Below are 57,671 nucleotides of genomic sequence, written 5' to 3' on the forward strand. Positions count from 1 at the left end.
AGGTCTGGTGTGGAAGCGTGGCGACACGTGGAGCTGACAGATACTAATCGGTCGAGGACTTATCCAATACAATTCTTGATTCTGTTTCTTGCGTATTATCTAGTTTTGAGAGAACTATTTCTTTCAATGTGAACTAAGATCCATTTGGATTCTGAGGTTCAATATAGTCTGGTGGCGATAGCGAAGAGGTCACACCCGTTCCCATGCCGAACACGGTCGTTAAGCTCTTCAGCGCCGATGGTAGTTGGGGGCTTCCCCCTGTGAGAGTAGGACGTTGCCGGGCAATTAAGCACAATCCATTTGGATTGTGCTTTTTTTATTTGTATAAAAGTGTGTAGGGTAGCTGTAAACTTTAGATGGAGTATACTTTCCTAAATGACTCTTTCTTTTTTACACAATTATATGGACTTAATCTAAAAAATTAAATTATGATCCAAATTAGCACTTTTATGAGCGGCATACCGGATAGGCAATCAGAAAGAGAATCTAAATTAACAAAAAACCAGTTATATACTTGTGGTCAGCTGAATTATGAGCACCAATTATCATATTTATGATCTTTAGCACTAAGTAAGCAGTCAAAATAGAATTTAAATTAACAAAAAACCAGATATATGATCGGGATCAGCTGAATTATGAACCGGATCCGATAAGTTATGAGCGTAAACTAGTACGTTATGAGCCAAATTAGAAGATTTATGATCCTAAGCACTAGGTAGGCAATTTAAATGAGAGAATCTAAATTAATAAAAAACCAATTATATGATCGGGATCAGCTGAATTATGATCCGGATCCGACAAGTTATGAGCGTAAACTAGTACGTTATGAGCCAAATTAGAAGATTTATGATCCTAAGCACTAGGTAGGCAATTTAAATGAGAGAATCTAAATTAATAAAAAACCTATTATATGATCGGGATCAGTTGAATTATTAGTCCAACCCGACAAGTTATGAGCATAAACTAATACCTTATGAGCCAAATTATCATATTTATGATCTTTAGCACTAAGTAAGCAGTCAAAAATAGGATATAAATTAACAAAGAACCAGATATATGATCGGGATCAGCTGAATTATGAACCGGATCCGACAAGTTATGAGCGTAAAGCAGTACGTTATGAGCCAAATTAGAAGATTTATGATCCTAAGCACTAAGTAAGCAGTCAAAAATAGAATCTAAATTAACAAAAAACCAGATATATGATCGGGATCAGCTGAATTATGATCCGGATCCGACAAGTTATGAGCGTAAACTAGTACGTTATGATCCAAACTAGCACTATTATGATCCTAAGTCACCGGCACCTGCTAACAAACCACCTCTCCAAAGATAAAAAAGGACAAGTAGCATAATCGCTACTTGTGTTTTTTTACCTCTGGAAATCCCCGTTTTTTCCACCAGTTTTTTTAATTAACATCGTTTCTTTAATAACCATACTCTTATCAACGGCTTTACACATATCATAGAAGGTTAGTGCAGCTGCGGATACTGCTGTGAGGGCTTCCATTTCAACTCCGGTGTTCCCTTTGCATGTTACGGAGGCTTCAATAACTAATTCATAATCATGGTCGAGTGTGACGTAATTAAATGAGAAATCGACTCCTTGTAGTTGAATGGGGTGACACATTGGAATAATGTCAGGTGTTTTTTTGGCAGCCATAATCCCAGCTATTTGAGCAACTTGAATGGGGTCTCCTTTTTTAATTTCTTGTTTCTGAATTGCTGTATATAAAGTAGGGCTCAGTTGAATTTTGGCTTGTGCGATGGCGGTTCGGGTTGTCTCATTTTTTTCAGAGATATCAACCATTTTTGGTCGACCTTCTTGATTGTAGTGTGTAAATTCACTCATTGTTCCAATCCTCTCGTTTGTTTATATTAACGAAATCCATCTGGTCGTTAGGGAATCTAATCTTTTGGATAGATACTCTATCAAGTAGTGGCATAAAGCTTCTTTTATTGGAATGTAAGAGCTCTTCAATTATAGGTAGACAGCTTCGATTATAAATACTATGAAGTGGCTGCACGTATTCGTCTGTAATTGGCATAATAATGTCAGGTTGATTCTTTTTTAGTACCTCAAGCATTGTATGAACAAACTCAACTGTAACATAGGGAATATCAGCGGCTAAGACAAAAAACCATTCGATGTCTTTTAATTGTTTCATTGCTTGAGATAGGGCGAAGAGCGGTCCATTATGTTCGTCATTTTCAAGTAGTAGAGATCCTACCTCTTGATCAAATTGAGAAGCAAGCTGTTGATTTGTTGAAATGAAAATAGCCTCAAGTCCAGCGTTTTTAAATGCATTGACACTGAATAGATAGAAGGGGATTCCTTGATGTAACTCAAACATCTTTGGCTTACCATACCGGGAAGATTTCCCCCCAGCTAAGACAATCCCAGCGATATTCATCGTTTGACAAGCTCTTCAACAAAATGTGTGATTGTTGGAAGGATCAGTTTTTCTAATGCCAGTGTAACGGCATTAGTAGAGCCGGGTAATGCATACACCGCGGTTTCGTTAATGCTTCCAGCGATGGCTCGACTGAACATCGCCTTTGCCCCTATTTCCTCATAGCTTAACACACGAAATAATTCTCCAAATCCGTCCATCTGTTTATGCAGCATCGTTGAAACAGCCTCATATGTAACATCGCGTGGTGAGAAGCCTGTTCCGCCATTTATAATAATCGCTTGTACATTTGTCTGTTCTATCCACTCGTGAATGGTTGTCTGAATAAGGGAAAGTTCGTCTAGAACGATGGCATATGCTTCTATTTGATGTTTCTTTGTTTCTAGTAATGCTTGAATTGCTTGCCCACTACGGTCCGTTTCTTCTGTTCTCGTATCAGACACAGTTAAAATACCTACACGCACTTGTTGTGATTCATCAATCTGATGCATGAAGTTCATCCCCTTTCCTCTTTATGTTAAAATGAGGTAATCCTAATTAAATCATAACATTAAGAAAAAACAAAATACATAGAAGACTTGAATGGAGTGGGTTTACTTGATTGAAAAACGGACACCTCTTCCTGTAGGGGAAGCAGTTAAAAGAGTAATGGACTATTCCATTACTAGTCAAAAAGAATATGTATCTATTGAAATGACAAATAATCGTTTTTTAGCAGAAGATCTAGTAGCTACCCATGATGTACCTTCATTTGATCGCTCTCCTTATGATGGATATGCGATTCGATCAGTGGATACGACCGGTGGGAGTTCATCTAATCCCATTACGTTACAGGTCGTTGGAGAGATCGGTGCAGGATTTGTTTTTAATGGAACGGTTGAACAAGGTCAGGTCGTGCGTATTATGACTGGAGCTCAAATTCCAAATGGCTGTGATGCTGTTGTCATGCTTGAAGTTGTTCGAGAACTTGGAAACGGAAATATTGAATTAAAACGCACCATTAAAAAGGGCGATAATATCTCCTATCAAGGTGAGGACACAAAAAAAGGGACTGTACTAGTTGAAAAGGGGACTAGAATTAATCCTGGAATCGTTGCTCTCCTTGCAACGTTTGGCTACAGCCAAGTGCCGGTAGCTGTGAAGCCAAAGATAGGAGTGATTGCAACAGGTACTGAATTACTTGATGTCGATCAAGATCTTGAACCAGGAAGGATTCGTAATAGCAACACGCATATGATTATGGCACAAATTGATCGTGCTGGAGGAGAACCTATTTATTTCGGAAAGTTAGCTGATGATTTTGATACGTGCTTTGGAGCAATAAGTGAGATTCTTTCAAAAGTTGATGTTTTAATCACGACTGGTGGAGTATCTGTTGGCGATTATGATTATATGCCTGCGATCTTAAAAAAACTAGGTTCAGATATACTCTTTAATAAGGTGGCAATGAGGCCAGGTAGTGTGACGACAGTAGCGACCTTAGGACAAGAAAAAATCATCTATGGCTTGTCAGGAAATCCCTCGGCTTGCTATGTTGGCTTTGAATTATTCGTTAGACCTGTATTGCAGCGTGCCATGTATAGCAAAAAGCCTCACCACAGTAAGACAAAGGCGATTTTAGCTGTTGATTTTCCAAAACCGAACCCATTTATGAGGCTAGTTCGATCTAAGCTTTCGAATGAAGGTAGTCGAATCCATGTTGCTCCTTCTGGTTTAGATAAGTCAGGTGTTGTTAGCTCGTTGTCTGGTGCTGATTGTCTGATGCTATTACCTGGTGGGACACGAGGATATGAAAAAGGAATGGAAATCGATGTGCTGTTACTTGAGGACCAGCAAGGAAGTGAGTGGCCTTGGAACAATATTGTCCCGTCATACAAATAGTTGGCTATCAAAATAGTGGGAAGACGACACTAGTTGAAAAGATTATTAAACGATTTACTAGTGAAAATTATCATGTAGCAACAATTAAGCATCATGGACATGGTGGGTCTTTAAAGAAAAGCGAGCCTCTCAAAGACAGTGAACGTCATCTCGAAGCTGGAGCGAGAATAACGACTGTTGAAGGTTCTGGTGAGCTACTTATGCATGTTAAGAAAGATCAATGGACATTAGATCGTTTAATCGATTTGCATCGTTTTTTTGATCCGGATTTGATTGTCGTTGAGGGGTATAAACAGGAGAATTATCCAAAGGTTGTACTACTTAGGGGAGAAGAGGATCTACCTCTAGTAGAAAGGATGAGTAATATACTCTGTATTATTTCATGGAACGACATTACCGTGAGTGAGAGTCAACCTATATTTCAAATCTCTGAGCAGGGCAGCTATTTAGAATATATTTTTCAGAAAATGAGGGTCAATTAATGGAGCATACATTATTTGAAATCAAACATGAACCACTTTTAGTAGAAGAGCTAGTAGAAAAGGTAACTCGTCGTGATTGTGGAGCGATTTCTACATTTATTGGTACTGTACGTGAGTTAACCCATGGAAAAAAAACATTAAAGCTAGAGTACCAAGCATATGAGCCGATGGCAGTGAAGATGCTGATTCACATTGGCCAGGAAGTACAAGAGAAATGGCCGCAATCCACCATTGCGATTTCTCATCGAGTCGGCATGCTACAAATTTCTGATATTGCTGTTATTATTGCGGTTTCAACCCCCCACCGAAAAGCAGCATATGAAGCAAATGAATATGCAATGGAACGAATCAAAGAAATCGTCCCAATCTGGAAAAAGGAATATTGGGAGGATGGAACAAAATGGATCGGCGATCAACTTGAGCAAAAAGAATATCCAAAGGGAAAACCTGACCTAGGAGAGATGAACAATGATTAAAATATTATTATTTGCACAACTCCAGGAAGAGTCCGGCCATGAGCAGATCGAATCAGACAAAAAAGAAATAAGTGTTGCAGATTTAATTGATTGGCTACATCAACACTACACATTACCATCATTGTCAAACGCAATGATCGCCATTAATGAAACATTTGCTACCGAGCAGGATATCGTTAAAGAAGGCGATACCATTGCCTTTATTCCTCCAGTGAGTGGCGGGTGAAGACCTAAAAGTTGGTTTTCTGTTTTTGTTTTAACTCTTAGGTAGGAAATCAGATTGTGAAGTGGCTGGGACAAACGTATTTGAACAAACTTAAAACCCGAACAGAGATAGATCGTGTGCGATACTGCTTTTTTGATCACGAAATCTTTCACTGTTAAGAGAAGAGAAGAGAAGAGAAATTCTATCTTCCCTTTAATCAAAGCGGACGGGATGGGAGGGCCGACTCCTGCAGGAAAGAAGGGCAGGTTGAAATCCACCGGCACAGCCGGTTAGTTCAACGCCCTCCTGCGGAAAGCGTGCCCCCCATCCCGGTAGCGTGTTCGAAGCGACTTTTTACGGCGACTCTGATAAATCATTAAAAAAAGTTATAGTTTATAGCTGCGTCCCATTCCTAATCAAAGGTTCTTCCATCGTTAACAAGGTAAACGATGCCTTCTCTCCTTTCAACTAGAAAAGTTAAATCATCCTCTGCTGTAAGCATACTGGCGAGAAGGTCTATCCCATAGCCGTTGTTCTCCGGATATCCATATATATAACAAACAACTTTTTCATCTTTCATAAAAACAATTTGGTACATGCCTTCACTAACGGTTTCACTAATAGTATCGTCCCATTCATAGCCAACCCTCTCATACACATCCTCAACTGGAGTGTAAGGGGTAAATGAATGGACGACATCCCACTCAAAGGGCGTTATGTCTAATAGATTTATTGTTTCGGTTGAGCCTTCGATTGATTGGACTTCATCTTTTAGTAGCCCTTCATTTTCATCCCACAAATCCTTAGGTGATAGACCTACTACAACAGCACCTAGGATCAAAGCGGTTATAGCAATAATGACGACATTTTTTTCTGAGATCATCAATGTTTCTCCTCAAGGTTTTCATTGGGTACCTTGCTATATCGTTACAATTGGGTTCCCTGTTAAGATTCTTTCACGTATCGATGAAAGGAGTTGCTCTTGTTTAGTGGTGAGTGAACTCATATCCAATTTCTTATGGAATACACCGTAGAGCTCGCAGTCTCTCAGCTTTAAAAATAGATTAATTTGTGAGTACATCTCTGATGAGACAGGACATTGTGTTTGGTACCCGTTAATAAAATCTTCGAGGAATTGCTTGGCGAAGCTTTCTTTGTCTTCCTCAGTATTAAATGTACTAGACCATAGTGTGTAGTAGAGAGGCATAGCAAGATCATGTGCGAAATGATGGTACGAGCAATCATCAAAGTCAAAAATGGAAAGTTGTTCGCCGTCATAAAAGAAATTTCCTGAATGAATGTCTGAATGGATTAGACCAAATCCCGTCTCCCTAGATAGTTGCTTAATCTCTTTTAAGACAGAATTGACTTTCTCGAGTAAAAGCATATCTTGAGGAATAAATGGAACAAATTGTTGTTGAAATTCATCAATTAATAAAGGTCTTTTCTGAATATGTTCAGGACATTGATACTCTTTGGTAAGCCGGTGGAGCAAACTAGTAGCCTCACCCCAATCATATGCAAGATTTTGATTGTAAGATTCGTTAGTAAGCTTAGTTACGGTACCGGATGCTTTTTTAAAGAGAGAGACATAGAAATAGGTTGAACCAGCTTGGACTTGCTCAATGTACTTATTGTTCTTAGATCGGTATGGAGGACAGACTGGAGCATTATGATTATGTAAATAGAGGAGCCAGTCAAGCTCGGACTCAATCTGCTCTTGTGATCGATGACTACTATGGGTTAAACGAAGAATCACAGGCTTCCCATCTTGTATTGCTTCAAATACATAATTTTCAAAAGACCCTACTTCTTTGAGGCTAGCAATTTCTAGAGAAAAATAACCAGCTGCCTCGTGCAAAATATCTTTACTAAATAAGGCTGAAACCGTTTCTTCCATATTACATTCTCCTTTTTTGTTTTCTAACTTATTCGACTAAAGGAACTAGAACCCTTTTTCCTTAAGATATTCAATAGAAGTTGCAAGATTCTCTACTATTACGATAAAATCAAACTATTCCTTCATTTTATTTCTTTACATAAAGGGATCTACGAATAGCATTAATCTTTAATATTTGTTGTTTTTTATTATAAAGGGGATGAATTCAGGTGAAAGAAACCAATTTTGATACGAAAACGGTCCATTTTCAAACGAAAGAGCCTTCGCGAAATCTAAGTAAAGCAAAACCAATTTATCAAACGTCAGCTTTTGTATTTACTGATCTTGATGATATGGAGAGCTTTTACGAAGGAAATAAGGAATATCTTTATTCAAGATATAGTAATCCAAACACAGATGACTTAGGTAAGGGAGTTGCTTTACTTGAGGATGCAGAGGACGGGGTTGCGACTTCATCAGGTATGTCAGCAATTCTAGCAGGTGTTCTCGCTGTTGCTAATCAAGGTGACCATGTCATCGCTTCAGATGATTTGTACGGAGGGACGTATCAACTGTTTGCAAGTGAATTAACATCATTTGGAATCGAAGTTGATTTCGTTTCTTTTGAACAAATTGAAACTGTTAGAAAGGCAATAAAGGAAAACACAGTATTGCTTTACACGGAATCTGTGACTAATCCACTACTTCGTGTAGAGAATTTAGAAGACGTCATTGCATTAGCAAAAGAAAAAAATATTAAATCAATGATTGATAATACCTTTGCTACTCCATATTTATTACAGCCACTAAAGCTCGGTGCCGATCTTGTTGTTCATAGTGCGACAAAATACATTGGTGGGCATAGTGATGTGACTGCTGGTGTATTAGTTGGCGGAGAATCGATCATTGCAAAAGCGAAATCAAAGGTCATTACACTTGGTTGTAATCTAAGTCCATTCGAGGCTTGGCTTGCATGCAGAGGTCTTAAAACGTTAAGTGTGCGTATGGATAGACAGTGCCGAAATGCTCAGGCATTAGCAGATGCTCTAGAAGCTCATGACGGGGTTGCACGTGTTCACTATCCTTCATTTGTATCAGAAAAAGGTAATGGAGCAATGGTTAGTATTGATTTAGCTGATAATGTAAATGTTGAGACCTTCTTTAAGTCATTGGGTTGGGTCAAGATTGCCCCAACATTAGCGGGTGTTGAAACAACAGTTTCTTATCCAATTAGAACCTCTCATCGTACGATTCCGGATGAACTCAGAAAGCAACTGGGCATTGGTGAGCAATTAATTCGTATCTCCATTGGAATTGAAGACGAAACTGATATCATCGCTGCATTCAAACAGGCTATTGAGGCTGGTAAGTAAAATGGTCAAAAGAGGCGGGGACAAAAGTAATTAAACTAAAAGAAAATCCAAACTATGATAGTTGGCGAATGTAAGCCGCTCCTGAAATATACTACGCTTTCCGCGGGAAGCCGGTGAGCCTCCTCGGCTACGCCTGTGGGGTCTCACCCTTGGCTTTTGCATCCCGCAGGAGTCTACGTATATTTCATCCGCTACACGATTGTATTATTCGGTATTTCAGTTAGACACCTTGGTTTTGTCCTAGCCTCTTTAATTAATGTATATAATTTTGAAGATCGACATATTCTATAGTTAGAAATAAATTTTCAATTATTACTTGCGTTGATTAAATTCATGTGGTATTATTGAAATTGTGTCACAGAGAAGTACAGTCTGGTGGCGATAGCGAAGAGGTCACACCCGTTCCCATGCCGAACACGGTCGTTAAGCTCTTCAGCGCCGATGGTAGTTGGGGGCTTCCCCCTGTGAGAGTAGGACGTTGCCGGTCTGTTTTTCTTTTAATGTTTTACAACGATTAAGTGTGGAGCAACAAGCATCACATCGTCGAAACAACTACGAGTAACATGGACACATGATTGCATCTTGAAATACTTGTAGAGGAGATGTCCAGCATCTTCGAAAACGCATCATCAATATCCTTCATAGCGACGCGGGGTGGAGCAGTCTGGTAGCTCGTCGGGCTCATAACCCGAAGGTCGGTGGTTCAAATCCGCCCCCCGCAATACCGAAAAAAACCGAAACGTAATTGTTTCGGTTTTTTTATGTTTTTAAAGGGGCACTAATTATTTTGAAGGTGATACTTTTTGCTTAATTTATTGGGCATTTTCTTTAAAATCGGCTAAACTAAGAAGAGATTCCTTAGGATAGTAAGATGAGATCACTGGAAGAGTCCTTTGGAGCAGATTCTAGGAAGCGGCAATTGCTTCGCGTGCTTCTTGTTTAGGCTAATGGAAATTGGAAACCATATCTTTTCAACAGCCTTTACTAAGATTTCCTAGAACTCCAAGTGCGGAAGGATGAATCAATTGAAAGATGAATTTGCTTTTATTTCAAATATAAGTCCTGAGAAAACCCATCAATCTTCTCTGTTAAAAGGGATTGGGGATGATGCTGCGGTTTATCGTGGTTCTAGTCAGTTTGATGAAGTAGTATGTGTGGACACAATGGTGGAGGGTATACATTTCCGAAAAGATACGTTAACTCCCCTTCAAATCGGTAAAAAAGGATTAGCTGTCAATGTGAGTGATCTAGCGGCAATGGGTGCAATCCCCCTTTTCTATCTAGTTTCCGTTGCGGTTTCTCCTTCCTGGAATGAGCAGGAGCTTCGTGAGATTTACGCTGGAATGGAAGATCTAGCAAAGGAGTATCAAATGGATTTGATCGGTGGTGACACCGTTTCTACTGGTGACGCATTAGTGTTAACTGTAACGGTGATTGGACGAGTGGAACAAGGCTGTGCTAGATATCGTCATACTGCTCAAGTAGGTGATACAGTATTTGTAACTGGAACGGTCGGGGGCTCTGCAGCTGGATTGGAGCTACTCCTGCAGCAAGGCTTAAACGGAGATTTCACGGGCGAAGAGCAGTCATTGCTTTTGGCTCACCAAGAGCCAATGCCACATGTCGTGGCTGGAAGGCTTCTCGCTAACTATTCTGCTCGTATTTCATTAAATGATATTAGCGACGGGCTGGCTAGTGAAGCCAACGAATTAGCTGAGGCGAGTGGTGTTCAACTAATGATTGAAAGTGATAAGATTCCTTTTCATCCGGCAATCGCTCAGATTCCTCACCAAAAACAGCTTGAGTATGCCTTATTTGGAGGAGAGGATTTTGCCTTAATTGGAACAGTCCCTAGTGAACAGAGCGATTCATTGGCGAAAATGTTCAGTGAGAAAGGTCTATTTTTTAAAGAGATTGGATCAGTACTAGAAGGACCAGTAGGCGTCTTTTTAAAAGATGAACATCAACAAAGGAAGCTTGAAAAACAAGGATATAATCATTTTCAAAAACGTGGGTGAAACAATGGAGTATTGGTCAGTAGATACAGAAGAAGTAGAAGAAACATTGAAAATTGCTGAGAAATTAGGGGCTCTTGTTAGAGCAGGTGATGTTATCACATTAGAAGGGGACCTAGGTGCAGGTAAGACAAGCTTCACTAAGGGGTTAGCTAAAGGCTTAGGGGTTCGGAGAGTGGTTAACAGCCCGACGTTTACCATTATCAAAGAGTATAAAGGGAGAATTCCCCTTTATCATATGGATGTATATCGATTAGAAAATGAAACAGAAGATTTAGGGTTAGAAGAGTACTTTTACGGAGAAGGTGTAACTGTGATTGAGTGGCCGAGTATGATTCTAGCACAGTTACCTGAAGATCGATTAAAGATATCGATTGTCCATCAAGGAGAGACTGCTCGAAAACTTACCTTTCAGCCGACAGGTGAACGGTCTTTTAGTTTAAGTAAGGAGCTACAAGCATGACAAAAATACTAGCTATTGATACATCGTCATTTGTGATGGGGATTGCTGTCACTGAGGATGGCCGCACATTAGGCGAAGTCGTTACAAATATTAAAAAGAACCATTCCTTGCGTCTGATGCCAGCGATTGACTCCTTAATGAAAGAGGTTAATGTTAGACCGAAGGAACTAGATCGAATTGTTGTGGCTAATGGGCCAGGTTCCTATACTGGCGTTAGAATTGGGGTAACAACAGCAAAGACACTTGCATGGTCGTTAAATATTCCGGTTGTTGGTGTGTCTAGTTTAGCAGTTATGGCACAAGCCGGCCGCTTTTTTAATGGGGTCATCACACCAATTATGGATGCGAGAAGAGGTCAAGTGTATACAGGTCTGTATAAGGCGGCGGATGAAGGCAAGGTCGAAAGTGTTGTGAATGATCAATTGCTTCAATTGACAGATTGGCTTGACTTATTAGGTGAACGACAAGAGCCGGTTCTGTTTGTTGGACAAGATTGCGAATTACATAGAGAAGTTATTACCGAAAGGCTTGGAACGCAGGTCATGTTTGCACCAGGAACAATGATGTTGCCAAGACCATCAGAACTAGCAAACCTTGGGGCTACAATGTTAACGGATTCAGATACTCATCTGTTTGTTCCGGAGTACCTACAGCTTGCCGAGGCTGAAGCGAAATGGAAAGAAGCACAAAAGGAAAAGAGCGAGAACGATGATTGATCAAGAGAAATATACATTCAGGTTTATGCTCCCAGATGATATTGAGCAAGTGATGCAAGTTGAAAGAGATGCCTTTACAACACCGTGGGATCCTTCGATCTTCATGAATGAGCTAACGTCCAATCAATTTGCTCACTATATCGTCTATGAAGAAAATGATCTTATTTTTGGATACTGTGGTATGTGGGTCGTTATGGATGAAGCTCAGATTACGAATATTGGTGTTCATTCTAGCCATCGAGGCCAAGGTCATGGTGAGAATCTGCTGCGTTATGTGCTTGCCTTTTTAAAGCAATTAGGGGTGCTTAAAGTATCGCTCGAGGTAAGAGTGTCAAATGAACCAGCAAAAAACCTCTATCAAAAGGTTGGCTTCCAGGTTGGAGGAGTTAGAAAAAACTATTATGCGGATAACCAAGAAGACGCATTAGTCATGTGGGTGATTTTAAATGAAGCAGAGTGAACTAATTTTAGCAATTGAGACAAGCTGTGATGAGACGTCTGCAGCTGTCATTGAAGATGGGAAACGAATCCTTAGTAATGTTGTCTCATCTCAAATTGAAAGCCATAAACGATTTGGCGGAGTTGTGCCTGAAATTGCCTCTCGTCATCATGTTGAGCAAATTACAGTTATTGTAGAGGAAGCGATTAAAAAGGCAGGTGTGGACTTTGAAGACCTTGATGCCGTTGCTGTTACTGAAGGGCCAGGGCTTGTTGGTGCACTTTTAATCGGTGTTAATGCAGCGAAAGCAATCGCGTATGCTCATGATTTGCCTTTAATCGGTGTTCATCATATTGCTGGGCATATTTATGCCAACCAACTGATCGTTGATTCCTTAACCTTTCCTTTATTAGCATTGGTCGTTTCAGGGGGGCATACTGAATTAATTTATATGAAAGAACATGGTTCCTTTGAAATCATTGGAGAAACGCGTGATGATGCGGTTGGGGAAGCATACGACAAGGTAGCTCGTACAATCGGTTTGCCGTATCCTGGTGGTCCACATATCGATCGCCTAGCAGCTGAGGGTACAGATGTATTGAAATTACCGCGAGCATGGCTAGAAGCCGACTCTTATGATTTTAGCTTCAGTGGATTGAAGTCAGCAGTGATCAACACGTTACATAATTATAAGCAGCGTGGGGAAGAAATCAAGGTAGAGGATTTGGCTGCGAGCTTTCAAGCGAGTGTAATTGAAGTTCTTGTCGGGAAAACGAAAAGAGCAGTCGAACAATATAATATTAATCAGGTGCTTGTTGCTGGTGGAGTTGCGGCCAATAAAGGACTTAGAAATGCGTTAGAAGCAGAATATGCTGATTCCAACGTTAATCTGATCATCCCTCCTCTAAATTTATGCACAGATAATGCAGCAATGATCGGAGCAGCTGCAAGTATTAAGCTGAAGAAGAAAGAATTTGTAGGCTATGATTTGAATGGAAATCCAGGAATTGATCTCGAACAATGGTAAAAATAAGACTAAAAACACTTGTTGTTGTTAATACTACAAACAAGTGTTTTTATTTTGACTTGTTAACAGTTTTTGTCCACATATCTGTGAACAATGTGGATATATTGAAAAAAGCCTATATTCTCAAGAGTTAGCTATGTTATTAACTTTTTGTGGATAAACCTGTGGGTAATGTGTATAACTTTAAAAAAACTGATAGAAACAAGTATTAATATGTGTATAACAATGTGGATATTGTGGATATGTCGAAAAATTTGCACAAAGGTTGATTTGTATGTGGAAGAAAGTCATTTGCATAGTAGTCGTTTTTCTATTTTTATACCCAACTATTCAAGGATATACACATAATTCAGGTGATAAAAAAGATATTGCTGTTATTATCGTACCGGGTTTGTCATTTAATGAGGTTCCTATGTTGTTAAACAGCGATGCATATCATCAATTATGGCAAGATTCAGCATTTGGAGCGATGAATGTCCGACCAGATGGACCGTACTCCTATTTAAATAATATGGTGACCTTAAGCTCAGGCTCTAAAGCAGTTGGGGTTCAGGGTTGGAACAGCTTTGAACGAGGGGAAAAGGTAAATGAACAAAATGTAGAGAACTGGATGCTTCAGACAACTGGAAAAGTACCAGAGACTGGGTTACTTCATCCAGAATTTCATCGTTTAATTGAAAAAAACAAAGAAACAACACATCTCGCACCAGTCGGTAAGTTCGGTGAATTACTAGAGGAAGCAGAGGTTATCCGGAGAGCATTAGGCCATAGTGATACGACTGAGGAACAGATGCGATACGGTTCACTACTGACAATCAATCATGAGGGAAAGAGTGAGGGGACGATTCAGCAGGCGACTAAGAGTAGCCGTGATTCAGCATATGGGGTCGAAATGGATACGGAGTTCCTTATTCACAACTTATCAACAACTGTAGATGATTCGCATTTTACTGTGATTGAGTGGGGAGACTTTTATCGTCTATATGAGCAGAAGCCTCATATGGTAGATGAACAATTTGAAAGACAACTCGAAAAACAAATCATTCGATTAAGTCAGTTTGTTGCGTCTGTTCGAGAAGAAGTAGGAACAGTATGGTTACTCTCGCCAATCATGCATAAAGAGGCATATGAGCAAAGGCAGCAGCTAGCACCTGTCTTTTACTGGGAGGAAGGATTCACTGGGGGCTATTTAACCTCTGAAACAACAAGACAGGACTATTTAGTCAGTAGTCTAGATTTCATACCAACCATTTTACAATCTTATCACATACCAATTGATAAAAACTGGGCTGGAAAGCCAATGGTACGATCAGATCCAGGATCAACAGACAAAGCCGCTGTATTAGATGAAGTTAATGAAATGGTCTTGATTTTTAAAAGCAGGGCAGGAGTTCTTTCTACATATATAACTAGCTTAGTTGTAGCACTTGTCGGTGCTGCGATATTTGGTTGGCTTGGTGTCAAACGTAGAGAAACATGGAGACGTATTAACAGGGTTATTCTCTTATCGGCATTAATGTCTCCTTTTTGGTTTTTAGCGTTGTCACAGGCGGTGGCATATTTAGGGATAACGGGATTTGTGATTACCTTCATTACGACTTCCTTTGTCTCGGGGTTTATTATTGAAAGAGCAACGAAGAGTCCCGTTATCATTGTTGGTTGGTTAACCTTTCTGTTAATTACGATCGATATCATCTATGGTTCACCACTTATGCAACGTTCTTTTTTAGGCTATGACCCAATTATCGGAGCAAGATATTATGGAATCGGTAATGAATATGTTGGTGTCTATTTAGTTGCGGCTTTTATCATGCTAACCCCTTTTTTGAAACAAACAAGAAACAAAGTTGTCGCTACTATTGTTATTGCAGGGATGGGTCTGTTGCTTTTAGTTATGCTAGGAAAAAGCACCTTGGGAACGAATGCTGGTGCTACATTATCTGCAGGGATTGCAATTTGCTTTTTGCTAATTAGGCTCTATCAGCTTAAGTTCACATGGAAAATGATCGTTTTGGTTATTGGGGCAGGAGTAAGTATGCTGAGTGTTCTATTCCTTCTACAAATGACTGGTGAAAAAACTCATATCGGTGCAGCGTTTGATCGATTATTGGCAGGAGACTTTGTCTATATTTCCAATATCATTGAAAGAAAAATGGCAATGAATATGAAGATTTTCCGTCATTCCAATTGGACACAGCTCTTCGTTACTAGTTATCTTCTTGTCTCGATTATATTGTGGAGAAGGAGATTGCATCTCAAAGATACTGAGAAACAGCTCTTTTTGCAAACGGGAGTGGTCGCTTCCTTTGCTCTTCTTGTTTTAAATGACTCTGGTGTTGTTGCTGGTGCAACATCGATGTTCTGTGTAGTATCGACCCACTACTACTGGCTATCGTTAAAGAAAGAAGGCCACTGAAAAAGGTGTGATTTTCACCTTTCTTCAGTGGCCTTAAGCAATGAGCGAAACCGTTGCATTGTCTTAAGCCATGCTATGAGTGGGTTTCTCATAGCAGGCGTGCAACGAGTGGAGCCATTGCTACTTCCTCGAACTGCTAAAAAGAACTTTTTCAGTTACATCAACAGATTAAGCTTCCTGTAGCTGTTCCCATTCGTCCATTAATTCCTCGATCTTTTGATTCGCTTCGTCTATCTGCAATTGAAGCTGCTGTGCTTTTTCATGATCGGTGAAAATCTCTGGATCGCAGAGGGCTTGTTCGTTATCTGCTAATGTTTTCTCGAAGCCTTCAATGAGTGACTCGATTTCTTCAATTCGACGGAGACGTTGTCTTTCTAGCTTCTTCTGTTCCTTGTCTTGAACAAATGATTGTTTGTCATTTTGATTGCTAGAAGGAGCCTGGGTCGCTTTATTTTCCTCTTGTTGTTTTAGTAAAGCTCTCTGTTTTGTTTCTTCCTTTTTTTCAACGTAATAATCGTAGTCGCCGAGATAATTGGTAATCTGTCCGTCGACCAATTCGGCCATTCTAGTTGCGAGACGATTTAAGAAATAGCGATCATGCGACACGAAAAGCAATGTTCCAGGATAATCAATTAATGCATTCTCTAGTATTTCTTTCGCATCTAAATCAAGATGGTTTGTTGGTTCATCGAGGATGAGCAAATTAGCCTTTTGCATCATCAGCTTAGCGAGAGCGAGACGTGCCTTTTCGCCACCACTAAGGGCAGAAACAGGCTTCAATACATCATCACCACTGAATAAGAAATTACCTAAAATCGTTCGGATTTCTTTTTCTGGCAGCAGGTGATGTTCATCCCATAGCTCATCCAACACCAATTTATTGGACTTTAAGTTAGCTTGTTCTTGGTCATAGTAACCGATTGTGACATTACTACCAAGTCGAATGAGGCCATTTTCCTTTGGCAATTTATTAATAATAGCTTTCAGTAGAGTCGATTTTCCAGCACCGTTTGGACCGATCAAAGCAACACTCTCGCCGCGATCAATAGCTAGATTAAGATCCTTGAAAATTGTACTCTCGCCATAGGCGACATGTAAGTTTTCAATACGAAGCACTTCATTCCCGCTTTGGCGTGAGATATCAAAGGAGAAGGAGGCTGACTTTTCCGATCCTGCAGGTCGATCAAGCTTTGTCATACGGTCTAATTGCTTCCGCCGGCTCTGGGCCCGCTTAGTCGTCGAGGCACGGGCAATGTTTTTCTGAATGAAGTCCTCTAGCTTCGCGACTTCATCCTGCTGTTTCTCGAATTGCTTCAACTCTATTTCGTAGCGTTTGGCTTTTTCCTCTAAATAAGCACTGTAGTTACCTGTGAACTTAGTTGATTTCGTGCGTGAGATCTCTACAACCTCAGTGACGATCCGGTCGAGGAAGTAGCGGTCATGCGAGACAATGAGGATGGCCCCTTTGTAGGCTGATAGATATTGCTCAAGCCATGTTAGAGTGTCAATATCAAGATGGTTTGTTGGTTCATCCAAAATAAGCAAATCTGGTTTGGTTAATAATAGCTTAGCAAGAGCTAATCTTGTCTTCTGACCACCAGACAATGTGCTGATTTTAGTAGAATAATCAAAGTCTGCAAAATTCATTCCAGCTAACACGCCACGGATGTCCGCTTCATATTGAAATCCGCCTAGATCTTTAAACGATAATTGCTTTTCATCATATTCCTTTAATAGTTTCTCGTAACGGGTAGCATTCGCTAATAGGTCTGGATCTGACATTTGTTGCTCCATATGGCGAATATGCTTTTCCATTTTTCTTAATGGTTCAAAGACGGTTAACATTTCGTCCCAAATGGATAGACTAGATTCTAGACCAGTATCCTGAGCAAGATAACCAATCTCAACCCCTTTGGGCTTCATGACTTCGCCGCTGTCAAAAGAAATTTGTCCTGCAATGATTTTAAGAAGAGTTGACTTTCCAGCTCCGTTTCGACCGACAAGAGCCATACGTTCACCTGTTTGAATATCTAGCTTAATATTTGATAATATCGGCTCAACACCGAATGATTTAGTTATATTGATACATTGTAAAACGATCATGGGAATCTTCCTCACTCATCCTAGTATGAATCCTCTAAGTACTATATGTTAGTTGATTTTCTCTATTTAGTTTATCGTACATTTAATCTTTCAACAACTTATTGAACAACGAGAGAAAACGATGACATTTTTTTGTGAAATAGTGTACAATAGCGATACAGTAAAATGTGTTTAGGTTACTTACTTCGATGGAAGGGAGGCATCCTATGAAAATGGAACAAACGAAAATTCCTCAGGCAACAGCAAAGCGTCTCCCGCTGTATTATCGATTTCTGGAGAACCTTCAAGCCTCAGGGAAACAACGTGTATCATCGACAGAATTGAGTGAGGCTGTTAAAGTAGATTCAGCAACGATTCGTCGTGATTTTTCATATTTTGGAGCATTAGGGAAAAAGGGATACGGTTACAATGTGAACTATCTTCTTTCTTTTTTTCGTAAGACGCTTGATCAAGATGAGTTAACAAAAGTAATGTTAGTCGGTGTCGGTAATTTAGGGACAGCCTTACTTCATTATAATTTTTCGAAAAATAATAATACAAGAATTGTTATGGCCTTTGACGTCGATGAGAATAAAGTCGGTGCTGAGGTTGGCGGGGTCAAAATCCATCACCTTAAGGATTTAACAAAGGTGACCGATCTTAGTGAAGTATCTGTTGCTATTTTGACTGTGCCAGCCGTAGCTGCTCAAAAGATTGCTGATCAACTCGTTGAAGCGGGAATTGAGGGAATCTTAAATTTTACTCCTGCAAGACTTGATGTACCTGATTCAGTTAGAGTTCATCATATCGATCTTTCGGTAGAGTTACAGGCTTTAGTTTATTTTTTAAAACATTATCCAGTATAATACTAGGACAAGGAGGTGCGACCCATGGGACTTGGTGGAGGAAGCATCGCAATTATTGCATTAGTTGCATTATTAATTTTTGGTCCAAAGAAGCTGCCAGAGCTTGGTAAGGCTGCGGGAAATACATTACGTGAATTCAAAAACGCAACAAAAGGCTTAGCAGATGATGATGATAAGAAAAAAGACAATGACAAAGCCTAAGTAGGAAGGGTTTATATATGGAACCAAGAGACATGTCGGTAATGGACCATATTGTGGAGTTAAGACGAAGAATTGTCATTACACTCGTTTTTTTCACAGTTGCCCTCATTGCCGGCTTCTTTTTTGCCACACCAGTTATTACGTATTTGCAAAGCACACCGACCGCTCAGGATTTACCGATGAACGCTTTTAAAATGACGGACCCGATCCGGATTTTTATGACGTTTGCATTTGCTAGTGCATTAATCTTAACATTCCCAGTGATTTTGTATCAGTTATGGGCATTCGTAAAGCCAGGTCTACATGAAATTGAGCAAAAGGCAACGCTTGCTTATATTCCTTTTGCCTTTATCCTATTTTTAACAGGGATTGCATTTTCATACTTTGTCCTGTTTCCCTTTATTGTTCAATTTATGAGCAATCTATCGGAAAAGCTTGGAATCACAGAACAATATGGAGTTAATGAATATTTTGCATTCTTGTTTCAGATTACATTACCATTTGGTGCACTATTCCAATTACCAGTTGTCATCATGTTCTTTACGAGACTTGGATTAATTACACCAATGTTCTTGAATCAGGTCCGTAAATTTGCGTATTTTATACTGCTGGTCGTCGCGGGATTTATTACCCCACCAGAACTGTTATCGCATTTAATGGTAACTGTCCCACTGTTACTTTTATATGAGTTTAGTATTTGGGTGTCACATTTAACCTACCGAAAAGTACTAAAGGCTGAAAAGCTACGAGAAGAAGAAAGTAAAAAGGAAGCGTAAAAAAGGCACAAATCCATAAAAGGATTTGTGCCTTTTCCGATTATTTCTGTGAGAAAAATCACACTTCAGCAAAAGATTGTGAAAGGTTGAACAAATGGTGAAACCTCCTTTAAAAGGCTAGCTAAAGCACTAAAAGGTGCTATACTAAGAGTGTAGAAAGATTGTGAAACAATTCACAATAAAACAAAAAAGCACTTATACTAAAAGGAGGAATTATCATGTTAGGACAATTTCTAAGACAAAATAAATTCATTGCTGGAGCGTTATTAGTGTTAAGGGTATATCTTGGTTGGTCATGGTTAACATCTGGTTGGGGCAAAGTAACTGGAGAATTTAATGCAGGAGGATTCTTGCAAGGAGCTGTAGCTAACCCAGTAGTTAAAGGAGAGGATGTCGTATATCCAACATATGTTGCCTTCCTAGAAAACTTCGCTATTCCAAATGCTGATCTCTTTAGTATCCTAGTAGCATGGGGAGAAGTACTTGTTGGTCTTGGTTTGATTCTAGGGGTATTCACATCAGTAGCTGCGTTCTTCGGAGTTGTCATGAATATGTCATTTCTACTAGCTGGAACAATCTCTACGAATCCATTGATGATTATGATTGCAATCTTCATCCTTGTGGCTGGAGCAAATGCAGGTAGATTTGGCGGAGACCGCTGGGTATTACCATACGTCAAACACTTGATTTTCAAAGACAAAGGAAATGCAGGCAATGATATTGAAAAGAATCAAAAGCTTAAAGAAGCATTTTAATAGAGAGGGTAGACTCCAAGGGATAATGATTCCTTGGAGTTTTTTTATGTTATCTTTTTTAGATCATGGTAAGATAAAAGTAAATACTTCGTAATGCGAAATGGTGTGAGAGAGATGAACGGATCAAAAAAGTGGATGGTTGTTGTAGCTGTACTATTAGGATCATTCACGATGATATTAAACAACAGTATGCTTAATCCTGCTGTGCCGCAGCTAATGACAGTTTTTAATTCAGATGCGGTAACGACGGGCTGGGTTATTACTATTTTCATGGTCACAACGGGGATGACGGTTCCAGTAACAGGTTATTTAGGTGACCGGTTTGGGAAGAAGAAATTATACTTACTTGGTTTGGTTATTTTTATCGCGGGCTCTTTGCTTGGTTCCTTATCCTGGAACATGTCTTCATTAATCATGTTTAGAGGCTTGCAAGGGATTGGTGGCGGGATTATGATGCCACTGTCGATGGCACTTATTTTTGAGGCGTTTCCGAAAAAGGAACGCGGATTAGCAACAGGGGTTTGGGGAATATCTGCGATGATGGCACCAACAGTTGGGCCTACATTTGGTGGCGTAATTCTTGAAACATTAAGCTGGCATTACCTCTTCCTCTGCAATGTGCCAATTGGCTTGCTAGGATTGTGGTTTGCTTATCGTTATTTGCCAACGACAAGTCCAAATAAGAAAGTGACCTTTGACCTTTACGGATTTCTTACGATTACATTTGGGGTTGGAATGATTTTGTACGCTCTAGGAAGAATGTCAGAATTAAGCCATTTGATAGAGCCGATTAATTTGATTCTTGTAGCCTTAGGGATCATTCTTTTATATGTATTTGTTGAAATTGAGTATAGGGTGGATCAACCACTATTAGATTTAGCTCTTTTTAAAGTCCCAGCCTACACGTATAGTACGGTGATTGCGGCGATTTCATCAATCGGGTTATTTGGAGCGATCTTTCTCGTTCCGATGTTAATTCAACAAGTGTTTGGACTAGATGCGATTACGACTGGGCTAATCTTTCTGCCATCTGCTCTGTTAACCGGTGTGTTCATGACCATCGGTGGACGAGTGTTAGATCGTAAAGGTTCATCTGGTGTGATTAGTACAGGGTTAATTATTGTAACAATTGGGACGTTTGCGTTAGGGTTTATTCGACTAGAAACCTCGCTAGCCTTTATCTTTATTTGGATGGCGATTCGTGGAATTGGAATGGGATTAAGTAGCATGCCCGCGACAACAACAGGGATGAATGCGATACCTAGTCACTTGGTCTCAAGAGGCTCAGCGATGAATAATGTTGTTAGACAAATGAGCTCAGCATTAGGAATTGTTTTTATTTCAATTTACTTTGAAGTAAGAAGAGGACAACTAATGGGTACACTCGGAACAATTGAGCAGGCTAGCTTGCAGGCAATAAATGAAGGATTTATTGCAATGGCTATCATTACGGCCGTAACGATTCCAGCAGGCTTTTTACTTGAGAAGCATTCAAAAAAGGAAAAGACTGATGTAAGTAAAGCTGCACAATAAAAGAAGGCTGACTAAATTGGGTTTACCAGTTAGTCAGCCTCTTTTGTTGTTAAAAAGAGTCATTTATCCTTTTTGTTTTGCTTTTGTATTTTTTTGATGATTTTGCGTAGTCGGTAAAAGCGAATGGCGATCATGAAATCAACGGTAGCGAAGGCGATAATTAAATAGGACCAGAAATTCCAACCCACCGTGCTAACATTTTGGATCGCAAAAAAGACAAGCAGGGCTCCAATTCCAAAATACAGGAGCGCCATCATCATTGGTGAAGCCCTCATAATAATCCCCCAATAATCAGTGATGTTTGTTGTTGAATCTCTTCTAATTGCTCTAACCATTCTGCGATTCGATCAGCAAATATGACTTGAACAAGTGAAACGAATAGATTGATCGATACGTGAGCAATAATAGGAACGATAATTCGTTTCGTTCTTACATATAGATAGGCAAATGCAAAGCCCATAGCTGTGTAAATGAGTAAATGGGTGAAATCCATATGAACTGCAGCAAAGATCAATGAACTTAAGATACCCGCAATCCAAAAGTTAAAACGTTTGTACAAGGACCCGAATATGACTAAGCGGAAAACAATTTCCTCAAGGATTGGCCCAATAATGGAAACAACAATCAAGAAGGCAGGAAAGGCTTTGGCATATTCGACGATCTGTGCGGTGTTCTCAGATCCAGGCTCTATTCCAAAGACATACATTTCAATTAATGCTGCAGCGTATTGTGCTGCAAAAACCATGAAAACCCCTATTATGATCCAACGAAAGGCCTCACCTCTTGAGGAGCGGTCTCTGACTAAATGCCTCTCATTCATATCCTTTCTTAATAGAAGTAAAATAACCAATAAGCCAAGTGTAAAGCTGATAATACTCCACATTCCTAATATTTGGTCGGTATCGACTCCTAACCAATGGAGAAGGAATTGTCCAGGTATGATCGAAAGTTGTGCTAATACATATGTAATTAAAATCCACCAATATCGTTTATTCAATGTGCTTGTCTCCTTCTTTGAAAAAAATTCCCATAACCTCTATTGCTCTAAAGATATCCTCTTTCCATTTTAGCATAGGTTTCTTTGAAGATTAAAAAGGAAGTCTTGAATAAATAGCGAATCATTTAGTAATGTGAATAAATTGGTTCGAACTGGATATCCTATAAAAGGTTTGGGTGATGATTAGTTGTCTATTTAGCGTATACGAATCCCTTTGTAAACATTCGTACTTTCTTTTGACAAATCACCTTAATGAAAGCTCGAATACAATTAGAATTATGAACAACAAGCAAAAAAAACAATGAATTTGACGAAAATTTCTTTTGCAAATGACTTGCAAATTTAAATCGATATGATTAATATAATAATTGTGTTAGCACTCGGAAGGAACGAGTGCTAATAAATAAAATAGTTCATATCTTGAAGGAGGGTGTTTTCCTTGTTAAAACCATTAGGTGATCGTATTGTAATTGAATTAATTGAATCTGAGGAAAAAACGGCAAGCGGGATTGTACTACCTGATTCTGCGAAGGAAAAGCCTCAAGAAGGAAAAGTAATTGCTGTCGGTACTGGTCGTGTTACAGACAACGGCGAGCGCGTAGCACTTGAAGTGAGTGAGGGAGATTCAGTTATTTATTCTAAGTACTCTGGTACTGAAGTGAAGTACGATGGTAAGGAATATTTAATTTTACGTGAGAGCGATGTTCTTGCGATTATCGGCTAAAACCCAAACGAGATTTTACATATAAAAAACCTAGGAGGTAGAAATCATGGCAAAGGATATTAAATTTAGCGAAGACGCACGTCGCTCAATGCTTCGTGGTGTAGATGCTTTGGCGAACGCTGTGAAAGTTACACTTGGACCAAAAGGACGTAATGTCGTTCTTGAGAAGAAGTTTGGTTCACCATTAATTACAAATGACGGTGTAACAATTGCAAAGGAAATCGAGCTTGAAGATGCATTTGAAAACATGGGTGCTAAGCTTGTAGCTGAAGTAGCTAGTAAGACAAATGATATCGCTGGTGATGGTACAACAACTGCAACGGTTCTTGCACAAGCAATGATCCGTGAAGGTCTTAAGAACGTAACATCTGGTGCAAACCCAATGGTTATTCGCAAAGGAATTGAAAAAGCAACAGCTGCTGCTGTAGAAGAGCTTAAAAAGATTTCTAAGCCAATCGAAGGAAAAGAATCAATTGCACAAGTTGCTTCTATTTCATCAGGTGATGAAACAGTTGGTTCAATTATTGCTGAAGCTATGGAACGCGTTGGAAACGACGGTGTTATCACAATTGAAGAATCTCGTGGATTCTCAACTGAGCTTGAAGTAGTTGAAGGTATGCAATTCGACCGTGGATATGCATCTCCATACATGGTAACAGACTCAGATAAGATGGAAGCTGTTCTAGAAAATCCATACATTCTGATCACAGATAAGAAGATCTCTAATATCCAAGAAGTTCTTCCTGTTCTTGAGCAAGTAGTTCAACAAGGTAAGCCAATCCTCATTATCGCAGAGGATGTTGAAGGCGAAGCTCTTGCAACGCTTGTTGTGAACAAACTACGTGGTACATTCAATGCTGTAGCTGTTAAGGCTCCAGGATTCGGTGACCGTCGTAAAGCAATGCTTGAAGACATTGCTACACTTACAGGTGGTGAAGTGATTACTGAAGACCTAGGTCTTGACCTTAAGTCTGCAAACCTTACTCAACTTGGTCGTGCTAGCAAGGTTGTCATTACAAAAGAAAATACAACGATTGTTGAAGGTGCTGGAGATACAGCTCAACTTGCAGCTCGTGTGAACCAAATTAAAGCACAGCTTGAAGAAACATCTTCTGAATTCGACAAAGAAAAGCTTCAAGAGCGTCTTGCTAAGCTTGCTGGTGGTGTAGCTGTTCTTAAAGTTGGTGCTGCAACTGAAACAGAAATGAAAGAACGCAAGCTTCGTATTGAAGATGCATTAAACTCAACTCGTGCAGCAGTTGAAGAAGGTATTGTAGCTGGTGGTGGTACTGCACTTGTGAACGTACTGAAAGCAGTTCAAGCAGTTGAAGCTGAAGGCGACGAAGCAACTGGTATTAACATCGTTCTTCGTGCACTTGAAGAGCCAGTTCGCCAAATTGCACATAACGCTGGCCTTGAAGGTTCAGTTATCGTTGAACGTCTAAAGAGTGAAGCAGTGGGCATTGGTTTCAATGCAGCAACTGGTGAATGGGTAAACATGGTTGAAGTCGGTATCGTAGACCCAACTAAGGTTACACGTTCTGCTCTACAACACGCTGCATCTGTATCAGCTATGTTCCTAACAACTGAAGCAGTTATCGCTGATAAGCCTGAAGAAGGCGGCGGCGGCATGCCTGATATGGGCGGCATGGGTGGAATGGGCGGCATGATGTAATCTGCCCCTTGAACCCTTGGTATATAAGGGTCCTATATTGACTTGCTAACAAAATGCTAACATAATATTAAAATTTGAGACTTCTCATTAGTTCTTTTAACTTATGAGAAGTCTTTTTCTTGTGCTTAATAACAAGAAACAAAATTTATAACATTTCATCAAATTACATCAATGATGCCAAAAGAGTTATTAGATAACGTAGGAAAAAACAATATTAGTTTCAACTTCTCGTTTGCCCTCGGTTTAAATTATCCGGTTTTCCAAATAGTTGTGTTCTGTTATAACCTCGATAACATATTGAAATCAAAAATTTTGCTAATTTTCGTTATAAGCCCCTTTCCTTTTACATAAAATTTACCAAATTTCAACAGTGTTCCTACATTTATTTTACAAACGTACCCTAAAGTGGGACTTGTAGGTTGAAAATATATAATAGAAAAGGAGAAATGAAAAGTATGAAAATTACGAAAAAAATCTCGATGGTACTACTAGCTACAGTGATAACTGCGGGTTCCCTTGAGCTTCCAGTTCTAGCTACTAGTCACGTTTCTGGTCAGGAGCATTTAAAACCTTCAAAGCCACAAGGGACTACTGAGGAAATAAATACAAGCCCTCCTGAAGCCGAGCAGCTATTTTCAGCAGTCGATCATGGAGGAAATGCTAATGATTCAATTCTAAAGAATATAGCTGCGACCAATCCATTTATAAGTATTTTAGATGGTTTTGACCAAGTCTGGTCTATGAATCAACCAGCTTGGAGAGATGGGACAGCGTTAACTGTACCTAATGAATATGATAAGGTTGCTAAATATGGTGACGGACCTACCGTTTATTTTGATGGATATAAAAATGATAAGACAAAGGTCGTAGCGGATAAGAAAACATATGCTAATGAAGAAATTAGAGATCCAAAGACTTGGAAAGCTAATATTAAGTATGTAGAAGAAGTTACTCAAAACAGAACGGATGAAGAGGAGTTAGCGGCCTATTATGATGACCAAAGAGATAAGATCTACAGTATGATGGAAGCTTACGGGCCTTTAGCGAACACCTATGTAGATATCGTTAACCCGATCACAAATGTTGTCAGATCACCAGAGGATATGAATGTAGTATTGGAAGAAGCGACTGTTGAGGATCAGAGCCAAGGAATGGGAATGGGGGGACAATGGCAGGAAACAGAACTAGCAGATGCTTTGGATTTAGTTGCTTTAATTAGATTTAGGAATCCTTCTTCCTCAAATCCTTCTAAGTACTTTTTCTCATCTCCAAGACCTTACAGAATAAATTCAAATGGAGAAGTGAAAGAAATTGTTGATGAGAATGGTTTAGCTAAATGGTCCACAATTGGTAGTGGTGAAAGTAAAGTAGAAGCATTACCTTCAGGCGGCAAAAAAGAAACGGGAGAAAGACATCACCAACAATACGAAACGAATGTAAAAGTAATTCCTGCGTTAGAATATGTAAAAAGAAAAGCGGAAGATGGGCGAGGGAAAGATGGAGCTTTTCCAAGCGGACATACAAGTGCAGCTTATTTGTCAACATTCGGATTTGCATACGCAACACCTGAAAGATATGCTGAATTTTTAACTAGAGCAGCTCAAATGGGAGAAAATAGAATAGTGACTGGGATGCACTCTCCACTTGATGTTATAGGAGCAAGAATACAATCAACTGCAATGACTGCCTATGCATACAACCTTGCAGAAAACCAAGAGGTATTGGATAAGGCTTACAAAAATGCTGGAAAGGTATTCGGTGAATTAGCTGAAGCAAAAGGAATGAGCTTGTATGAATATGCACATACGGTAACAGAGGATTATACGTTTGAAAGTGCATACGATGAACAAAAATGGGAAGATCATGAAGCCAATAAAGCATTCTACCGAGAGAAACTTACATACGGATTACCTCAAACGGGTGAAAAAGGTTTAGACCCTGTAGTACCTAAAGGTGCTGAAGTCTTATTGGAAACTCGTCAGCCTTATTTGACTGACAATCAACGTAGAGAAGTATTGTATACGACAGAAATTGAATCAGGCTACCCTGTAATAGACGAATCAAATGGTTGGGGAAGAATTGATTTGGTAACAGCAGCTGATGGATATGGTGCGTTTTTAAGCAATGTAACAGTGAACATGGATGCTTCAAAAGGAAGATTTAATGCCCATGATTGGTGGAGAAATGATATAACTGGCAGTGGCATGCTTACCAAGCAAGGGACAGGTACACTTACATTAACAGGAAGTAATAGTTATTCAGGAGGTACATTGCTGCAAGGAGGAACGTTAGAAGCGACTTCTACGACTGCTTTTGGTGAAGGCGACCTTTATGTAGAAAATGGCACAGTTTTAGTTAATGTAGAAGAACCTTTGAATGTAGATGGTAACTTTACAATGGAAGCTGGAAGCCTAGATATTGCAATGGATAATGACCCAACTCAATTAAGTGTAGATGGACTAGTTTACCTTGATGGTGGGGATCTGAATTTGGATCTTGCAAATTACGAAATAGACAAGTCTGCGAATATTACTTTAATGACTGCTGATAAGGTAACAGGTACATTTGATAAGGTAACTGCAGATGATTACGACGTAACTGTCACTTATGACAATAATAGTGTTGTTGCACATGTCACAGCAATCGATACTTCTGATCCAGTTTCACCGAATCCAGAAGTTCCTGGAAGCCCTGTTGATCCAGAAAGTCCAGAAAACCCAGAAAACCCTGTTGATCCAGAAAGTCCAGAAAATCCAGAAAATCCCGTTAACCCGGAAGATTCTGAAGATCGGGAAAACCCAGTCGGTCCAAAAGCTCCCGAGGACACAAAAGCTCCAAAGAAACAAACTAGTGTTGACAAAACGCAACAGCCTGTAACGAACGATGGGCAAAAACTACCGGAAACGGCTACTACGCATTATCAGTACTTATTAGCAGGGTTTTTACTCTTCTTAAGTGGTACGTTCTTCCTCTTCATGAGAAAAAGAAAAGCATTAAGTAAATAAATATATGAAAATACCAAACTGAGTAGAAAACCAAATCTCAAATGATTTGGTTTTTTCTTTATTTTGTATCGGTGTTAATAATGAATTACCTTGGTCAATAAGGGATTTGAAGTGGGTCTAACATCGAGATAATATTAGATTATACGTTGTATTTATGGAAAATAAAGAAACCCCACTTTCCTGGAGTGGGGTTTTTCTAAGTTTGATAGAGTGTCTAGTAGGCACTTTATTTTGCGATTGTCCTAAAAATTTAATGCCAATCGTTATTTTACGATAAACTTATTCATTTCCTTTTTAAGCCCATTGGCTCCTTGACTTAATAGTTCTGCTGAAGAAGCAATTTCTTCATTAGAAGCTGCTTGTTCTTCTACAGAGGCTGCTACTATTTGAACACTAGATGAAACTTGTTCCGTTCCACTGGAGATCACTCCAATAATTTCTCTAGTCTTCTTAGCTTTTTCATTCACTTCTAATGACCGACTATTGACGCTCTTTGATTGCTCACTAATCTCATGAACATATTGTACAATATGGTTAAAGGCTTCACCACTTTTATTCACCATAGTAGTACCTTCTTCAACCACTGCTGTTCCATTCTTAATTGAACTTACAGCACTAATAGTTTCCTTTTGAATTTCAGTTATCAATTTACTAATGCTACCAGCTGCTTCGCCTGATCCCTCAGCCAATTTTCGAACCTCCTCCGCTACCACAGCAAAGCCTTTACCAGCTTCGCCAGCACGTGCAGCTTCTATAGAAGCATTTAGGGCAAGTAGGTTAGTTTGTTCAGCTATCGACGTAATAAGGGACACAATTTGACTGATTTCTTTTGACTTATCACCGAGTGAATTAATGATCTCCGACGATTCTTTAACGGATGTTTCTATTAAAGACATTTTAGAGATAGTTTGCTCGATTAACTCAATTCCAGAGTTGGCTTGATCATTCGTTTCGTTTGCCAATTGATATACGGATTGAATTGAAGATGTAACGCTACTCATTTCAGCTACGACTAATTGTGATAATTGTTCTAGGTCTAAGATTTTATTTACTTGTTCATCTGAGCTTGAGGCAATTTCTTGGACAGCAATGGATATTTGATTCACTGATTCACTGGATTGTTCGGTACTGATTTTTAACTCCTCGGAGTATGTAGTAACATGTGTCGAGGTGTCATTTGCTTTTTCAATTACAGAATTTATGTTTCTTATCATTATGTTAAATGAGGTTGTTAAATGTCCTATTTCGTCTTTAGTCTTGTCTTGAATTTGAACAGTTAGATCCCCTTTTGATGCTTGTTGAATTGCGACTGAAATTTCACTAATTCTTTTAATAACTAAAACCCTTACAATTAAAACAATAACGAGTGTTGTAATTGCAAAAGAAACAAGATTACTTACAATAAGCCCCGCCACACCACCTATAAAACTGGATAAAAATACTTTAATTAATACCTCGGAGATTAAAGAAGTAATCATTAAACCAAGAATTACTCCCAAGATAACTTTCATAACTAGACTGCTTCGTAAACTAACATTTTTTGTTATGTTCTCGTTACTCATGTGCGCCCCTCATCCCATTTTTATCTTTTCGTCTATGTATCGGCTAATTCATTTGAAATCTTTAATTGGGGATTAAGAGCTAATTAGTGAATTTACTATGATAATGAATTTTGCTTCGAGAAAAGGTAAGGCTCTTATTCTAGTGTTGGGAGAGGCGCTGTTATTGTTTATATACTATTGACTTAACAAGCAAATAAAAACGTTGTAATCAACTATCTCGCCATAGATCTAGAATTTTAGACGTGATGGAAAATTGTTTAAGTATTTCTTTTGTGCTAAAGTATTGATATTTATTGGGTAAAGGGCGGTGTAGTATGCGTTACCAATATGAGCTAATAGATTATCAAGTGGATTTACCAATTAATATTTTCACACATACAGTAGAAAGTTTTCCTTATCACTGGCACGAAGCTACTGAAATCCTTTTCGTGCTTGAAGGTGAATTGGAAATCAGAGTGAATCAAGATAACTTCCATCTGAAAATGGGTGATATTTTCCTAGTAAATGACAATGAACTTCATTTTATCAACTCTAGGACATTTTTTGGTAAAACTCAGGTATTGGTTTTGCAATTTGATACAAGGTATTTTAAGAAATTTGGAATTGATGTAGAACAAAAAAGATTTTATTTGAACTCTAGTGAAGTTGAAGAAGGATCGATGTATGTTTTAGATGAAATAAAACATCTTCTCGCCAATATGATGGATCTGATATTAAACGGGAAACAACTCTATCACCTTAAGATTCAGATCATGTTATTAGATCTTTTAGTCATTCTTCTCGAACATTTTGAAATCCCTACAAAAACAAAGAAAAAACGAATGGAAGAAGATCAAAGACTTGTTGAAATACTTCAATTTATGAATAGTCATTGCATAGATTCACAATTTGGATTACAGGATATTGCAAGAGAGTTTTCATTGAATCCACATTATCTGTCGAGATATTTCAAATCAAATGTGGGGGTATCTCTAAAAAAATACTTAGATAATATGCGATTAAACAAATCATTGTTCACCTTACAGACAACAGAGGAAACAGTTACAGTAATAGCTCTTAAATTTGGGTTCCCGGACAGTAAAGCCTATTATAGAGTTTTCAAGGAAGTTTTAGGAATAACACCAATACAGTATCGAGAACAATATCGAACCGAGCTCAAAAAAGACAACACGGAGGATTATTTGAGCATCAACAGCAAAGAATCGTTCGGAAATCTATTCAAATATCTTGATCGTAAAAATAGTAACCAGTCCCCAATAGATAAGAATGAAACAACAACGATTGATGTTTCTAAATCAATGAAAAAACTCAATCGTTCTTTCACTAAATTAATGACTTTTGGGTTCGCTCCTCATGCCTTAAGAAAGGATTTCCATAACCAATTGAAACAGATTCAGAACGAAATAGGTTTTGAATATGTTCGCTTTCATGGGATTTTTTCAGACCAGCTCTTAGTATATAATGAGAAACCGGATGGATCCTATTATTTTAATTTTAACCACATCGATTCTCTTTTGGATAATTTGCTTGATGTCGGTTTAAAGCCTTTTATTGAAATTGGTTTTATGCCAAGAGATATGGCGAGTACCGAGGATAAGATATTTTGGTGGGATGCATATGTTTCACCTCCAAAGGATATGAAGAGATGGTTGAAATTACTTGATACCTTTTTCAGGCATTTAATTAATCGATACGGATTGCAAGCAGTTAGAACATGGTATTTTGAATTTTGGAACGAACCGGAAGTACAGTATTTTTGGAGCGGAACAAGACAGGAATTCTTCACCTTCTATGCTGAAACTTATAGATGCATTAAAACAATTGATTCTGAAATAAAAATTGGAGGATTTGGGATTATTGACTTTAGAAAGCATCAAAATTGGTTAGTTGATTTCGATGAATTTATGAAAAGTGAAAAGGTCGGCTTAGATTTCTTTTCTTTTCATGTTTATAATCTATCCAGAAATCCTTTGCAAAAGTCCAATCTATTGAAAACAATAGATGGTACTGAGGTAACAGGGGACGTTATACAAAAGCTGGGGGAATCTGGTGCGATTACGCTGGGAGATGAACATAATTTTTCTACATCTATTGACCAAATCGTGGAAAAATGCAAAGAATTAACGTCAATAAATAAAGAACTATGGATAACGGAATGGAACGCAAATAGTGATAGCAGGGACTTGGTACATGACACCTGTTATATGGGAACCTTTATCATTAAAAATGTTATTGAAAACAGTGAAAAAGTAAAAGGGATGGGATTTTGGACATTTACAGACATATTTGACGAGTTTCAATTGGAGCAGCCGCTCTTCCACGGGGGATTTGGATTGATGACCTATAATGGGATTAAGAAGGCAGGGTATCATGCATTTTTCTTCTTAAGCAAGCTCGGTGAAGATCTAGTATTAAAGAAAGAAAATATGATTGTAACAAGACGGGGAGAAGATTATCAAATCCTCTTATTCAATTACATTCATCCAAATCAATTATACAGAAGGTTTGATTACTCACAATTATCGCCAACTAGCCGCTATAAGGTTTTTGAAAATGAATATGTTAAGTCATTTGAATTATCAATAGAAAACCTTCATGGTGACTATATAATTAAAAAGAAGTTTGTCAACAGGCAGCAGGGGTCCTCCTATGACGCTTGGGTAGACATGGGGGCACCTATTGACCTGGACAAAGATACGATGAAATATATTAAAGGGAAGGCAGAACCTGGAGTTAAAATAGAATATAAATCCATACAAAATAAGTATAGTCTGCAAACCTCTTTGCAGCCACATGAAATACAATTATTTGAGATCAAGCGTCGCTATTAATCAATGTTGAATACGCTAGGTAATTCAATAAAAAAAATGGACATTGCCCTATTTATGGCAATGTCCATTTTTTTAAGAAGTCAATAATCGGAACAGTATTTCTTAAATAATGGAATGTATTTGGTTGAACTGGATTGTATATTTGGATAACGGTAGAAAACTACTCTATCAAACAATTGATTTTATATATCTTGATAACAGATTAAGAGAGGGGATGAGAAGAAAAAGATTGTGTCGCTAATTTAGATAATATTGTAATGATAGCAAAGACTCAAAGACCATTCTTTTATAAATAAATGGAAACGTTGTCTTGTTACTCTATATAAAAAGTTACTTTGATAATGCATCTAAAGCAAATACTTGGAGGTAAAAACCATGGTTGAGTACTTTAAAAAAAGAAAAGCTAAGAAACAAGAAATTATTCAACGTGTAAAGGAAGACAAGGCTAAGCGTAAAGAAAGAAAGCAAGAAATTACCGCATTGCCAGAATCAGAACGCAAGGCACAAATTGAAAGCGATAAGCTTTTGCGAAAAGAGCAGAAACAAGAAAGAAAGCAAGAATTGAAATCATTAAGCCGTAAAGAAAGAAAAGAAGCAAAAAAAGAAGCGAAAATGTATAAGAAAATAAAAAATAGACCAAGGCGGATCGCGGGTTGGTCAGCTGTTGCCGCACTGTTATTAATAGTAATTGTCACTACAGGACCGACTGTTGTAAGCGTACTTGATAATGTGACAGGTAAACATATTACGATTGATACAACAAGTACAGAAGCTATCAAAGCGAGAGAAGCTGCTGATGTTGTTTCAGAAGAGATTGCGAATGAAGGATTAGTATTATTAAAGAATGAAAATAACTCCTTGCCATTAACAGATAACAAAATTAATGTATTTGGCTCTACTGCGTTCACTTTTAAATACGCTGGCGGTGGGTCTGGTGCATCAGACCAAACTCGTGCTGTCAGTTTATTTGATGCACTTAAGAATGCAGGCGTTGAATATAATCAGGAACTGTATGATTACTATATGGGATTGCCAGAATTAGAAGAAAAGACAGGGAATTCAGATACTGGTGTTGTTCAAGTCATTAAAGGAATGTTAAGTAGCGGTGAGCCAGCTGGTGAACCAGATATAACTGATACTACACTTGCCCAAGCGAAAGATTACTCTGAAAATGCAATGATTATTATTCAAAGTGACGCTGTAGAAGCTTCAGATGTGAGTATAGAACAATTACAGTTGTCAGATGAAATGCATAATTTAGTTGAAAAAGTCGCAAATAACTTCAGTAACGTTACAATTGTCGTCAATGCTGGTAATACGTTGGAATTAGGGTTTGTTGAAGAATATCCAAGTATTCAGTCTGTTATTTGGGTTGGAACACCTGGACCATTTGGAACAAACTCTCTTGCAAAGGCATTATCAGGTGAATTAAATCCTTCTGGACGTATTACTGATACGTATGTTTATGATATTACATCTTCACCAGCGAGTGAAAACTTTGGTGACTATAAATATGAAAATTTAGATAAAGCTTACCTTAACTACGAAGAAGGCATTTATGTGGGGTACAGATTTTATGAAACTTTCTATCAAGGAAATGAAGAAGGCTACAATCAAACAGTTCAATTTCCTTTTGGATCTGGTCTAAGTTATACAACATTTGATTGGAATATAGTTAACCAAGAATTAAACAGTGATTCTATTGAATTGCAAGTTGAAGTGACGAATACAGGTGAAGTAGCTGGTAAGGACGTAATTCAAGTTTATTATACTCCTCCTTATACACCAGGTGGGATTGAGAAATCTGCCATCAATTTAGCTACATTTGAAAAAACAAAATCACTAGAGCCAGGAGAGTCTGAGGTAGTAACTATTCAGTATGGTACGAGAGAAATGGCTTCTTACGATATGGTAAATGAGAACTATATTTTAGAAAATGGAACATACCAAATTAAACTTGGTAAAAATGTTCATGAAATTGATAGCGCAGTAAACTTTGAATTATCTCAGGATATTGTATATCAAACAGATGATGCTACAGGAACAGAATACAAAAATCGTTTTACTCAATCAGAAAACGAGTTAACCGTTCTTTCTCGTAATGATTGGGAGGGAACCTATCCATCAGATGAAGATGATATAAAAGTTGCAACTGATAAGATTATCGAAAGAGTGCAAGGACATGAATATAATGATGACGTAGAAATGCCTACGACAGGTGCTGACAATGGCCTTAAATTGGAAGACCTAAAAGGGTTAGATTATGAGGATCCTTTATGGGATGAATTCTTAGACCAATTGACTGTTGATCAAATGATTAATTATGTAACAGATGCAGCTTATCATACAATTGAAATTGAGGAACTGGGTATTCCAAACACCGTGTTAATGGATGGACCTGCTGGATTTAGCTTTTTCTTTAAGCAATTTGAAGCGGGTGCTTACCCAACAGAAATTGTTATGGCATCCACATGGAATAAAGATTTAGCGTACAAAATGGGTGAAACGATTGGACAAGAAGCAAAAGCTTACGGAATTCACGGTTGGTACGCACCGGCTCTTAATATTCATCGTACGCCACAAGGTGGTAGAAACTTCGAGTATATGTCAGAAGACCCTGTATTAAACGGCATTATTGGTAGCGGTATGGCGAAAGGTGCAGAGGACCAAGATGTTACAGTATACATGAAACATTTTATAATGAATGAGCAAGAAACGAATGCACGCTCTGGGATTCTAGTATGGTCAAATGAGCAAGCGATGCGAGAAATTCACCTACGTCCTTTTGAAATGACTGTAAAAGAGGCTGATGTAACTGGTGCAATGTCTAGTTTTACCTATATTGATGGGAAATGGGCGAATCCGGAATTGCTAAATGGAATGCTGAGAGATGAATGGGGATTTGAAGGAGTAGTATCTTCAGATGCGGTGTTCGGATTCATGGAACCACAAAAAGCCATTACATCTGGTAATGATTTAATGTTAGATATTTTATCAGTTACCAAGAACAGAGATCTCTTAGAAGAAGCATATGATGAACGTCCAGAAGCGATTACAGTTGGACTTCGAAATAGCATGCATAATGCACTATATGCAACACTCAAAACGCATATTTTTAACTAAACTTGATAGAGTGAGAAGGCGGACTTAGTCCGCCTTCTTACAATTAATAACTTTTGGGCGGTGTAGAATGAAACATTCAGATATAATTAAACAAATGACTTTGGAAGAGAAAGCTTCCCTCATGTCCGGAAAAAACTTTTGGAATACCAAAGCCATAGAACGACTTGGTATTCCATCCATCATGCTAACCGATGGACCACATGGACTGCGTAAACAAGGTGGAAAAGCAGATCATTTAGGACTAAACAAAAGTTTACCAGCAACTTGCTACCCAACAGCAGCAACACTAGCAAATAGTTGGGATAAGTCACTTGCATATGGTGTTGGGCAAGATATTGGTAAGGAAGCTCGCAGTGAAAAAGTAAGTGTCTTACTTGGACCTGGTTTAAATATTAAACGGAATCCATTATGCGGGCGTAATTTTGAATATTTCTCTGAAGACCCATACCTAACGGGTGAACTCGCTAGTGAAATGGTCAAAGGAATTCAGTCAAATGGTATTTCAGCTTGCCCAAAGCATTATGCTGTTAATAGTCAGGAACATATGCGAATGACAATTGACGAAATTGTAGATGAACGTTCGCTTAGAGAAATTTATTTAACAGGGTTTGAAAAAGTTGTAAAAGAGAGCAATCCTTATACGATGATGTCTTCTTATAACAAGGTGAATGGTGAATTTGCAAATGAAAATCAACATTTAGCTAATGATATTTTGTATTCTGAATGGGGATTTGACGGGGTTATTGTAACTGACTGGGGAGGAAATAATGACCGTATTGCTGGGTTAAAGGCTCATAATCAGTTAGAAATGCCATCAACTAACGGAATTACAGATAGAGAAATTGTTGATGCAATAAATGCAGGAACATTAGATGAATCAATATTGGATGAAGCAGTAGATCAATTGCTATCGCTAATATATAAAGTTCGTTTAGATGATAAAGAATCAGTAGAAGTAGATTATGAAGAGCACAATAATAAGGCAGTGGAAGCTGCTCGTCAATCTATCGTGCTGCTCAAGAATGAGAATAGTATTCTGCCACTTAAAGCGGGAACGAAAGTAGCAGTTGTTGGTGATTTTGCAAAAAATCCAAGATACCAAGGTGCTGGAAGTTCATTAATTAATCCTTATAAATTAAGTAATCCCCTTGATAGCCTCCAAAATTCCTCGTTGAGTATAGCTGGATACGCTCAAGGCTATAAGCGTATGGGAGGGAAGAGTAATAAATTAATGCAAGAAGCAATCAGTCTTGGGAAGTCTGCTGAAGTAGTGCTTTTATTTATTGGTCTTGATGAAAGCAAAGAAGCAGAAGGGGTTGATAGAGAGGATTTAAAACTAGCTGAAAATCAATTAGAACTTGTTGAAGCTCTAGTAAAGGTAAACAAGAATGTTGTTGTTGTTTTATCTGGAGGTGGAGCACTTGAATTACCATTTGCAGATAATGTACAAGGAATGATACACACATATCTTTCGGGACAAGGTGGCGGAGATGCAGTAGCTGATATATTACTTGGTAAACACAATCCAAGTGGGAAACTAAGTGAAACATTCCCAATTTGTTACACTGATGTTCCTTCCTCGGCGTACTATCCTGGTCATCAAGCCACAAGTGAACATAAAGAAGGACTGTTCATTGGCTACAGATATTTTGAAACCGCAAATGTACCTGTGCGTTACCCATTTGGATATGGTCTGTCTTATACTACATTCGAATATAGTGACATTGTCATTGATGGCTTAACTGTAAGCTTTGATCTGACAAATACAGGTGAAGTTGCTGGTGCAGAAATTGCTCAATTGTATATTGAAAAGGTAAATTCGGCAATTTTTCGTTCGAACAAGGAATTGAAAGGCTTTGATAAAGTACACTTGGAACCGGGTGAAACGAAGCGAGTGGTACTAACATTAACAAAACGAGATTTCTCTTACTATAATCCTGAAATCAAGGACTGGGAGATTGAATCGGGGACCTACAAAATTCAAGTAGGTAGTTCAATTCAAGACATTCGTCTAGAGGGAACAGTTGAGATGGCTGGTGTCTCTCCATCGGTATTCTTAAAAACTGATTTCCCTCACTACGGAACGGCATATATAAAGGATGTCCCAGATTCAGAATTTGAGAAATTATTAGGAAGAGAACTCCCGCAGAAAAACTGGGATCTTAATAAAGACTTAGGAATGAATGACACGATTAATCAAGCTCAGCATAAGAATTGGTTAGGGAAACTACTATATAATTCTATTATGATCGTTCATTTTTCTCTTAAAAAGATGGGGAAACCATTAACAGCAAACAACGTGTACTTTATTATTAACATGCCGTTTAGGCAAATTGACCGCTTTACAGGTGGAAAAGTGAGTAAAAAAAATGTTGAGAGCTTTTTGCGTTGGATTAATCGATAAGTTTTAACCTAAAGAAATTATTACTTCACCAAACAAAGACCAACGATTTGGTCAAAGAAGTCTGCGATTACCATCTAATCCATGTTGACTGCTTTTCGCAATTAAGAAAATCGATGCAGGTTAAGTGATTGTGTTTCAGAGGCTTATTTCGTCCATTGACTTTCATTGTGAGGTGAATTCAAGTAGGCTTTTCATAAGTTTATGAACTTATGAAAGGCTTTTTTCATCTTTTATCTAACGTGAAGCACGCAGTTAATAGGCGGTGAACATCGGAGTTTTATAGTGTGTTATTGAAAAAGGGGGAAAATCAAATTGGATAAACGATTTGGATGGGCATATATTGGAAGTGGAAGTATCGCACAGAAAACCGCCAAACAAATACTGGGTACAGGTGACCATAAGATTGTATCAGTTTGGTCTCATCACAAAGAAAACGCAGATACATTTGCTAAGAAATATAATTGTTTAGCATTTGAAAACATGGAAGATGCGATACGCACGCAAGGGGTAGAAGGTGTTTACATAGCAACACCACACACTGCCCATTTTAACAATGCATTGCTAGCATTAAAATGCCAAAAACCTGTTTTGATAGAAAAGCCAATCACAGTAAATACAAAGGAATTAGAGATACTATTAGAATACGCAACCAAACAAAACTTGTATATAGGGGAAGCTATGTGGACGAAATTCAATCCATTAGCTAAATTTATCAACGAGTATGTTGAAGCGGGTAATATAGGTGATATTTTAGAGTTTGATGCTAGTTTCTGTGTTTGGTCTCCAAGAAGAAAAAGAGTGATCAGACCTGAGTTAGGAGGGGGAGCTCTACTTGATTTAGGAGTTTACCCTATAACATACAGTCATATGCTACTTGGAAAGCCATCAGCTATTGATGCCAAAACGAAATTAAACAAATTTGGTGTGGATGGTGATGATAAAATTAAACTAACTAATAAAAATAATTCAGTAAGTACTATATCAACTTCCATTTTTAAATACAGCAGTATCCAGGCAAATATAATAGGAACTAAGGGTAAAATCAAGGTGCCTAATTTCTTTTCTGGTAACAAAGCAACTATAATATCTAATGGAAAAAAGACTGTCTATAAAACAGGTAGTAGTAGTTATACCTATCAATTTAATAAGGTAGCACAGGATATTAGGCTAGGTAAATTAGAAAGTGAAGAGGTACAGCATAAAGATAGTCTAGAAATAATGGAAATAATGGATGAATGTCGAAAGCAATTTGGTGTCTATTACGAAAATGATAGGGCCTAAAGACAAAATATTAGCGGGGCTTCTCATAGGTTCATTGGACTTTTGAGAGGCTTCTTTTTGGATTCCAGAAGTAACTCTGGTAAAAGCTGATTTATCAGGATACGAAATTAATTTTTTTACTCCCAATGTACTTGTATAAACAAGTGAACTAAAACAAATAAACGAAATGCACAACGTGTAAGCGTTTTTACGGAAGAAACATACTTATTATTACAAAAATTTCTATAAATGATATTGACATTCATTATCATTTGGTAGTAAGGTAATACATGTAAATAACGATAATCATTATCAATTAAATGAAATTGATTGAAAATCCGCTATGTTTTCATTTTTCATTTCGGTTGGTAATAATTATTAATTAGATTAATTTAAGTGAAAATTATAGTTGCTAATTTTCGAATGTTTGGTATAATTTGTAATGTTGTTGAAAATGATAATCATTATCATCGTTTTGTGTAATAGCGATGCACTATGTTAAATAGAGATAAAATCGGCATAAAACGTAGATAATCAGTTTGTCAGTTCAATAAGCTTTAGTTTTAAAAAATATAATACATAAGGAAAGAGGTAGGAGAAAATGGGGAAGTTTAAATTAACTATCGTTTTAGCAATTTTTATTTTAATATTGGCGGCTTGCGGAAGTTCGGATGATACAAGTGGGGAAACTGAAGCTACTGAACCTGAAGTTAGTGAGACTGAAACAGCGGAAACAGAGGAAGCTACAGAACCTACAACTGTCGAAATCACTGATGCTCACGGAACGGTAACGGTTCCTGTCAATCCTAAGAATGTAGTTGCTTTGGATAACAGAACATTTGAAACATTGGAAGATTGGGGAATTGAGTTGGCTGCTGTTCCAAAACCGTTAATGCTAGCAGATTCATCATATGTAGCCGATGAAAACGTTCAAGATGTTGGGATGCACCGTGAACCAAACCTTGAAATCATAGCAGCTGCAGATCCTGAACTTGTCATTGTTGGTCAAAGATTTTCAGGATATTATGAAGATATTAAAAAATTAGTACCAAATGCAGCTGTCATTGATTTAAATGTTGACGTAGAAACTAGTGATCCAGGAGATAAGTTAGTTAATGGATTTAAAGATACGACAATTGCTTTAGGGCAAATTTTTGATAAGAATGAAGAAGCTGAACAATTGGTAGCTGATTTAGACCAAGCGATTGAGGATGCTAAAGCTGCGTATAATGGCAGCGACACAATCATGAGTGTGATTGTTTCTGGTGGGGATATTGGTTTTTCAGCTCCTAACACTGGCCGTGTATTTGGACCATTGTATGACATTTTCGAATGGACTCCGGCATTAGAGGTTGAAGATACGTCTACAGATCACCAAGGTGATGAAATTTCAGTTGAAGCGATCGCACAAAGCAATCCTGATTGGATCTTCGTTTTAGATCGTGATGCTCCAATCTCTGGTATCGCGGCAGATGAAAAGGTTCCTGCTCAGGATGTGATTGATAATTCACCTGCTCTTCAAAACACAACGGCTGTTTCTGAAGGACAGATCGTTTATGCACCAATTGATACCTATATTAATGAATCAATTCAAACGTTTACAGAGTTATTTACAAACATTGCTGATACTTTAGCTGAATAGGGTAAAGGAGTTTAACATAGTGCAGAAAAATATAATCGCCGGGATTGAGAGAAATTCTCAATCCCGGTTTTATAACCAAAATAAAATATGGACAAAACCTTTTATACTAGCGATTATCGTTGTAATTGGTTTAGGTGTCATTTCCCTGTTAACTGGGGTTTATGATATACGTGGACAAGAAGATGGAATGGAGATGTTCTTCATCACTCGTGTTCCAAGAACAGTTGCACTCATGCTTACTGGAGCTGCTTTGGCCATGACAGGGCTCGTCATGCAGCTTATTACACAGAATCGGTTAGTTGAGCCTACCACAACAGGTACGACTGAATGGGCTGGTTTGGGTCTTCTTTGTGTTTATTTATTATTTCCTGCACCCTCTTTAGTACTTAGAATGACTGGCGCAATCATTTTTTCTTTTATAGGAACGATGATTTTCTTTTTGTTTATCAGAAGGGTTAGACTCCGTTCCTCTTTAATTGTCCCAATCATTGGTTTAATGCTTGGTGCCGTCATTTCTGCCGTTTCTACTTTTACGAGCCTCTTTTTTCAAATGTCACAAGTGATTGAAGGCTGGTTTGTAGGATCCTTTTCGTCTGTTCAAGCTGGAAGGTATGAATATTTATGGATCATTGTGATCGTTACGATTCTTATTTTTATTTATGCGAATAGATTGACTCTAGCCGGTCTAGGGGAAGATACTGCCACAAGTCTTGGAGTAAATTATAATACCCTCATTCTAATGGCTAATGGTCTTATTGCTGTCGCCATTGGGATTGTTTCAGCTGTTATTGGAAACTTGCCATTTCTAGGATTAATTGTCCCAAATATTGTGTCGATGTTTAGAGGGGATGATCTTAGAAGTAATTTGCCTTGGGTATGTTTGATTGGAATGGGGACGATTACTCTGTGTGACATCATTTCCAGGACGATTATTATGCCTTTTGAAGTCCCTGTTTCTTTAATCCTTGGATCAGTAGGTTCTGTTGTATTCATTATGATCTTATTGAGACAAAGAAAACCAAGGAGGAGGCTAGGATGAACGCTTTAAATTATAAAAAAGAAGACAACGTTAAAATTGATCTTAACCTTCATAATGAAAAGAGATCAGCTAGTGCTTTTCGAACTAAGAAAGACGAAAGACGCTATTGGATTTTGCTCATTACATTAACTGCTCTGGGCCTTTTGTTTGCGTGTGGCCTTTTACTTTATAACAATCCCGTTCCAGTAGATTCGCCTTCTTTTATCCCAGTAGTTGAAAGAAGGATCGTAGCTGTTGTTGCAATGCTTATTGCTGCAATCTGTCACAGTATGTCGACCGTTGCTTTTCAATCGATTACGAATAATAGGATTGTCACGCCTTCTCTTTTAGGCTTCGAATCACTTTACTCAACCATTCATACGGGAACAATGTTTTTATTCGGAGCTAGTGCATTGGTGAGTTTTAGTGGGATTGGACCATTTTTTCTTCAAGTTAGTCTTATGGTTTTAATGAGCTTAATCCTTTATGGGTGGCTGCTTTCCGGAAAGTATGGGAATTTACAGCTTGTCCTTTTAATCGGAATCATTATTGGAACTGGACTGAGTACTTTGTCAGCCTTTATGAGAAAACTTCTTTCTCCATCTGAGTTTGACCTTTTACAGACAAGATTGATTGGTTCTGTTAATAATGCGGATTCAGGATATTTTCCAATTGTTATTCCAATGGTCATCATTATAGGACTATTACTTTTTGTTTTTTCCAAGAAATTAAATATATTGTCACTTGGGAAGGATGTCTCTACGACTTTTGGCGTTAAATACCAACCTAATATCATTTATACACTTATATTAGTAGCTGTTTTGATGTCAATATCAACGGCTTTAGTTGGCCCTCTTACGTTCTTTGGATTTTTAGTGGCTATTTTAAGTTATCAAGCGGCACCGACATATGACCACAGATATATTTTTCCAATGGCTCTTGCTATAGGATTCTTTGTATTAACAAGTGCATATTTTTTAATGTATCATGTATTCAATGCTCAAGCTGTTTCTGTATTTATTGAACTGTTTGGTGGAATCGTATTTCTAATTGTAATTTTAAGGAAGAGGTCTTTATGATAAAAATCAGTAATACTAGAAAGATGTATACGGATGATGTGAAAATTGGACCTTTGGATATTGAAATACCAAAAGCTGGTTTTACGTCTTTAATTGGACCCAACGGTGCTGGAAAGTCTACGACACTTTTGATGATTGGCAGACTTTTAGATATGGATGAAGGCCAAATTATGGTGGCAAATATGGATGTGTCTTCTTCCAAATCCAATGACTTGGCAAAAATCGTCACCATTTTGCGGCAGGAAAATCATTTTGTAACAAGGCTTACTGTTAGACAACTAGCTGGATTTGGGCGCTTTCCTTATTCAAAGGGGAGATTAACAAAAGAAGATGAAGAAATTATATCCAAATATATTGACTTTTTAGACTTAACTAATCTAGAGGATCGATATTTAGATGAGCTTTCTGGTGGTCAAAGACAGAGAGCCTATGTTGCAATGGTTTTGTGCCAAGAGACTGAATATGTGCTATTGGATGAGCCTCTGAACAATCTAGATGTTGCTCGCTCTGTTCAAATGATGGAGTATTTGAGACATGTTGCTAATGAATTTGGAAGAACCATTCTGACTGTTATGCATGATATTAATTTTGCAGCCAAATATTCTGATCGAATCTGTGCTATGAAGGATGGGCAAATTGCTGCATTTGGAACAGTAGAAGAGATTATGAATCCAAAACTTTTAACAGATATTTTTGAAACAAAAATAGAAATTATCAAGGGTCCTTATGGTCCTATAGCTGTCTATTAATCACTAGTTCACTAAGTTTTAAAAATTAATAGTTAAAGAAACGTTAAATTGACATGTCCCAAAGAAGAGTCTTCTCAAAAGTTGATAATACTTTTGAGAAGACTCTTTTTCGTTAAAGGATTTAGCATTATTGAATTTACAATGTTGAATAGTCCAAAATCTAAGCATGCCGCACTTTTAGAATTATTAGACAAAGTAACTAGACTCCATCCGTTGCTATAAATACGAAATTACTGATTGACAATTAAAAGTCCCTATCCTACTATTGATAATAGTTATCATTTTCAACTAAGAAGGGGCAGGATTTTATGACAAAGCGGTTTTCATTTATGTTTGCAACAATTCTTATTTTATCGATTGCATTGATTGGGTGTTCAAGCCAATCAGAAGAAAGTTCAGGAGATATCAATGAAAGTGAAAGTAGCAACACCAACACCATTACTTTTGCTTGGCCTAGAGATGTAGGTGCAATGAATCCACATGTCTATAATCCAAATCAACTATTCGCTCAATCTATGGTATATGAACCTTTAGTTAGTTACCAAGATGGAGGAGAACTAAAACCGCATTTAGCAGAATCTTGGGAGATTTCTGAAGATGGGACAGAGTATGTATTTAATTTACGACAAGGTGTTACATTCTCTGATGGTACAAGCTTTAATGCAGAGATTGTGAAGAAGAATTTCGATACTATATTAACAAATCTAGACTTACATAGTTGGTTAGGGTTTATTCCGAAGATAGCTAGTACTGAGGTTATTGATGAGCATACTTTTAAATTAACATTAAAAGAAGCTTATTACCCAACTATTCAAGAATTAGCTGTTGTAAGACCAGTGCGATTCCTTGGAGAAAGTGGATTTCCTGAAAGTGGTGACACTTCAGAAGGGATCGTAGAACCTGTTGGAACAGGACCGTGGGTATTGGATGACTATAAGGTAGACGAATATGCTATATTTAAACGTAATGAGAATTATTGGGGTGAACTCCCAAGTGTAGAGAAGATTCATGTTAAGGTTATTCCTGATGCAGAAACACGTGTACTTGCCTTTGAAAAAGGTGATATAGACCTTATCTATGGTGAGGGAGTTATTAGCTTAGATTCATTTAAACAATTAGAATCAACAGAAAACTATGGAACTTCTGTGTCTGAGCCGGTTGCAACGAGACAGCTAGTGATGAATACGAATAAAGAACAACTGTCAGATGAACGTGTTCGAAAGGCCTTGCATTATGGATTTAATAAAGAAGCAATGGTTGAGGGTGTAACATCTGGGTTGGAGGAAAAGGCAGACTATATTTTACCAACAAACTTTCCTTACACTTCAGATGTTGATGCTACGGCAGTCGATTATAATGTTGAGAAAGCGAAACAACTGTTAGACGAAGCTGGTTGGAAACTACCAGAAGGTAAGGATATCCGTGAAAAGGATGGACAAACACTAGAATTTGAGTTAATGTACGACTCAGCTGAATCAATCCAGAAATTAATGGCTGAAACTCTACAATCGGAGTGGTTAGGATTAGGTGTTAAATTGAATATTGTTGGAGTTGAACTTACGACTCAGGTTGAGCGATTCAAGGCGAATGAGTTTGATATGAACTTCTTCAGTAACTACGGGGCACCATATGACCCACATACTTTCGTAAACATTGTATCTACAGAAGGATTTGGGTTTAGAGAAGCAATCTCATCTTATCCTAATAAAGAAGAGTTGCTTAACCAAATAACTGAGGTTAAACAAACAACGGATGAAAATGAACGCCAACAGTTATACACAACCATTTTAGGCTCACTGCAGGAGCAAGGTGCAATTGTACCTATCTCTTATATCAAGAAAATAGCAATCTATCAAAATGATGTCTCAAATTTCACATTCCCTGCTAATCGAGATGAACATCCATTTACAGGAATTAGTGTAAACGAGTAAGCGACTGGAGAGGTTTTCATGGGTACTTATGTCTTTAAACGAATCATCACCATTATTCCAATTTTCCTTGTGGCCACGTTGATAACATTTACTATGATTCACTTATCACCAGTGGACCCCGCTGAAGCATACTTTACGGCGGCACATGTACAAGCGACAGATGAGATGTTGGAACAAAAAAGACATGAGCTTGGCCTAGATCAACCTCTCCTAATTCAATATGTGAACACCCTTATTAAGATATGCCAATTTGATTTTGGCATATCTTATGTTACGAGTAAACCGGTATTGGAAGAGATAACTTCTCGAATGTCAGCAACGGTTCAGCTAACAATGGGAAGTCTATTAATTGCCATATTTGTAAGCGTGCCTATAGGGTTTTTAGCTGGTATAAGGAAGAACGGTGTAATCGACCATTTTAGTCGACTCCTTTCTTTCATAGGGGCATCGATCCCATCATTTTGGCTTGGTTATTTACTCATTTTTTTCTTTTCTGTAAAGTTAGACATATTCCCTGTAGAAGGTACGGGAACATGGAAGCATTTAATTTTACCTTCCGTTACGTTGGCTTTTCCTTTAATAGCTTTGTATACCCGTCTGTTACGGGCCAATGTTCTTGATAATTTACAAGAGCCTTATGTATTTTTTGCACGGACGAGAGGGATCCATGAAAGAGTTATAATGGGAAAGCATGTATTACGAATTGCCATTTCTCCTATGATTACAGGACTTGGGATGAATTTAGGGAACTTATTGACTGGTGCTATCATTGTAGAAGCAGTCTTTTCATGGCCTGGATTTGGCCGTTACTTTATTGAAGCGATCTTTAATCGTGATGTTCCTGTTATTCAAGGCTATGTACTGTTAGCAGCTGGATTATTCCTTATAAGTAACTTAATTGTTGATCTAATCCAAATGTATATTGATCCTCGTATTTCAAGAAAAGGAAGTCAGTTGCAATGATAGTGAAGCTTCGAAATATATTAAAAAGTCAAATAGTGATTGTCCTATGTTCTTTCGTTCTCTTTGTGTTACTTTTGATTACGATTTTTGCCCCATGGCTTGCACCTAATGATCCTATCTTGGTTAATTTAGCTCATAAATTACAATCACCTTCTTTCGAATATCCATTAGGAACCGATCACCTAGGGAGATGCACGTTATCTCGTATATTATTCGGAGCACGAATTTCACTAGGGTATGCGATGCTCATTTTCATTTCAGCACTCAGTATAGGCTTAGTCATTGGTATTATTGCCGGGTATATAGGTGGTTGGATTGATCAATTGTTAATGAGACTCGGTGATGGTCTAATGGCGATACCAAGTCTTTTGTTTGTTCTTGGATTTGTTGGTATTTGGGGAGCGGGTCTTAAACAAGTTGTCTTAGGATTAATCCTCGTACAATGGGTTTATTACGCAAGGGTCATTCGAGGAATGGTTTTAAGCCTAAAAGAGGAAAATTATATTACTGCAGCAAAAATCAGTGGATCTTCAAGCTGGACTATCATGAAAAAACATATTATTCCTAATGTTCTTCCATCATTAGCTGTGATGGGGACACTAGAAATGGGTTGGGCTATTATGAATTTATCTTCAATGTCCTTCTTAGGATTAGGTGTGCAACCACCTACACCCGAGTGGGGAGCGATGATTCATGAAGGGAAATCATATATCAGAACAAATCCAGAGCTAATGATTTATCCTGGTTTAATGATAATGCTAGTTGTTGTTACCTTTAATTTATTAGGAGAAGCACTATCTGAACGTTTTAATGTTAAACGCCGCTAGTAAAAAGGGACTGATAAATATGGAAGAAAAAAAACGACGAACTATTTTGAATGTCAGAGATTTACATGTACTAGTAAGAACCCAAGAAGGTCTTTCCACCCTTGTTCAAGATATTAACTTTGGAATTGAAAAAGGCAAGATACTAGGTCTTGTTGGGGAAAGCGGTAGTGGTAAAACAGTTACAAGTATGTCAATCCTAAAGTTACATGATGAAAAGAATACAGAAATTAAAGGGAGCATTACACTACAAGGTAGGGAATTGAATGGTTTAGGAAACAGTGAAATGAGGAGAATTCGAGGAAGAGATATTGCTTTCATTATGCAAAATCCAATGAATGCTTTTACTCCCGTTTTTACAATTGGCCATCAATTTATTGAAACAATCCAATCACATACTTCATTGACTAAAAGGCAAGCAAAGGAACTTGCGATTGATGTGTTGGAAAGTGTGAATTTACCAAATCCGGATAACCTGTTAAAAAACTATCCTTTTCAATTAAGTGGAGGTATGCTCCAACGAGTGATGATTGGCATGGCTGCGTGCTTAAAACCCTCCGTTATTATTGCAGATGAGCCTACGACAGCCCTTGATCTTCATAGTCAATTGTTGGTGCTTCGTCTACTAGATAAGGTTCGTTCTGAGTACGGAACATCCATTTTACTCATTTCTCATGATCTTGGCGTTATTTCCGAATTGGCGGATGATGTAATTGTGATGCAACACGGACGAATAGTAGAAAGTGCAAATGTGATAGATTTATTCGATGCTCCACAACATGAGTACACGAAAAAGCTGTTAAGGACAAGGCCTTCCTTATACTCTGAGAAACAACCCTACACCTATATGTTGTAACAGTAAATGAATTTTCCAAGGGGTGAAACTAGTGTGCTTATTACAAGTAAAACAAGTAAGCTTTAGCTATAATACTAATAAGCTATTTAAAGGTAAGAATCAAGCAAATCAGATTCTTACTGATATTTCCTTTGCGATTGAAGAGAGAACATGTTTGGGGTTAATTGGTACAAGTGGAGCTGGTAAAAGCACCTTAGGGAAGGTCATTCTTGGGATTCAACAGCCACAGCAAGGTCAGGTATTGTTTCAAGGACATGATATATACAATGTGAATAGAGCTACTCGAAAAAAATTGCGCCGTGATCTCCAAGTTGTATTCCAGGACTCATATTCCTCGGTTAACCCACGAATGACAGCCGAACAAATTATAAAAGAGCCGTTAGAGAACTACGAAAAGCTAACATTAGGAGAACAAAGAAGAACGGTTATTGAGCTAATTGAAAGAGTTGGCTTAAGTGAAAAGGATCTAAAAAAACATCCTCACCAGTTTAGTGGTGGGCAATTACAAAGGATTAACATCGCTAGAGCCATTGCTCTTAAACCAAAACTAATCGTCCTTGACGAATCAGTTAGCAGTCTAGACATGGTCACGCAAAGCTTAATTTTAGAATTATTAGCCGAATTAAAGGATGACTTCGGCTTGTCTTATCTTTTTATTACACACGATATCAAAGCTGCGTTTTCGATATCTGATCAAATTGGTGTCCTTGAAAAAGGAGAGCTGATTGAACTTTATGATTCAAAAGATCAATTCTTTTCCTCTAAACACCCTGTAGTGAGCCGCTTGAGAGACTCCATCCTCGCTGAACACCCACGTTTTCGAACAATAGGACGAAGGTCGGGCGGAGAGACTGGTTCCTTCTCTGAAGAGATCTAGCGTTTGGAAAGATTAAAAATAGGAAAATCGTGAAAGTATAAACACGAACTTGAATCAATAAAGTGATACATGAAGTAAAACTGATATAATTTAAGTTGAAAATAAATAAATCATTATTTTAATACACTCATATTATCACAATTGAAAAATGCAGTGTTTTCTAATTGAATTGTTGGAGTGAATTTAAAATGAAAGCTAAATTAAAGGTCAATAGAAAAGGGCAAATTCACTTTTTTCTATTGACCTTTCTAATTTCAATCTGGAAACTTAACCCGAATAATCGTCCCTAGACTCGGCTTCGAATCCACATGAATAGTACTATAATGTGCTTGTACAATTGCATTTGCGATACTCATACCGAGTCCACTTCCATCCGTCCATTCTTCACTTTTGGTGCCACGGTAATAACGTGTGAACAGATTTTGCTTCGTTTGCTCATCCATACCCATTCCGTCATCTTCAACGGTAAGAACAACCTGGTTTCCCTCAGTGCATGCTTTAATGACGACTGCGGTGCCTTCAGGATTGTGTTTCACGGCATTGATGATTAAATTATCTAGCAGCCGCTCAAGCCACTGTGCACTACCTTTTACGTGTAAAGGTTTCTCTGGTGTATAGATTTGGATTGTTTTATATTCCTTATACTTTGCGGTGCAATTTTTAATAACGGAGATGAGATCGATCGTAGAAAAATGAATAGGTAGCTCCTTTTGCTTGAGCTGGGAGATCAACGAGAAATCCTGTATTAGCTCAAGCATATAGTCACTTTTCTTGCGGATCGTTTCACCAATCTCGATTAATTCGGCATCCTGCCATTCATAATGAGAGCTTTCTAACAGATGGGCATAGCCTTGAATCGTCGATAGTGGAGTTCGTAAATCATGAGAGATTCCTGCCATCCATTCTTCACGTTTTTGCTCAAGTAATGCTTGTTCTTTTTTCAATGATGCCAGTTGTTCTGCCATATCATAGAACTCATTAATTACTTCTTTATATAGTCGATAACGTCTTTTAACACCGTTTTTCTTATTAAATAATTGCTTTTTTTCCTTTTCGGTAAAGACGTTATCATATTCGCCGTTTCGCATTCTTTCTAGCCAACTTATAAACAATATGAGAGGCTGGCCATAACGAATAGCATGCCAAACAGCAAGTAGAATTAGCGTGAATAAAATGACCATACCCATTACAATCAGCACGATCAAAATTTGCTGAATTGTTGTATAGCTTAGCTGCTCATTATTCAATGGAGTATGCAAAATCCAAGTTTGATCATCTACTCGCTCTACTTCGATTGAAGTACCATAGGTGAGTGGGTCGTCTAAATGTGCTGTGATTTGTAATTCGGTATAGAAGAGGGGCTGATCGCTTTCGCCAAACCTTTTCAGGACCTCACCTTCACTATTAATAATGTCTAGAAAATAACCCTCAAACTGTTCTAGCTCCTCTGCTATATTGGCTGCCCCTTGCTCCGGAACTTGACCATCCTTGTTATAGTATTCAATCCATTTTAATAGAAGCTCCTGCTTTTTATTTTGGTAGCCGAGTATGAAATAATAAGGTTTATCGTAGAAGAGGGCATCAAGATACGTTCCGATTTGATAGTCACCATATACTTGTGTTTCCTCTAATTTCAGGATGTCCTTGATAGAATAATGGTTAGGAATTTGTGTTGGAACATCTACAGCATGGATGACGTCACCATTATCATCGACAATTTGTAGCCACATGTTTTTCGCCTTCAGCTGATCTAGCCAAACTTTTCCAATCTCTGTATGATCTTCTTCTATCGTTGTCTCGGTTGAAATGGCATCAAGTAACCCATCTGGGAAAGCATGGTTTATCTCTTGATTCATAACAAATTCTATAACGAAAAAGAGTACGGTTAATAACACCGTTGCCACCAACAACACCATGAAAATGAATTGTAATGAGAAATGAAAGGCAATTCTACGCTTAATTGATCTCATGTTTTGGTCTCCATCACAAGCTTGTACCCTAATCCCCGAACTGTAACTAGAAACTGCGGTCTACTGGGATCAGGTTCAATTCGTTCCCTTAGACGTCTAATATGTACCATGATTGTATTGTCGTCAACAAAGTGATCCATGCCCCAGACGGCTTCAAATAAATCATTTTTTGTGAATACTCGGTTCGGGTGCTTACATAGATAGACAAGTAAGCGAAAAACAAGTGCCGGACAATTCGTGTTCTTTCCATCGACCTTTAGTTCCTTTGTTAACTCATTTACTTGAAAATAACCGAAATCATAAATAAATGGCTGCAGTTTATCTTCACCGTCAAGAGATAAGTGAGAGCTTCTGCGCTCTACGGCCTTGATCCTTGCTACGATCTCCAGTGGATTAAATGGTTTGGTAACATAATCATCACCACCCATTGCAAACCCTGTTAACACATCAAAATCTGTTGTTTTTGCTGTTAAGTATAAAAGATAAGCATTAGAACGCTCGCGAATTTTTGGTCCTAAATCAAAACCGCTCCCATCAGGTAGCATCACATCGAGTATAATAAAGTCAAATGGATGGGAATCAATGATCTCAAGTGTTTGTTTAAATGTGTACGCTGTCTTGATATTCGTATAGCCTTCCTTTTTCAATACTTTCTCCAACATAGTTACAATTGATTGTTCATCATCCACTAATAATATATTTAAATTTGCCACCGCCAACACCTCCAGCTTATCCTACCACTGTAACCTTACGTTAACCTTACGAATGTTAAACATTTGTAATCTATTAGTAAAAAAACAAAAGTGTTCCTGTAAGCTCTCTTTTTTAAACTAAGGATACAATAGAATACACAAAGGGGAAATACATCTTATGAATAATAGAATTGCTGTAGTCGATGCACTACGGGGGCTGAGTTTGTTTGGAATATTGGCTGCGAACATGTTGATCTTTCAATATGGAATCTACGGAAAGGATGAGATGGAGCAGTATTCAGTTTCAAATTTAGATCAAATCATTCATATTGTTTTAAAGGTGTTAGTTGAGTCAAGCTTTATGCCGATTTTTGCCTTTTTATTTGGCTATGGAATTATCAAAATGAAAGAAAGCTTAGAAAACAAGGGACTACCTGTTAAACGTTACTTGGCTAGGCGCTTTCTGCTGTTATTAATCTTCGGATTTGCACATAGTATCCTTCTTTGGGAGGGAGATATTTTAACTGCTTATGGAATGACAGGTTTTTTTTTACTACTCTTTTTTAATCGCAAAATAAAGACTCTATATATATGGGGAGTAATTACGACCATCCTTATAGGTGCTCTAAGTTACGGTACCGGAGACTTTATGGTTACCTCAGAAGACAAATCGATTATGACTAATTATGTAACAACAACAATTGATGTCTATAGAAATGGCTCGTTTCTTGAAATTCTAACCCATCGAATGAATGAAGATCCAATGCTTGAAATAATGCCTAAGGGGGCACTGTTATTCATTTTGGTCATCGCCCCAATTATGATATTACCTATGTTCTTGTTCGGTATGATTTCAGCAAAGCAGCAATGGTTTAATAAATTAAGAGAATCCACCTTTCAATTACGCTGGAAAAAGTTAACGATTATCTTTGTAGCTAGTGGAATCTTTCTAAAATTAATGCCTTATATATTCCCAGATCTAGGTCTTAGTGGAACGGGGTATGGATTAGGTGGTTCGGTGCTTGCGATAGGGTATATTCTATTGTTTTCATTATTGTTAAACCATAAAGAAAACATATTAGTTAAAGGTTTCACTGCAGTGGGTCGCCTTTCATTATCAAACTATCTATTTCAAACAATGATTTGTATTTTGATTTTTTATGGTTTTGGACTCGGGTTATTCGGTAAACTTGGCGTATTAGCAGGTGTTGGATTAACAATTCTAATCTATAGTATCCAATTAATCGGAAGCCTACTCTATCTCAAAGTGTTTAAAACAGGTCCATTCGAAAAAGTACTTCGAATGTGGACGTACCTGAAGTGGAACGGGGGAAGAGATTCTTTGTCTAAGAGTCGTTCGATGGACGGGGAAAAAGTTGGTTGAGAGGTATGTTTGATAAAATTAAAGAATGATAGTTACCTTATATTGATGCTTGTCATACAGGTGGCATGATGTGAATTTCTAGCCGAAACCCAAATCTTATCGGGGTTTCGGCTTTTTGTAACTGACCATGTTCTGACTATACTTTCTTTTAAAGAAGTCTCTACTCAATCACTTTTGGACAGCTATTTAGAAAAATATGATTAATAATGAAAATTAAATACACTGAATAATAATATCACGTTCAAATTTTGTCGATTAATGTCGATATAAAGTAAAAGACAAAAAATGAGGAGACCATATTTATGAAAATAGGGAGGAAATTTGGATTTTTCCAAGATCTCAGCATTATTAAAAAGTTAGTTATCATGTTAGTCATTTCAGCGTTAGGTTTGGGTTTAGCGGGGTATGCAGGAATATCAGCAATCAACAAGATAGCAACTGGTGAAAAGATTATTTATGAAGAACAATTAATTCCTAATCAATTATTCTCAGAATTGAGTAGTGTTAATGCAGATTTAGATCTGTATTCATTGCAAATACTTGCTAATACCGATGTTCAACAAACTGAAGCACTACTAGAGACATTGATTGCTACTGCTGAAGAGGTTGGTAAGCTACAAGAAGAGATAGAGACATTAAAATTAATGCCTAATATCCAAGAGAAATATGATGAGTATAAACAATTAAACATGGAAGTCAGTGAAAACGCTCAAACTATGATTGGGCTGGCTTTGGAAAATGATAATCAAGGAGCTTATGCAAGCTATTTAACTGATGTAAAACCATTGAGAGATCAACTAAATCAATCTCTAAATGACATCCAAAATTTAAATGCAGAAAATGCCAAAAGAATATACGAAGCTGATGTAGAAAGTGCGAAAGAAACAAATGCTTTCATGATTACTGTCATTATTATTTCTTTACTTGTTTCTTTATTAGCAGGATTTTTAATAGCTAGATCAATTGTTAATCCGATTAAGCAACTACAGAATTCACTTTCCGAAGTAGAAAATGGGGATTTTACTGTTGAGGCAACTTACGAATCAAAAGATGAAGTAGGGAAGCTTACAGATTCCTTTAACAATATGATTCGCTCAGTTAATGCAATCATCAAAACGATAAGTGAAACGTCCGATCAACTGGCAGCTTCTTCAGAACAATTGAGTGCGAGCTCAGAAGAGAGCACAAAAGCTAGTGAACATATTTCTTATACGATCCAAGAGCTTTCAGAAGGTGCCAAACATCAATTGCAAAGTGTTGATGCAAGTAACTCAGTCATTGGTGAAATGTCAACCGCTTCTGAGAGTATCTCAAAACGTACAGACAATGTACTAAGTAATGCTCAAGAGACTTCTAGAATGTCTAAAGAAGGTAGTGACTCAATCAATAAGGTTAGCTCGCAAATGAAGTCAATCAATCAAACTGTCATATCTTTAGCAGAAGCATTCAAAGGATTGCAGGAACGCTCAAACGAGATTGGCAATATTACAGGTGTGATCACGGGAATAGCAGAGCAAACGAATCTTCTGGCGTTAAATGCTGCAATTGAAGCTGCACGTGCAGGGGAGCAAGGAAAGGGATTTGCGGTTGTAGCTGGAGAAGTTAGGAAGTTAGCGGAGCAATCTGCTCAGTCAGCGGACCAAATTTCTAAGCTTATCAAAATCATTCAAGTTGATACTCAACAAACAATGAACACCGTTACTTCTGCAACGACTGAAGTAAATGAAGGATTAGTCGTCGTACAGGAAGCTGGAGAAAATTTCATAAATATCGAGGGTTCTATTAGCGAAGTTGTTACGAAGATTGGTGAGGTGGCTAACTTAGCAAATAATTTAGTTACCGGTATGGATCAAGTGACTAACACGATTAGTGGTGTGAGGGAAATCGCAGATGAAACAGCATCAAGTTCCCAGTCTATCTCAGCGACTACCGAGGAACAATTAGCTTCAATGGAAGAGATCACTTCTTCCGCACAAGTTTTAGCCCAAAATGCGGAGACATTACAGCTATTAATTCAAAACTTTAAAGTGAAATAAAGTAGTTCAGTTATTACTATTAATGAATGACTGAGTTAACTAAGCAGAGGCTTTCATAAGTTAATCAAACTTATGGGAAGCCTCTTTTTCATTTTTATTGTAAAATGTACTTTGAAAGCCGTTACAATTAAAACTATTTTTTTACAAACTATCCATTTATAATAGAAGATATGGTAATTAGAATGCTTAAAAGGAAATGGATCTATATATTTTGACAAGTCTGAAAGAAGAGGTGAAGGTACGATGAAATTTTCTTTGTTTTCAGTAATGACACCGGATACAACTCCTGAACAGTTGGTGAACTATCTTAACGAAACAGGATACCATGGTGTGGAATGGAGATATAAAGAGACAACAGAAGACCTAAAAAAAGATAAACCTAGCTTTTGGGGTAATAATTTATGCACCATTTCACCAGATATAACAGACCAAGAGATAAGAGAGCTGACACTAGCGACAAAAGAGAATGGTCTAAAGGTGGTAAGTTTGAATCCGTATTTAACATCTGGAGACCTAACATCAACCGAGCAAGTGTTACAAACAGCCCAAAAGTTTGGAGCAACTAATATAAGAATCGGTGTTCCATGGTATGATCGATCCGAAAACTATAATGATTTATTTAAGGAAGCAGTTACATATTTAAAAGAGGTTGAGCAAATGTGTAAGCAATATAACATAAGAGGTCTCGTTGAGGCACATTTTGGGACGATTGCACCGAGTGCAGGATTAGCCTATCGATTAGTGAGCGAGTTTAATCCGGAACAGATTGGAGTTCTATATGATCCAGGGAATTTGGTTCATGAGGGGTATGAAAATTACCGGATGGGGATGGAGTTGCTAGGTGAGTATCTAGCACATGTACATGTGAAAAATGCGTTTTGGCAGAAAAAACATGAGCATGAAGATGGAACGGTGGATTGGTCAGTTGAGTGGGCACCTATTGATAAAGGAATAGTAGATTGGAAGCGAGTGTTTTCCGATTTAAAAGCGGTTGGCTATGATGGATATATTGGTATGGAGGATTTTAGTGGTTCGTTTGATACTAAAACGTCTATCAAATACAATATCGATACTGTAAAAAGAATGCTTGCGGAAATTGAATCTTAAAAAGAAAAAGATTGCATTTATTTTGAGATAGAAAGGTGATTATATGAAGGAATTAAATCAGAGAGATCGTGAGTACTGGCTTCAATCAATGATCAAAATAGCACGTCCAGTTCTACTTCACTTAAAGGAAAAAACATTAAAAACAGAAATGCCGGTCGAAAAGATCGACGGTACAAAATGTGAGAGTTTTTCCCATTTAGAGGCACTTTCACGGGTGTTGGTTGGTATGGCACCATGGCTTGAGAGGAAATGTGAAAACAGTGAAGAAGAGAAGCTTCGGATTGAATATTGTGAATTAGCTCGAGCGGCTATTGATTCAGGGACAGATCCTGAGTCGCCAGATTACATGAATTTTAGTGATGATTTCCAGCCTATTGTTGATACAGCTTTTCTAGCACATGCATTTCTAAGAGCACCTAACGAATTATGGGAGAAACTCGATGTCAGAGTGAAAGATAATGTGATTATTGCGATGAAAGCTACACGTTCGAGAAAGCCATTCTATTCTAATTGGCTATTATTCTCTGCAATTATTGAAGCATTTTTATATAAGGTAGGAGAAAAGGACTGGGATCCGATGCGGATTGACTTTGCGATTAAGCAAGTTGATCAATGGTACGTAGGAGACGGTATCTATAGCGATGGTCCTGAGTTTCATTATGATTATTACAATAGCTTTGTCATTCATCCAATGTTTGTGGATTTAATAGAAACGGTTGGGCAGGAGTATAAGGAATGGCAAGATAAAAAAGAATCGGTTATTGAAAGGTCTAAGAGGTATGCCGTTATTCAAGAGAGATTGATTTCACCTGAAGGAACATTTCCACCAGTAGGACGATCAATCGCGTACCGGTTTGGGGTATTTCAAACATTAGCTCAACACTCATTGCGTAAGGATCTACCAATAGAAGTAACGCCAGCACAGGTACGAAGTGCTCTAACTGCAGTCATTAGAAGGACCGT

47 protein-coding genes, 1 tRNA gene and 2 rRNA genes (1 of these 50 running past the window's edge) are annotated in these 57,671 nt (G+C 37.9%); 39 read left to right on the forward strand and 11 right to left on the reverse strand.

Annotation, left to right across the window (positions count from 1 at the left end; translation table 11 throughout):
* Nucleotides 1-167: 167 nt before the first annotated feature.
* A 5S ribosomal RNA gene (rrf, locus tag J7W16_RS17790) occupies nucleotides 168-283 on the forward strand.
* Nucleotides 284-1,372: 1,089 nt separating this feature from the next.
* On the opposite strand, the gene moaC is transcribed toward rrf (J7W16_RS17790), so the two are convergent.
* From moaC to J7W16_RS17805, 3 genes are read right to left on the reverse strand one after another with little or no spacing between them, the layout of a single operon-like run.
* Nucleotides 1,373-1,852, reverse strand: coding sequence for a cyclic pyranopterin monophosphate synthase MoaC (gene moaC, locus J7W16_RS17795; RefSeq protein WP_210598838.1), 480 nt, complete (start codon nucleotides 1,850-1,852; stop codon nucleotides 1,373-1,375).
* On the reverse strand, nucleotides 1,845-2,414 hold the full coding sequence (locus tag J7W16_RS17800; RefSeq protein ID WP_210598839.1) for a molybdenum cofactor guanylyltransferase: 570 nt from the start codon (nucleotides 2,412-2,414) through the stop codon (nucleotides 1,845-1,847). Before J7W16_RS17800 ends, moaC begins: the two co-directional genes overlap by 8 nt.
* Complete coding sequence (locus J7W16_RS17805) at nucleotides 2,411-2,905, reverse strand: MogA/MoaB family molybdenum cofactor biosynthesis protein (protein WP_210598929.1); 495 nt, start codon at nucleotides 2,903-2,905, stop codon at nucleotides 2,411-2,413. Before J7W16_RS17805 ends, J7W16_RS17800 begins: the two co-directional genes overlap by 4 nt.
* A 106-nt stretch (nucleotides 2,906-3,011) precedes the next feature.
* Between J7W16_RS17805 and J7W16_RS17810 the strand changes: the two genes are divergently transcribed.
* The 4 genes from J7W16_RS17810 to moaD are packed head-to-tail and all read left to right on the forward strand — an operon-like array spanning nucleotide 3,012 to nucleotide 5,479.
* Nucleotides 3,012-4,295, forward strand: a complete 1,284-nt coding sequence (locus J7W16_RS17810; RefSeq protein ID WP_210598840.1) for a molybdopterin molybdotransferase MoeA — start codon at nucleotides 3,012-3,014, stop codon at nucleotides 4,293-4,295.
* On the forward strand, nucleotides 4,259-4,777 hold the full coding sequence (mobB, locus tag J7W16_RS17815; protein ID WP_210598841.1) for a molybdopterin-guanine dinucleotide biosynthesis protein B: 519 nt from the start codon (nucleotides 4,259-4,261) through the stop codon (nucleotides 4,775-4,777). The genes J7W16_RS17810 and mobB overlap by 37 nt, the downstream gene beginning before the upstream one ends.
* Entirely contained in the window at nucleotides 4,777-5,253 is a 477-nt protein-coding gene (locus J7W16_RS17820; RefSeq protein WP_210598842.1) for a molybdenum cofactor biosynthesis protein MoaE, read from the forward strand. Before mobB ends, J7W16_RS17820 begins: the two co-directional genes overlap by 1 nt.
* Nucleotides 5,246-5,479, forward strand: coding sequence for a molybdopterin converting factor subunit 1 (gene moaD / locus J7W16_RS17825; RefSeq protein ID WP_210598843.1), 234 nt, complete (start codon nucleotides 5,246-5,248; stop codon nucleotides 5,477-5,479). The genes J7W16_RS17820 and moaD overlap by 8 nt, the downstream gene beginning before the upstream one ends.
* Nucleotides 5,480-5,870: 391 nt before the next feature.
* Here the strand turns inward: moaD and J7W16_RS17830 are convergent, their stop codons facing one another.
* Together J7W16_RS17830 and J7W16_RS17835 are read right to left on the reverse strand one after the other, a co-directional pair.
* The gene (locus tag J7W16_RS17830) at nucleotides 5,871-6,341 is read right to left on the reverse strand and encodes a hypothetical protein (RefSeq protein ID WP_210598844.1); all 471 of its coding nucleotides are present in this window, start codon (nucleotides 6,339-6,341) and stop codon (nucleotides 5,871-5,873) included.
* Between the two features lie 36 nt (nucleotides 6,342-6,377).
* Nucleotides 6,378-7,358 carry a phosphotransferase enzyme family protein gene (locus J7W16_RS17835; RefSeq protein WP_210598845.1) on the reverse strand — a complete coding sequence of 327 codons (981 nt, stop codon included), beginning with the start codon at nucleotides 7,356-7,358 and terminating at the stop codon, nucleotides 6,378-6,380.
* 209 nt (nucleotides 7,359-7,567) lie between these two features.
* Here J7W16_RS17835 and J7W16_RS17840 point away from each other — a divergent pair, with 209 nt between their 5' ends.
* The 9 genes from J7W16_RS17840 to J7W16_RS17880 all read left to right on the forward strand — a co-directional run bounded on the left by J7W16_RS17840 (nucleotide 7,568) and on the right by J7W16_RS17880 (nucleotide 15,786).
* Nucleotides 7,568-8,710, forward strand: a complete 1,143-nt coding sequence (locus J7W16_RS17840; RefSeq protein WP_210598846.1) for a trans-sulfuration enzyme family protein — start codon at nucleotides 7,568-7,570, stop codon at nucleotides 8,708-8,710.
* A gap of 371 nt (nucleotides 8,711-9,081) precedes the next feature.
* A 5S ribosomal RNA gene (gene rrf, locus J7W16_RS17845) occupies nucleotides 9,082-9,197 on the forward strand.
* A 161-nt stretch (nucleotides 9,198-9,358) separates the two neighbouring features.
* Nucleotides 9,359-9,432 (forward strand) — tRNA-Met (locus tag J7W16_RS17850).
* Nucleotides 9,433-9,735: 303 nt separating this feature from the next.
* Complete coding sequence (thiL, locus tag J7W16_RS17855; RefSeq protein ID WP_210598847.1) at nucleotides 9,736-10,728, forward strand: thiamine-phosphate kinase; 993 nt, start codon at nucleotides 9,736-9,738, stop codon at nucleotides 10,726-10,728.
* Nucleotides 10,729-10,732: 4 nt separating this feature from the next.
* Complete coding sequence (gene tsaE / locus J7W16_RS17860; RefSeq protein WP_210598848.1) at nucleotides 10,733-11,188, forward strand: tRNA (adenosine(37)-N6)-threonylcarbamoyltransferase complex ATPase subunit type 1 TsaE; 456 nt, start codon at nucleotides 10,733-10,735, stop codon at nucleotides 11,186-11,188.
* Nucleotides 11,185-11,904, forward strand: coding sequence for a tRNA (adenosine(37)-N6)-threonylcarbamoyltransferase complex dimerization subunit type 1 TsaB (tsaB, locus tag J7W16_RS17865; RefSeq protein WP_210598849.1), 720 nt, complete (start codon nucleotides 11,185-11,187; stop codon nucleotides 11,902-11,904). Before tsaE ends, tsaB begins: the two co-directional genes overlap by 4 nt.
* Nucleotides 11,897-12,364 carry a ribosomal protein S18-alanine N-acetyltransferase gene (gene rimI, locus J7W16_RS17870; protein ID WP_210598850.1) on the forward strand — a complete coding sequence of 156 codons (468 nt, stop codon included), beginning with the start codon at nucleotides 11,897-11,899 and terminating at the stop codon, nucleotides 12,362-12,364. The genes tsaB and rimI overlap by 8 nt, the downstream gene beginning before the upstream one ends.
* On the forward strand, nucleotides 12,351-13,370 hold the full coding sequence (gene tsaD / locus J7W16_RS17875; protein ID WP_210598851.1) for a tRNA (adenosine(37)-N6)-threonylcarbamoyltransferase complex transferase subunit TsaD: 1,020 nt from the start codon (nucleotides 12,351-12,353) through the stop codon (nucleotides 13,368-13,370). The genes rimI and tsaD overlap by 14 nt, the downstream gene beginning before the upstream one ends.
* Before the next feature lie 274 nt (nucleotides 13,371-13,644).
* Nucleotides 13,645-15,786, forward strand: a complete 2,142-nt coding sequence (locus tag J7W16_RS17880; RefSeq protein ID WP_210598852.1) for a hypothetical protein — start codon at nucleotides 13,645-13,647, stop codon at nucleotides 15,784-15,786.
* A gap of 168 nt (nucleotides 15,787-15,954) precedes the next feature.
* Here the strand turns inward: J7W16_RS17880 and J7W16_RS17885 are convergent, their stop codons facing one another.
* Entirely contained in the window at nucleotides 15,955-17,889 is a 1,935-nt protein-coding gene (locus tag J7W16_RS17885) for an ABC transporter ATP-binding protein (protein ID WP_210598853.1), read from the reverse strand.
* A 206-nt stretch (nucleotides 17,890-18,095) separates the two neighbouring features.
* Here J7W16_RS17885 and J7W16_RS17890 point away from each other — a divergent pair, with 206 nt between their 5' ends.
* The 5 genes from J7W16_RS17890 (at nucleotide 18,096) to J7W16_RS17910 (ending at nucleotide 21,999) form a co-directional block, all read left to right on the forward strand.
* The gene (locus J7W16_RS17890; protein WP_210598854.1) at nucleotides 18,096-18,734 is read left to right on the forward strand and encodes a redox-sensing transcriptional repressor Rex; all 639 of its coding nucleotides are present in this window, start codon (nucleotides 18,096-18,098) and stop codon (nucleotides 18,732-18,734) included.
* A gap of 24 nt (nucleotides 18,735-18,758) precedes the next feature.
* Nucleotides 18,759-18,935, forward strand: a complete 177-nt coding sequence (locus J7W16_RS17895; RefSeq protein ID WP_210598855.1) for a twin-arginine translocase TatA/TatE family subunit — start codon at nucleotides 18,759-18,761, stop codon at nucleotides 18,933-18,935.
* A gap of 17 nt (nucleotides 18,936-18,952) precedes the next feature.
* Nucleotides 18,953-19,711 carry a twin-arginine translocase subunit TatC gene (tatC, locus tag J7W16_RS17900; RefSeq protein WP_210598856.1) on the forward strand — a complete coding sequence of 253 codons (759 nt, stop codon included), beginning with the start codon at nucleotides 18,953-18,955 and terminating at the stop codon, nucleotides 19,709-19,711.
* Nucleotides 19,712-19,929: 218 nt separating this feature from the next.
* On the forward strand, nucleotides 19,930-20,466 hold the full coding sequence (locus J7W16_RS17905; RefSeq protein ID WP_210598857.1) for a DoxX family protein: 537 nt from the start codon (nucleotides 19,930-19,932) through the stop codon (nucleotides 20,464-20,466).
* Between the two features lie 93 nt (nucleotides 20,467-20,559).
* Nucleotides 20,560-21,999 (forward strand): MDR family MFS transporter, encoded by a 1,440-nt coding sequence (locus tag J7W16_RS17910; protein WP_210598858.1) that lies wholly within the window; start codon nucleotides 20,560-20,562, stop codon nucleotides 21,997-21,999.
* Between the two features lie 59 nt (nucleotides 22,000-22,058).
* Here J7W16_RS17910 and J7W16_RS17915 read toward each other — a convergent pair whose 3' ends face one another.
* On the reverse strand, nucleotides 22,059-22,274 hold the full coding sequence (locus tag J7W16_RS17915; protein ID WP_210598859.1) for a YdiK family protein: 216 nt from the start codon (nucleotides 22,272-22,274) through the stop codon (nucleotides 22,059-22,061).
* On the reverse strand, nucleotides 22,271-22,996 hold the full coding sequence (locus tag J7W16_RS17920) for a CPBP family intramembrane glutamic endopeptidase (protein WP_210598860.1): 726 nt from the start codon (nucleotides 22,994-22,996) through the stop codon (nucleotides 22,271-22,273). Before J7W16_RS17920 ends, J7W16_RS17915 begins: the two co-directional genes overlap by 4 nt.
* A gap of 439 nt (nucleotides 22,997-23,435) precedes the next feature.
* Here J7W16_RS17920 and groES point away from each other — a divergent pair, with 439 nt between their 5' ends.
* From groES to J7W16_RS17935, 3 genes are all read left to right on the forward strand, one after another.
* The gene (gene groES / locus J7W16_RS17925) at nucleotides 23,436-23,720 is read left to right on the forward strand and encodes a co-chaperone GroES (protein WP_210598861.1); all 285 of its coding nucleotides are present in this window, start codon (nucleotides 23,436-23,438) and stop codon (nucleotides 23,718-23,720) included.
* A 46-nt stretch (nucleotides 23,721-23,766) separates the two neighbouring features.
* On the forward strand, nucleotides 23,767-25,395 hold the full coding sequence (gene groL, locus J7W16_RS17930; protein WP_210598862.1) for a chaperonin GroEL: 1,629 nt from the start codon (nucleotides 23,767-23,769) through the stop codon (nucleotides 25,393-25,395).
* Between the two features lie 455 nt (nucleotides 25,396-25,850).
* Nucleotides 25,851-28,400 (forward strand): phosphatase PAP2 family protein, encoded by a 2,550-nt coding sequence (locus J7W16_RS17935; RefSeq protein ID WP_246880098.1) that lies wholly within the window; start codon nucleotides 25,851-25,853, stop codon nucleotides 28,398-28,400.
* 263 nt (nucleotides 28,401-28,663) lie between these two features.
* Here the strand turns inward: J7W16_RS17935 and J7W16_RS17940 are convergent, their stop codons facing one another.
* Nucleotides 28,664-29,962, reverse strand: coding sequence for a methyl-accepting chemotaxis protein (locus J7W16_RS17940; RefSeq protein WP_210598864.1), 1,299 nt, complete (start codon nucleotides 29,960-29,962; stop codon nucleotides 28,664-28,666).
* A 314-nt stretch (nucleotides 29,963-30,276) separates the two neighbouring features.
* Between J7W16_RS17940 and J7W16_RS17945 the strand changes: the two genes are divergently transcribed.
* The 13 genes from J7W16_RS17945 to nikE all read left to right on the forward strand — a co-directional run bounded on the left by J7W16_RS17945 (nucleotide 30,277) and on the right by nikE (nucleotide 49,519).
* Nucleotides 30,277-32,793 carry a GH39 family glycosyl hydrolase gene (locus tag J7W16_RS17945; RefSeq protein ID WP_210598865.1) on the forward strand — a complete coding sequence of 839 codons (2,517 nt, stop codon included), beginning with the start codon at nucleotides 30,277-30,279 and terminating at the stop codon, nucleotides 32,791-32,793.
* 375 nt (nucleotides 32,794-33,168) lie between these two features.
* The gene (locus J7W16_RS17950) at nucleotides 33,169-35,916 is read left to right on the forward strand and encodes a glycoside hydrolase family 3 N-terminal domain-containing protein (protein ID WP_210598866.1); all 2,748 of its coding nucleotides are present in this window, start codon (nucleotides 33,169-33,171) and stop codon (nucleotides 35,914-35,916) included.
* A 67-nt stretch (nucleotides 35,917-35,983) separates the two neighbouring features.
* Nucleotides 35,984-38,320, forward strand: coding sequence for a glycoside hydrolase family 3 C-terminal domain-containing protein (locus tag J7W16_RS17955; RefSeq protein WP_210598867.1), 2,337 nt, complete (start codon nucleotides 35,984-35,986; stop codon nucleotides 38,318-38,320).
* A 312-nt stretch (nucleotides 38,321-38,632) separates the two neighbouring features.
* Nucleotides 38,633-39,601: a Gfo/Idh/MocA family protein gene (locus J7W16_RS17960; protein ID WP_210598868.1), complete on the forward strand. Its 969-nt coding sequence runs from the start codon at nucleotides 38,633-38,635 to the stop codon at nucleotides 39,599-39,601.
* 580 nt (nucleotides 39,602-40,181) lie between these two features.
* Complete coding sequence (locus tag J7W16_RS17965; RefSeq protein WP_210598869.1) at nucleotides 40,182-41,222, forward strand: siderophore ABC transporter substrate-binding protein; 1,041 nt, start codon at nucleotides 40,182-40,184, stop codon at nucleotides 41,220-41,222.
* A gap of 19 nt (nucleotides 41,223-41,241) precedes the next feature.
* A complete protein-coding gene (locus tag J7W16_RS17970) occupies nucleotides 41,242-42,261 on the forward strand; it encodes an ABC transporter permease (protein WP_210598870.1) in 1,020 nt (339 codons plus the stop codon).
* Nucleotides 42,258-43,319 carry an iron chelate uptake ABC transporter family permease subunit gene (locus J7W16_RS17975; protein WP_210598871.1) on the forward strand — a complete coding sequence of 354 codons (1,062 nt, stop codon included), beginning with the start codon at nucleotides 42,258-42,260 and terminating at the stop codon, nucleotides 43,317-43,319. Before J7W16_RS17970 ends, J7W16_RS17975 begins: the two co-directional genes overlap by 4 nt.
* Nucleotides 43,316-44,068, forward strand: coding sequence for an iron ABC transporter ATP-binding protein (locus J7W16_RS17980; protein ID WP_210598872.1), 753 nt, complete (start codon nucleotides 43,316-43,318; stop codon nucleotides 44,066-44,068). Before J7W16_RS17975 ends, J7W16_RS17980 begins: the two co-directional genes overlap by 4 nt.
* 308 nt (nucleotides 44,069-44,376) lie before the next feature.
* Nucleotides 44,377-45,999, forward strand: coding sequence for a nickel ABC transporter substrate-binding protein (gene nikA, locus J7W16_RS17985; protein WP_210598873.1), 1,623 nt, complete (start codon nucleotides 44,377-44,379; stop codon nucleotides 45,997-45,999).
* Nucleotides 46,000-46,017: 18 nt separating this feature from the next.
* Entirely contained in the window at nucleotides 46,018-46,962 is a 945-nt protein-coding gene (nikB, locus tag J7W16_RS17990; RefSeq protein ID WP_210598874.1) for a nickel ABC transporter permease subunit NikB, read from the forward strand.
* Nucleotides 46,959-47,789 carry a nickel ABC transporter permease subunit NikC gene (nikC, locus tag J7W16_RS17995; protein ID WP_210598875.1) on the forward strand — a complete coding sequence of 277 codons (831 nt, stop codon included), beginning with the start codon at nucleotides 46,959-46,961 and terminating at the stop codon, nucleotides 47,787-47,789. Before nikB ends, nikC begins: the two co-directional genes overlap by 4 nt.
* Nucleotides 47,790-47,808: 19 nt before the next feature.
* On the forward strand, nucleotides 47,809-48,642 hold the full coding sequence (locus tag J7W16_RS18000) for an ABC transporter ATP-binding protein (protein ID WP_210598876.1): 834 nt from the start codon (nucleotides 47,809-47,811) through the stop codon (nucleotides 48,640-48,642).
* A 31-nt stretch (nucleotides 48,643-48,673) separates the two neighbouring features.
* Nucleotides 48,674-49,519: a nickel import ATP-binding protein NikE gene (gene nikE, locus J7W16_RS18005; protein ID WP_210598877.1), complete on the forward strand. Its 846-nt coding sequence runs from the start codon at nucleotides 48,674-48,676 to the stop codon at nucleotides 49,517-49,519.
* Nucleotides 49,520-49,773: 254 nt separating this feature from the next.
* On the opposite strand, the gene J7W16_RS18010 is transcribed toward nikE, so the two are convergent.
* Entirely contained in the window at nucleotides 49,774-51,489 is a 1,716-nt protein-coding gene (locus tag J7W16_RS18010; protein WP_210598878.1) for a sensor histidine kinase, read from the reverse strand.
* On the reverse strand, nucleotides 51,486-52,202 hold the full coding sequence (locus J7W16_RS18015) for a response regulator transcription factor (protein ID WP_210598879.1): 717 nt from the start codon (nucleotides 52,200-52,202) through the stop codon (nucleotides 51,486-51,488). The genes J7W16_RS18010 and J7W16_RS18015 overlap by 4 nt, the downstream gene beginning before the upstream one ends.
* Nucleotides 52,203-52,359: 157 nt before the next feature.
* Here J7W16_RS18015 and J7W16_RS18020 point away from each other — a divergent pair, with 157 nt between their 5' ends.
* The 4 genes from J7W16_RS18020 to J7W16_RS18035 all read left to right on the forward strand — a co-directional run.
* Nucleotides 52,360-53,565: a DUF418 domain-containing protein gene (locus tag J7W16_RS18020; RefSeq protein ID WP_210598880.1), complete on the forward strand. Its 1,206-nt coding sequence runs from the start codon at nucleotides 52,360-52,362 to the stop codon at nucleotides 53,563-53,565.
* Nucleotides 53,566-53,867: 302 nt separating this feature from the next.
* Nucleotides 53,868-55,601 carry a methyl-accepting chemotaxis protein gene (locus J7W16_RS18025; protein ID WP_210598881.1) on the forward strand — a complete coding sequence of 578 codons (1,734 nt, stop codon included), beginning with the start codon at nucleotides 53,868-53,870 and terminating at the stop codon, nucleotides 55,599-55,601.
* 243 nt (nucleotides 55,602-55,844) lie between these two features.
* Entirely contained in the window at nucleotides 55,845-56,708 is an 864-nt protein-coding gene (locus J7W16_RS18030; protein WP_210598882.1) for a sugar phosphate isomerase/epimerase family protein, read from the forward strand.
* Nucleotides 56,709-56,751: 43 nt separating this feature from the next.
* Nucleotides 56,752-57,671, forward strand: the 5' portion of a protein-coding gene (locus J7W16_RS18035) for a DUF2264 domain-containing protein (RefSeq protein WP_210598883.1). 232 nt of this gene lie beyond the right edge of the window; only the first 920 of its 1,152 coding nucleotides appear in the window; it begins with the start codon at nucleotides 56,752-56,754; its stop codon lies beyond the right edge, outside the window.

It is taken from the genome of Halalkalibacter suaedae (genome assembly GCF_017939705.1).
Taxonomy (GTDB): domain Bacteria; phylum Bacillota; class Bacilli; order Bacillales; family Bacillaceae_D; genus Halalkalibacter; species Halalkalibacter suaedae.

Coding starts and splice junctions, on each gene's coding strand:
- moaC (WP_210598838.1), bottom strand. CDS start 1,852: ATGAGTGAATTTACACACTACAATCAAGAAGGTCGACCAAAAATGGTT.
- J7W16_RS17800 (WP_210598839.1), bottom strand. CDS start 2,414: ATGAATATCGCTGGGATTGTCTTAGCTGGGGGGAAATCTTCCCGGTAT.
- J7W16_RS17805 (WP_210598929.1), bottom strand. CDS start 2,905: ATGCATCAGATTGATGAATCACAACAAGTGCGTGTAGGTATTTTAACT.
- J7W16_RS17820 (WP_210598842.1), top strand. CDS start 4,777: ATGGAGCATACATTATTTGAAATCAAACATGAACCACTTTTAGTAGAA.
- moaD (WP_210598843.1), top strand. CDS start 5,246: ATGATTAAAATATTATTATTTGCACAACTCCAGGAAGAGTCCGGCCAT.
- J7W16_RS17830 (WP_210598844.1), bottom strand. CDS start 6,341: ATGATCTCAGAAAAAAATGTCGTCATTATTGCTATAACCGCTTTGATC.
- J7W16_RS17835 (WP_210598845.1), bottom strand. CDS start 7,358: ATGGAAGAAACGGTTTCAGCCTTATTTAGTAAAGATATTTTGCACGAG.
- tsaE (WP_210598848.1), top strand. CDS start 10,733: ATGGAGTATTGGTCAGTAGATACAGAAGAAGTAGAAGAAACATTGAAA.
- tsaB (WP_210598849.1), top strand. CDS start 11,185: ATGACAAAAATACTAGCTATTGATACATCGTCATTTGTGATGGGGATT.
- rimI (WP_210598850.1), top strand. CDS start 11,897: ATGATTGATCAAGAGAAATATACATTCAGGTTTATGCTCCCAGATGAT.
- tsaD (WP_210598851.1), top strand. CDS start 12,351: ATGAAGCAGAGTGAACTAATTTTAGCAATTGAGACAAGCTGTGATGAG.
- J7W16_RS17880 (WP_210598852.1), top strand. CDS start 13,645: ATGTGGAAGAAAGTCATTTGCATAGTAGTCGTTTTTCTATTTTTATAC.
- J7W16_RS17885 (WP_210598853.1), bottom strand. CDS start 17,889: ATGATCGTTTTACAATGTATCAATATAACTAAATCATTCGGTGTTGAG.
- J7W16_RS17890 (WP_210598854.1), top strand. CDS start 18,096: ATGAAAATGGAACAAACGAAAATTCCTCAGGCAACAGCAAAGCGTCTC.
- J7W16_RS17895 (WP_210598855.1), top strand. CDS start 18,759: ATGGGACTTGGTGGAGGAAGCATCGCAATTATTGCATTAGTTGCATTA.
- tatC (WP_210598856.1), top strand. CDS start 18,953: ATGGAACCAAGAGACATGTCGGTAATGGACCATATTGTGGAGTTAAGA.
- J7W16_RS17905 (WP_210598857.1), top strand. CDS start 19,930: ATGTTAGGACAATTTCTAAGACAAAATAAATTCATTGCTGGAGCGTTA.
- J7W16_RS17910 (WP_210598858.1), top strand. CDS start 20,560: ATGCGAAATGGTGTGAGAGAGATGAACGGATCAAAAAAGTGGATGGTT.
- J7W16_RS17915 (WP_210598859.1), bottom strand. CDS start 22,274: ATGAGGGCTTCACCAATGATGATGGCGCTCCTGTATTTTGGAATTGGA.
- groL (WP_210598862.1), top strand. CDS start 23,767: ATGGCAAAGGATATTAAATTTAGCGAAGACGCACGTCGCTCAATGCTT.
- J7W16_RS17935 (WP_246880098.1), top strand. CDS start 25,851: ATGAAAATTACGAAAAAAATCTCGATGGTACTACTAGCTACAGTGATA.
- J7W16_RS17940 (WP_210598864.1), bottom strand. CDS start 29,962: ATGAGTAACGAGAACATAACAAAAAATGTTAGTTTACGAAGCAGTCTA.
- J7W16_RS17945 (WP_210598865.1), top strand. CDS start 30,277: ATGCGTTACCAATATGAGCTAATAGATTATCAAGTGGATTTACCAATT.
- J7W16_RS17950 (WP_210598866.1), top strand. CDS start 33,169: ATGGTTGAGTACTTTAAAAAAAGAAAAGCTAAGAAACAAGAAATTATT.
- J7W16_RS17955 (WP_210598867.1), top strand. CDS start 35,984: ATGAAACATTCAGATATAATTAAACAAATGACTTTGGAAGAGAAAGCT.
- J7W16_RS17965 (WP_210598869.1), top strand. CDS start 40,182: ATGGGGAAGTTTAAATTAACTATCGTTTTAGCAATTTTTATTTTAATA.
- J7W16_RS17975 (WP_210598871.1), top strand. CDS start 42,258: ATGAACGCTTTAAATTATAAAAAAGAAGACAACGTTAAAATTGATCTT.
- J7W16_RS17980 (WP_210598872.1), top strand. CDS start 43,316: ATGATAAAAATCAGTAATACTAGAAAGATGTATACGGATGATGTGAAA.
- nikA (WP_210598873.1), top strand. CDS start 44,377: ATGACAAAGCGGTTTTCATTTATGTTTGCAACAATTCTTATTTTATCG.
- nikB (WP_210598874.1), top strand. CDS start 46,018: ATGGGTACTTATGTCTTTAAACGAATCATCACCATTATTCCAATTTTC.
- nikC (WP_210598875.1), top strand. CDS start 46,959: ATGATAGTGAAGCTTCGAAATATATTAAAAAGTCAAATAGTGATTGTC.
- J7W16_RS18000 (WP_210598876.1), top strand. CDS start 47,809: ATGGAAGAAAAAAAACGACGAACTATTTTGAATGTCAGAGATTTACAT.
- J7W16_RS18010 (WP_210598878.1), bottom strand. CDS start 51,489: ATGAGATCAATTAAGCGTAGAATTGCCTTTCATTTCTCATTACAATTC.
- J7W16_RS18020 (WP_210598880.1), top strand. CDS start 52,360: ATGAATAATAGAATTGCTGTAGTCGATGCACTACGGGGGCTGAGTTTG.
- J7W16_RS18025 (WP_210598881.1), top strand. CDS start 53,868: ATGAAAATAGGGAGGAAATTTGGATTTTTCCAAGATCTCAGCATTATT.
- J7W16_RS18030 (WP_210598882.1), top strand. CDS start 55,845: ATGAAATTTTCTTTGTTTTCAGTAATGACACCGGATACAACTCCTGAA.